Origin of the sequence: Pseudoalteromonas agarivorans (genome assembly GCF_024518735.1) — a bacterium.
GTDB classification, from domain to species: Bacteria; Pseudomonadota; Gammaproteobacteria; order Enterobacterales; family Alteromonadaceae; genus Pseudoalteromonas; species Pseudoalteromonas atlantica.
In genome coordinates, this window is the sequence record NZ_JANIGJ010000005.1 from 173,015 (window position 1) to 230,685 (window position 57,671).

The window sequence follows — 57,671 nt, forward strand, 5'->3', positions numbered from 1 at the left end:
TGCTCACGACTTTAATAAGCAGGCTTTACAAACCGTTGAAAGAGCCTACCAGCAAGGGGCAGCCGACTACCTTAGCGTTTTAACGGCGCAGCGTAATTTATTAGCAAGCCAAACTAAGTTAAATAACAGTGCAACCAATGCCTCGATTGCGGTTGTAAATTTGTATAAATCTCTCGGTGGTGGCTGGAACCCAGACGCGCTACCTGAAAGTGCGCTTGCGCCAATGTCAGCCAAGGCGGAGGGCGAGTAATGAATGCAGTCACGATTAATGTGCCTGTACAAAATGCGGCACCTGTTGCTAAGACCGCAGGGCCATCAAAACAAGCACTGGCTGGGCTATTAGGCATTTTTATTGCCGCTATGATGGCGGGTTTAAATAACCGAGTAGGGGCACTTGGATTAGCAGATGTGAGGGGCGTAATAGGGGCAAGTTTAGATGATGCCTCTTGGCTTTCAAGCGCCTATACCGTTGGCGAGCTAATCGCTATGCCTTTTGCTTCGTGGTTTGCCATTACGTTATCGGTTAGACGCTTTCATATTTCTATGGTGACTATATGTGGCGTTATTGCGGCTATTTTGCCTTTTATTCATGATTTAAACTTATTAATTGCACTGCGTTTTGTGCAAGGGGTAAGTAGTGGCGCGCTCATTCCAATATTAATGATGGCTGCACTTAAATTTTTACCCCCTAACATACGTTTACACGGTTTAGCGCTTTACGCGATGACCGCTACATTCGCCCCAAATTTAGCTATGTGGCTAAGCGGGCAGTGGGCTGATGTGTTATCGGACTGGCGCTGGATTTACTGGCAAGTTATTCCGCTTTGTATTATTGCGGGCTCACTAACTGCGTGGGGGCTCCCAAAAGAGGGCGTTAAATATGCGCGCTTTAAAGAAGGAAATTGGTTAGGCCTAGTGTGCGGCGTATCGTCTTTGACGTTAATTGCCATCGCGCTTGATCAAGGTGTGCGTTTAGATTGGTTTAATTCATCGCTTATTAGTGTGTGTTTTTTTGGTGGGCTAATTTTATTTGGCTGCTACGTATTAACCGAGTGGCATCACAAAGCGCCGTTTATGAGACCGCAATTATTAGGCCGACGCAATTTAGGAATTGGCTCTGTACTACTTACCATGTTGCTAGTGGTGTTGATGTCGGGCTCAATGTTGCCCTCAACCCATTTAGCCAATTTGCATAGCTATAGAGCATTACAGCTAGCGCCAGTAGGGTTATTAATTGCGCTACCACAACTTGTACTTGGCTCGGTAGTGGCACTGCTTTTATACAAAAAATGGGTAGACGCCCGCATTGTGATGTCAATTGGATTATTTTTAATTGCGCTGGCCTGTTTTAGCGGCGCACAAATTACGCCTTTATGGCATCGGGATCAATTTATCACAGCGCAGCTGTTGCAAGCATTTGGCCAGCCCATGGCTGTGGTCTCTATTTTATTTTTAATGACCAGTGTACTAGACCCAAGCGAAGGGCCGTTTTTTTCGGGAACCATAAACACATTACGTGTGTTTGGCTCGCTTATTGGCGGGGCTGTTGTGGGGCAGCTATTAACGGTGCGCAGTCATTTTCATAACGAAATGCTATTAGACCGCGCCTCTATGGTTGGTAACTCATTGGCAAACACCATACCTAATGAGCAATTAGGTGGCGTTATTGCCCAGCAAACGTTAGTGATGTCGGTAGGTGATGCCTACTTGGTGCTTGGTGTGTTAGCACTTGTATTAATTCCGCTGGCGCTATGTATGAACTTTGTACCAGCCCCGAATCTTAGTAAATCTTAAATTTTAATCGTTGAGTAATATATTATGGCCTTACCAAAAGTAGTTAAATTAACCGTTGCAGCAACTATACTTGCCGTTGTTGCAGGCAGTATTATTTATCTTAATAAATCGGAGTCGCAAAGTGCAACTCAAACAACTGACGATGCCTACGTGCAAGCCGACTTTACCTTTGTGGCACCTCAGGTATCTGGCACGGTAGATCAAGTACTCATTAAAGATAACCAGCGAGTACAAAAAGGCGATTTAATTGCCACCATAGATAATCGCGATTTTGTAGTGGCCCTAGATTCCGCTAAAGCCCAAGCTAATAGTGCTAAAGCAAGTGTAGCTAGCTTGCAAGCTAAGTTAACTTATCAAGATTCGCTGGTACAACAAGCGCAAGCTGCGGTAGAGGCCGACATTGCATCACTTAAATTAGCGCAGTTAAATTTAAAGCGTTATACCAACTTAGCAACCGATGGCTCAGGCACTGTGCAAGCACGAGAAGAAGCACAAGCAAAGCTGGCTATTCAAAAAGCAAACTTGCATAAAAACCAAGCAGGCCTTGCAGCAGCAAAGCAGCAGATTGAAATTTTACGTGCCGATATTGAAAAAGCCAAAGCTGTGCTTGTACAAGCTAAAGCACGTGTAGTAGATGCCGAACTTAAGTTATCGTACACCCAAATTGCAGCGCCTATTGATGGCATAGTTGGCCAAAAACCGGTGCGTGTAGGGGCATATGTAAACCCAGGCAGCCCGCTATTGGTTGTTGTACCACTTGATAAAGTGTTTGTTAGTGCGAACTACCGTGAAACTCAGCTAGCTAATGTAAAAGTAGGCCAAGAAGTTGAAATAAAAGTAGATGCACTACCAGGGCAAATTTTACGCGGCCACGTTGATAGCCTAAGCCCTGCCAGTGGCGTGAGCTACTCAGCCATTGGTGCACATAACGCCACGGGAAACTTCACCAAAATTGTGCAGCGCTTACCGGTTAAAATTAGCTTAGATGCAAACCAGCCAGCGCTTAAGCAGTTACGAGTAGGTATGTCGGTGGTGCCAAGTATTTCAATAACGCAGTAGCACATTGCGTTAATTACAGGGCCAGTAACCATGTTGCTGGCCCTTAAAATTAGTTACTCCTTCCTTTTGCATATAAAGCCAAGATATTTTTGAGTTAGATAGCACACTTTTATACCGACTCCTGTTACAATTGCCACTATTAAAAAATTAGCTATATGGCGTTAATTGTTGTCAATTTATTCACACTAAATTGCTCAAAGCCCAGTTAATAACGATCAACTTAACGGGTTGCCTTGCATACACTCAATGTTATGCATGTAACTTGGCATCAAACTAAAAGAACTTATTAATGGCAGACCAGAATATTATCAACGAAATTAGCAAGCGAAGGACTTTTGCAATCATATCGCACCCGGATGCTGGTAAAACCACCATCACCGAGAAAGTACTTTTGTTCGGACAAGCGATTCAAAAAGCCGGTACTGTAAAAGGCCGTGGCTCTAATCAGCATGCAAAGTCTGACTGGATGGAAATGGAAAAAGAGCGTGGTATATCGGTTACTACCTCTGTAATGCAGTTTCCGTATAACAATGCGCTGGTTAATTTACTTGATACCCCTGGACACGAAGACTTCTCAGAAGATACTTACCGTACATTGACCGCGGTAGATTCGTGTTTAATGGTTATTGATGCCGCAAAAGGTGTAGAAGAACGTACCCGTAAGCTAATGGAAGTTACGCGCCTACGTACCACGCCTATTGTTACCTTTATGAATAAGTGTGACCGTGATATTCGTGACCCAATGGAACTACTCGATGAAGTAGAAACAGAGCTAAATATTGCCTGTGCGCCTATTACTTGGCCAATTGGTTGTGGTAAAGAGTTTAAAGGTGTTTATCACATTCATAACGACGAAGCGGTTTTATACAAAACAGGCCAAGGTCATACTATTCAAGAAGTTCGCACTGTAAAAGGCCTAGATAACCCAGAGCTTGATACCGCCATTGGTGAAGAACTCGCTGAGCAATTACGTGAAGAGCTAGAGCTGGTAATTGGTGCCTCAAATGAGTTTGATCTTGAATTGTTTTTAGCAGGTGAGCTTTCTCCGGTGTACTTTGGTACTGCCCTTGGTAACTTTGGTGTAGACCATGTACTTGATGGTTTAACGCAATGGGCACCAACGCCATTACCGCGCGAAACAGATGACCGCCAAGTAATCGCAACAGAAGAAAACTTTACCGGCTTTGTGTTTAAAATTCAGGCCAACATGGACCCTAAACACCGTGACCGCATTGCCTTTATGCGTATTGTGTCGGGCAAATACAGCCAAGGCATGAAAATGAACCACGTACGCCTTGGTAAGCAAATTAGTATTTCTGATGCGGTAACCTTTATGGCGGGCGATCGTGAGCGCGCAGCAGATGCATATGCGGGCGATATTATTGGTTTGCATAACCACGGTACCATTCAAATTGGTGATACCTTTACGCAAGGCGAAAAGCTTAAATTTAGCGGTATTCCTAACTTTGCGCCTGAGCTATTTCGTCGTATTCGTTTGCGCGATCCGCTCAAACAAAAGCAATTATTAAAAGGCTTAGTACAACTTTCTGAAGAAGGTGCTGTACAGGTATTTAGACCGCTTACTAACAACGATTTAATTGTAGGCGCGGTAGGTGTACTACAGTTTGACGTAGTTGTAGCGCGCTTAAAAGCTGAATACAACGTAGATGCAATTTACGAAGGCGTAAATGTAAATACGGCACGTTGGGTAAGCAGCGACGATGTTAAAAAGTTTGAAGAGTTTAAACGTAAGTGCGAAAGCAACTTAGCACTCGATGGTGGCGATAACTTAACTTACATAGCACCGAGCCGTGTAAACCTTAACTTATCGGTAGAGCGTTACCCAGAGGTAACCTTTAACCATACGCGCGAAAACTAGAATCGACTGACTAAAGTTAACTGAAAGCCTGCTATGGCGGGCTTACAAAGGTAAATAATATAATGAACATTCGTACTATTTTAGTAGAAAAAGCCATTGCCGCCATGACCGCAGCAGGCCTACCAGAAGACACAAACCCAGCTGTTACACAAAGCACACGCCCACAGTTTGGTGATTACCAAATTAATGGTGCAATGGGCGCCGCTAAAAAAATGAAAAGCAACCCACGTGAGCTTGCGCAAAAAATTATTGATAACCTAGATGTAACCGACATCGCTGAAAAAACAGAAATTGCCGGCCCTGGTTTTATTAATATTCATTTAAAGCCTGAGTTTTTAGCCAACAGTGTAAAAGCAGCAAACAACGATGCAAAACTGGCTGTAAACGAGCACGCAAATCCGCAAACTGTCGTGGTAGATTACTCATCACCTAACCTTGCAAAAGAAATGCACGTAGGCCATTTGCGTTCAACCATTATTGGTGATGCCATTGTACGTGCGCTTGAATTTAGAGGCGACAAAGTCATTCGTCAAAACCACATGGGCGATTGGGGCACACAGTTTGGTATGCTAATTGCGCATTTAGAAGATCAAATTAGCCAAGGCGTAGACTTAGAGTCGGTAGCGCTTGCTGATTTAGAAACGTTTTACCGCGATGCTAAAAAACGTTTTGACGATGAAGAAGGCTTTGCCGATAAAGCCCGTGACTATGTAGTTAAACTACAAGGCGGCGACGCGCACTGTGAAAAGTTATGGAAGCTATTTATAGCGACCTCTGTTAAGCACTCTGAGGAAGTTTACAAACGTCTAAACGTAACGCTTACCCAAGACGATATTATGGCTGAAAGTGCTTACAACAGTGAGCTTAACGATATTATTAGCCTATTAAAAGATAAAAACATAGCGGTAGAGTCGCAAGGCGCACAAGTAGTGTTTTTAGATGAACTTGCTAATAAAGATGGTGAGCCATCGGCGTTTATCGTGCAAAAATCTGGCGGCGGCTTTTTATATGCAACCACCGATTTAGCCGCGTGTAACTACCGCTCAAATAACTTAGGCGCTGAGCGTATTTTAATATTTGTTGATGCACGCCAAAGCCTTCACTTTAATCAAGTGGAGCTTACCGCACGTAAAGCAGGCCTTTTACGCGATGAAACAAGCTATGAGTTTTGCCCGTTTGGCACCATGATGGGCGCCGATGGTAAACCATTTAAAACCCGTACAGGTGGTACAGTAAAACTTGCTGATTTACTTGAAGAGTCAATTAGCCGTGCAGCAACAAAACTTGCTGAGCGTGAATCTGATTTATCAGATCATGATCGCAGCGAAATTGCGCGTAAAGTAGGTATTGGCGCTGTTAAATACGCTGATCTTTCTAAGCATCGTACCAGCGATTACATATTCAACTGGGACACCATGTTAAGCTTTGAAGGCGCAACAGCACCTTACTTACAATATGCTTATACTCGTGTGCGCAGTATTTTCCGTAAATCAGGTGTCGATGCCGCTACGCTAAATGCAGATGTAGCCATAGCCGAGCCGCAAGAAAAAGCACTCGCGCTTAAACTGCTTCAGCTTGAAGAAGTCCTTGATTTAATGATCTCTGAGGCTACTCCGCACGTACTATGTAGCTACTTATACGAGCTAGCTAGCCTATACATGACATTCTATGAAGCTTGCCCAGTACTAAAAGAAGGCGTAGAGCCAAACGTACGTGACAGCCGTTTAGTGTTATGTAATTTAGTGGCAGATACACTAAAAACAGGATTGGATTTGCTTGGCATTGAAGTCATGGAGCAAATGTAATTACCGTCGTATTTTAACCTAATACTGCGTTATCCACCCCAACTTACCCTAATCACATACAAATCGTATGCTCATAGGGATAAGTAGGGGTGAATGCCTTGTCTTAGGCTAAACTACTTAGGTGAACCTTCTGCCTCGTGTAGTTCGCTTTGACTGCGTTGTCGTGCTTTTTTAGCCTAAGTCACATACTAACTGTATGCTCCTTGGCATAAAAAAGCACTTCGCCTTGTCAGCACTCCTACACTTGCAGATATATAGGTTTGCACCGTAGGTTGGGTTGAGTGAAACGAAACCCAACATTAAACTAACAATAAAAAAAACATTTTTATTTTTGCTCTTATAACGATTAACAGCCTGACCTTAACTTACCCACATACGCTTTAATAAACAGAGAAGGATTTGTTTATGAAACTCGAAGACATCCGCCGTGAATACCTGCAAGACGCGCTAAGCGAAGATAACTTGCAAGATGATCCATTCAAACAATTTGAAACGTGGCTTGAGCATGCTGTGGGCAGTAATATCCCAGACCCAACGGCCATGGTTGTGGCAACGGTTGATGAAACCGGGCAACCTTCACAGCGTATTGTATTGTTAAAACATTTAGATGATAACGGGTTTGTATTTTTTACTAATACCGGCTCACGTAAAGCGCAAGAGCTAAAAGGTAATAACAAAATATCGCTGCACTTTCCGTGGCACCATATGGAGCGCCAAGTGATTGTATACGGCGAGGCAAAACCATTACCGACGGCTGCAGTCGCTAAATATTTTTTATCGCGCCCTAAAGAAAGCCAATTAGCAGCATGGGCCTCAGCGCAAAGCAGGCCGGTCTCATCGCGCAAAGTACTTATGGAAACCTTTGCTAATATGAAGAGTAAATTTGCTAATGGTGAAATTCCATTGCCTGATTTTTGGGGCGGTTACTGCGTAGTCCCTTCTAAAATTGAGTTTTGGCAAGGTGGAGCACATCGTTTACACGACCGCTTTATATATCAGCGCCAAACAGATAATAGCTGGCAAATAACACGTTTAAACCCTTAACCGGTTTACGCTGTGAAGTTTATAGATTCCCACTGCCACCTCGATTTTACTGAGTTTGACGCAAACCGCGGATCACTCATAAAAGAGTGTATGGCTAAAGGTGTTGAGCGCTTTATTGTGCCAGGTATTAGCTTGGCGCAATCTCAGCAGCTAATTGAATTTAAAGCTAAATACCCACAAGTACATATTGCCGCAGGGCTTCACCCTTACTTTTTAGATGAGCATAAAGATGCTCACTTAGCGCAGTTATTCGATTTTGCAAAAGCCAATAAAAAGCAGTTGGTGGCAATAGGGGAGTGCGGGCTTGATAGAAGTATTGATGACCTTGAAAAACAAACCAGCCTATTTGAGCAACACATTACCCTTGCTAATGAGCTCAAGCTGCCGCTTATTGTGCATCACAGACAAAGCCATGATTTAATTGCGCATGCGTTTAAGCGCTGCAAGCCAAAATATGGCGGCGTGATACATGCATACTCAGGCTCCATGCAACAAGCACAGTATTATATTAAACAGGGCTTTAAATTAGGTGTAGGTGGCGTTATTACCTATGAACGAGCAGCAAAAACCCGTGATGTAATTGCTCAAATAGAACCGCAGCATTTAGTGCTTGAGACGGACGCGCCCTCAATGCCATTAAGTGGCCATCAGGGAGAAATTAACACCCCTGCGCATATTCCTGCTGTATTTGAAGTTTTATGTAGCTTAAAGCCAAATAGCAATAAAGCCGGACTTGCTCAGCAGCTTTACGATTCTTGCTCTGAGGTTTTTTGCATATAGCGATTTACCTGCCAACGTTTTAGGCCTCGCCCTAGCTGCCATGTAAAAATACAGGCTATTACTAGCATTAATAAAACTTGCCTGCCTAAATCATGAAAGTGATTATGGCTGTCAGATATTGCCGCGCGGGTTAAATAAGTAATAGATACAAAGCCTAAAGGCTTATCTATGTCGCTTACAACGGGCTCAACAAATGGGGTTTTTAATTTACTAATCCCTGGGGTAGACTCTGGCAATTGGCCAAATATGTGGTGCGATTGCCAGTGATCGCTGCTGGCTATAAGTACGCCTTGCTGATCGTAAATTGTGGCTGAAAGTACAAACTCGTCTTTGCTTATATCATTACACAAAGCTCTAAGCTGTGGCTTATTTTTAGCAAGCAGAGGCTCTTTAGCATTAAGAGCCATAAATGAGGTTAAGCTTTTGGCAGTATTATCGGCACTATTATAAAGTAGTTGGTGGCTTTCAAAGCTACTGTTAACACCTACAAAACTCAGTAATACAAAACAGCCCGCAGCCAATAACAAGCGAACGATTCGCTTTCTTTGTGATGCAGACAAAGGGCTTTTTATATGGTTATTTTTCATAGTCACCGTATATGCTACTGACAGCATTTTGATTTGATGTTACAACTACGCTAACTATAACCTTAAATCTACCCCGATGGCGAATTTAGCGTTATGAATACCCTAATTGATACGCCAAATTAGAAAAATAAATAACAAACACGGAGAACCCATGTCGCAAATGAACATGGCACAGCCAGCTGCTGAGCAAGCATTACATTCTTTAACGCTAAACACATGGTTTGATTACAAAGAAGGGAGTTTTACTCCTGCTCAAACAATACCAGATAAAACCGTTGGGTTATTTAGTATTGCGTTTGCGGGCGATTTTGAACTAAAGCATGTAACGAGTATTATCGACTTTTTAAAAACGCACGCGCTTAAAGTAACCGCTGTATGTCAATATCAGCCCGACTTAGGGTTAGCCCCAGCTCTGTGTTTTTATAGCCCAGAGGCAGAGCAAAAAATTAACCCGCTTGCGCTAAGAGAGTTTGCAAACACGCTTGACTTTCAGCTAGTGCAAGTTACAACGCCACCTAACCTATATGAGCCAGGGCTGCTGGTTATGGATATGGACTCTACCGCCATCACCATAGAGTGCATTGATGAAATTGCACGTTTAGCAGATGTATATGACGATGTGGCTTCTGTAACCGCGCTTGCAATGGCGGGCAAACTAGATTTTAGCGAAAGTTTAAATCAGCGTGTAGCAAAGTTAGCCGGCATAGAGCAAAGTTTAATTGAAGATTTAAAAAACACCTTACCATTAATGCCAGGTATTAAAGCGTTATGCCAAATATTAAAGCAGCATAATTGGTATCTTGCTATAGCATCAGGCGGGTTTGTGCCCTTTGCCGAGCGTGTACAGCAGCTGATTAATTTAGATGAAGTACATGCTAATGTGCTTGAATTTGCAAACGATAAACTCACAGGAAAAGTCTCTGGTGCCATTGTTGATGCGCAGCAAAAAGCGGTTGTTTTAGAAACACTGCAGCAAAAGCTGGGCTTAGCAAATACGCAAACGGTAGCCATTGGCGATGGTGCAAACGATTTGCTAATGATGGAAAAAGCAGGATTAGGCGTTGCCGTACATGGTAAACCAAAAGTGGTGGAGCAAGCTCAAGCGGCTATATGTCAGGGCTCGTTACTGCAATTGCTGTATATGCTGGCTATTCCCTTAAATAAGTAACCTGAGAATAACCACCAAAATAAGTTATACCAATCGGGTTAAGTTATTAGACATTTATAGCGATAGATAAATAGCGTGATAACAAGGCATAAGTTTCGACATGTAGTTGTTCTACATGAGAAATTTATAACGCCGCTAACGTTTTATTTAGCACGCTATAAACTTTTAAGTCGATTGGTATTAAGCCGCTTAGCGCAAGCGGTTTAACCACAGCAGCTTTCTGCGGCCCATTTGAGCGACCTGCTTTTGATCTAACTCTAAATGGCTAAGCGCTTCGTCGGTTATATCTACAATATCACCCACCCCAGATACAGCCCACAGCGCTTCTTCTATGTCTTTTGCTTTGTGCATTGCATATTGGCTTACATATTTAAGTTCGTTTGATAGGTAGTCTGTATCTGGGCGACCCGTTCGCGATAAGTACAAGCGCATAACAAATACCAGCTCAGACTTAACGCCTGCGCTAATTTGCTCACTAAAGCTCGAATAGTTTTCGCCTAGTACGCATTGGCTCGTCACAGCCTTTTCAATGTTATCTTGTTTAGGGTCAAAATTAATTGCGAGTGTAAACGGCAAAGGCGGGTCTTGTCGGCTACGATCTTTAATGCTTGGGGTGATCACATCAATAATTTGTTGCTGCGTTAAAATATGGCTTAGGTCAGTTTTATTATTTAATAAGCCAAAATTTTGTAAAATCACGTGAATTGGGCTGGCATATAAACCAAAACCTATGGCTCCTGGAATAAAGTGGCTTGCTTCTTTATGTAAATAAAGCGGGAATTGGCACACACTTTTGGTCACCATATTTCTCAGTGCGGTAGAAAGGCCTTCTATTTTAGGGGCTTCTTCAGACACTTTTAATTTATCTTTATTACTTTGAATTAATTGGGTAAAAAAGTTAACCCCTGCATGTGGTAAGTCAGCAACTCTGTTGGCTTTTAAATTAATGGTCGTTAACGACTTACTAATTGCCATCACTTCGTATTTAAGCTCACTTAAATTATGCTTTTTAGTTATTTTTTGTAAATCGGGGAAAGACAGTAAAACAATATCGCCTTTTTTAAAGCTAACCGGCGAGGCTGACTCTAATTGCAAGCCCATAACCGAAAAATCCCGAGTATGAGCCTGATACTGCTTATCCTCAAACGTAAGCTCGGCAGGTGTTTTATATAAGTAACGTTTGTGAGAGCGTAAATTTACATACTCTAGTGGCACAATATCTAAATAAGGAGGCTTATTATGCTTAGCGTGGCCAAAATGTTTAAGCTGGTTAACTAACGCCTTATCGTAGGGCTGCTTCTTATAGTGCGCTTGTTCTTCACTGTTACCAATGGCGGTTAAAACCGCAATGTATTTTACATCTTTTATAAGGCCAGCCACTCTTGGAGAAGGTGGCTTATTTAGCTTTTCTATGTTTTTACCCGCCGAATTAGGCAACGATAATGGAATAAACGAATCATCAGGGTGGCTTGGCATAACTTGTAATTTAAAGCATTGCCAGCTGTCTTTTTGGCTACCAAACCCTAAAAATAGGTTTCTTAATTTAGGGTTGTTATTAAGCTCTGTACGCGTGGCTGAGTAGTAATAAATTTTTCCTGCAGAAACATGAGTAAACGTATATAAGTAATCTTCTTTTACAGCGTTTACTTGGGTAAGCATTTGGCTAATACGTTGATTATTTAAAATGCTATATAAGCAGGGCACTTTTCGTTCATCAGTAAAATAGCGCTGAATAAAAATATTGTTTTCAGTGGTTAGGCTTAAACTAGGAACAATTTGTTCGCCTTTTTTACTTAAAAACACGTATAAAGAGGTAACGCGCGGAATATAATATTGCTCATAACCCTTTGAAACCACAGCATCTAGGGTGTTATCTAGGTTCACTTTATAGCGGCGTTTATTACCGTTTATAAAGCTATCTAAAAAATTATCGAATGCTTCATTTTTTTCTATAAAAGTACGCTTTAAACGAATGTGGTTATATTCACGAGATATATTTTCAACTGCAACTACTTCATATTGAATGCCATTTTTAAGGCCTAGCTCAAAATCTTGCTCAAGCCCTACTAGCCGCATGGCAATTAGCTGCCCTTTTTTTATAATTTGGCGGGTAGGAAGCTTAATTTTACAACCACTCAAAGAGATATCTGAGGTACTCGCGGCAATGTTTTTCTTATCGTTGTACTCAATTTTAACTTTAATCGAGTAGTTCATTCGCTCCTCAGAGCGGCTTTCATAAGAGGCAAATTTTATTACGCTGGTAGTCAGAGTGTCGTTTTCAACTTGTGTATCACTTTGCTCTTGTGCTTGTTTTTGTAATACGCGATGGTTGTTTTCGGTATTCATTACCGCTTCGTATACCGCTAAAGTATAGCCGCCGTGTTGTTTTAAGGCTGCCTCAAATACTTCTATGGCGGTGTCATCCATAAAGTGCTGTTTACCATTGTGCTCATACGGGCGAACTTGGCCTGTTACTAAGCCTCGCAGGTCAACAAAACGGGCAACTGGCTGAGATAGGCGCGACATTTCCATTTTCATTAAAAACTGCTCAGGCTTTGTTAAACCTGCCGTTTTAGATTTGAAAATTAGGTCGAACTTTGCGTTACCTAAATAGGTTTTTAGCTCATTTACGAGGTCTTCGTGTTTGAGCAGTATGTCTTCAGCCATTTATAAATCGTCACCGTCTAATTGAAAAGTAGGTATACTGTAAAGTCCATTTATTTGAAAAATTCAATAAACGTAACATCGTGCTATGTTATTAATATAGGTACGATTTTTCGTGTAAGTACAGTTTAACTCTTGTTATTATGTGTTAAATGCCAATTTGTTGGCAAGTTACTTTAAAGTATTTAAAAGCAATAAGTATGCCCTAACTTAAAGTAAAAGAGAAAATTACATGTGTTTGTTTCTAATATAGATCCTTGATTGGCTTTAGCAATGTAGCGCTGCTATGTCGTTCTCCCCATGATAAAATAAACAACTAAATGTATGCATTTTAAATTAAAGAATAGTAGGTAAGGTTATAAATGGCTAAAGCGGCAAAAGTAGAATTTGTTTGTACAGAGTGTGGTATGAACTATCAACGTTGGCAAGGTCAGTGTCGCTGTGGTGCGTGGAACACGTTGGCAGAATTTAAACCCTCTGCAGGGCAAAGTAAAAAAGCCGCTGCGCGAGCAACCGTTGGTGGTTATGCAGGTGGCATTGGTGGCGGCTCTAAAAAAATTGATGATGTAGCCACCACCGAGGCCGAAAAGCAGCTAACAGAAATAGGCGAGCTTGACCGTGTACTAAGCGGCGGCGTGACCACGGGCTCGGTTAATATTATATCGGGCGACCCAGGGGCAGGTAAAACAACGCTGTTATCTGATTTAGTAGCCAGAATGTCGCAGCGTATGCCATCACTTTACTGTACTGCTGAGGAGTCGTTGTCGCAGTTTAAAAACCGTGTAAACCGCTTAAAGCTTAACTATAACGCCGATGAGCTTTATTTACTTTCTGAAACTAGCGTAGAAACCATTATTGAAGAGCTTGATAAAAATAAAATTAAGTTTGCTGTTATCGACTCTATTCAGGCGGTTGTAACCGACACTGCAAATGGCAGCCCTGGTTCGCCTTCGCAAGTAAAAAGTGCCGCACAAGCGCTTACTCAGTATTGTAAGCAAAACGATGTCACTATGTTTATTATTGCCCATGTAAATAAAAACAACGAAATTGCAGGGCCGCAAACATTAGTGCATATAGTGGATGCCTTATTGCACATTGACACGAATGATGGACAGGTACGTACGCTTAGAGCTAACAAAAACCGTTTTGGTGATATTGATACCGTAGGCATTTTTAAAATGTGCGAACGCGGCATGCTAAGTGTTGATAACCCCAGCGAGATTTTTTTATCGGGATCAAGTACTGAATCACCAGGCTCTACTATTACGTGTATCCGAAAAGGTAACCGTAATTTATTGCTCGAAATTCAATGTTTAACCACCGAAACCGAAGCCGAATTTCCGCAGCGTGTGTGCGTGGGTTTAAACATGAACCGAATAAAAATGCTCACTGGTATTTTACGCAAACACACCAAAACTAAAATATTTCACGATACGTTTTTTAATATTGTGGGCGGCTTACGAATCGATGAAACCGAAACCTGTATTGATTTAGCGTTAGTAACCGCGCTTTTAAGCAGCTTAAACGAGTTTGTTGTACCGCGTACAACCTGCATTATGGGTGAGCTTAGTTTAAACGGCGATGTGCGCCCAATCGACAGCGGTGTACCACGGGTTAAAGAAGCGGCTCAGCATGGGTTTACTGAAATATTTATTCCGTTTCGTAATTACCATAAATCGATGGAAGGACTAGGAGCTAAAATTACGCCAGTAAAAACCGTGCACGAGTTACTGAGTTTAATTAATTAACGCTTACAGCGGCTGCTGTGCAATGTTACTCTTGAGCAAACACAATTTATATACAGATCAGAATAAGGAAATAGCATGAAAAAACTCGTAATAGCCATAGCCATTGTTGCAGCTGGCGTAGGCGGTGTTAGCTACGCAAACTATGTAGCAACTCAAGAAGTACGTACCGAAGTAGACAAGCAGCTTGCTTTAGTGAGCGATCAAACCGGTGCAACATTTAAATACGCGGGTTTATCGGCAAGTGTTATTTCTCAAAGTGTTGAAATTACTAACATGGAAGTAATTAGCCCTGAAGGTGATAACGTAGCGCATATTCAAAGTATTGAAGTAACCGGTTATGAAACCGATAAAATATCGCCACATACATCGTTTACAGTAAAAAGCTTTCAGTTTGATAAGGACTTTGTAGCAAAACTACCTGCTGATACAAACGAAATGCTTGCCTCTGCAAGTTACGACTTAAGCTCATCACTCGATTACGATGAACAATCTGGCGACAGTGACGTGGTTTTAAAACTAGATGCAAAAGATATTGCTAGTTTTAATATGGATGTAGGCCTTGCTAACTCTAAAGCATTAATGGATGCATCCCTTGCTATAAGCAAAGCGCAGCAAGAAGCAGGTGACACGCCACTTACGTACGAGCAAGAGTTACAACAGCAAACCTTAGTTATGCAAGCTATGAGTAAGCTTGAGCCACGAAATATTAATTTAGTACTTAATAACCAAGGCAAATTAAAAGAGCTATTTGTGAGCGAGCTTGAAAAACAAGGTATGACGCTTGAGCAAATGCAAATGACGCTACAGCAACAGTTACAGCAAGCTCCCGTAACTGAAGAAATTGCACAGGCGCTAACTGATTTTGCCAAAGGTTTAAACTCATTAAGCATATCGGCAAAATTGCCTGAAGGTAAAACCATGATGGAAGTAAACCAGCAAATAATGATGTTAGCTGGCCAGCCAGAAGAGCTAGTTAAATTTGTTAATTTAGAAGTTAAAGGCGAGTAAAGTCGTTTTAGCTTTGTAGTTGCCTATATGGTTGGCTGCAAACAATGAAGTTGTTAGAGCGTGGGTATATCTCACGCTTTTTTGTGCAATATAATAATCTGTTTTTAAATGCTTTTTCATTGGTTGAACTGCTTGTTTTTTAGTCTCTGTTTGGCTAGTGTATTAATTATACATACGGAAATGGACCTAATTATGCGCTTATTTTTAATTCTTACCCAAGTAATAACCTTATCACTTTCGCCTACCTTATCAGCAAAAACTAATTTTGAGTACAATATCAAGGTGGAGTCATGCTCTTCAGAAAAATGTAAGGAAGAGTTTAAAAAACTAAAGCGATACTCACGTCAACAGATCCCACTTGCTCAAGAGATGTTGGGCACTTTTTATTATAATGGTTATGGTGTAGAGCAAGATTTAAAAAAAGCAAGAAGGTACTTTTATGAAGCCGCTCGTTGGGGGCTGCCTAATAGCCAGTTTAAACTTGGCATAATGATGATTGAAGGCCAAGGTGGTGAAGTTAATAGAAGCCTTGGCTTTACAAACTTACGACACGCCGCTAAAAAGTTACCAAAAGCAAATTATTATATTGCAGCATATATGCTAACTAATAACCCGACAAATGATGATGCTTTAGAAGCAAAAGAAAAGCTAGAACTGGCAGCAAATAAGGGCTATGTGAGGGCAAATTTTTTACTAGCTAAAGTGTATGAATCAGCAATTTTAGGTCAATCCAATAAAGAAAAAGCAATTAAGCATTATAAAAAGGCGGCTATAAAAGACCCAAGGGCAAAACTAAAGCTTGCCTCTTTAGGCATTGATTTACCAAGAGAGCCTGAAAATAAAGATATTGAGCGTATAACCGTTGTCAGAGAAAAGCAAACAATGGGTAATTTTATCACTAATATAAAAAATATGCCTAGTATGCGAACCGCCGTATCGAGTCGTATTAAAGGAGGTAAATGCGAGGATAGCATCAGCTGTGAAAGTATAAGTGGTTATGAAAACTTGAAACTGTTTAAGCAAGGCGCTACTCAAGGTTTATAATGGGCACCTAGCTAAATGCGTTGAAATGAGAGCCTAAAGTTAAGTTAGCTTTAAAATAAAAAAAACACCGTATTTATTTTAAACACGGTGTTTATTTAATTATTTTTTACACTTCATCTTTTAGTGAAGAATACGCGCTCTAATTGTACCTTCTACTGCGCTTAGCTCTTTAAGTGCAACTTCTGACTGATCGGTATCTACGTCAATAACTACATAACCAATTGATTCATCAGTTTGTAAGTACTGAGCGGCAATGTTAATACCGTGCTGGGCAAACGCTTGGTTAATTTGTGTAAGTACGCCAGGGCGGTTGTGGTGTACGTGCAATAAGCGGCTACGGTTAGCAAGCTCTGGTAGCGAAACCTCAGGGAAGTTAACCGCTGTAATAGTTGAACCATTATCTGAGTATTTAGCTAATTTACCGGCTACTTCAATACCAATGTTTTCTTGCGCTTCTTGGGTTGAACCACCAATGTGCGGCGTTAAAATAACGTTGTCGAATTCACGCAGTGGCGATACAAATTCTTCTTCGTTAGATTTTGGCTCAACAGGGAATACATCAATAGCTGCGCCGCTTAGCTTTTTCTCGCTAAGTGCTTCGGCAAGTGCATCAATATCCACTACAGTACCGCGTGAAGCGTTAATTAGTATTGAGCCTTGCTTCATTACGGCAAGTTCTGCTGTGCCAATTAGGTTTTTAGTTTGCGGTGTTTCTGGTACGTGTAAACTAATAATATCAGCGCGCTGTAAAAGCTGTGTTAGGTTATGAATTTGTGTTGCATTACCTAAAGAGAGCTTATCTTCAATGTCGTAATACTCTACGTTCATACCTATGTTTTCAGCCATAATACCAAGCTGTGTACCTATGTGGCCGTAACCAATAATCCCGAGCGTTTTACCACGCGCTTCAAACGAGCCGGTTGCTGTTTTTAACCAGCCGCCACGGTGCGCTGCTGCATTACGCTCTGGAATACCACGTAATAGTAATAGTATTTCGCCAAGTACAAGTTCAGCCACTGAACGAGTGTTTGAAAACGGTGCATTAAATACCGCAATACCGCGCTCGCGAGCTGAGTTTAAGTCAACTTGGTTAGTACCAATACAAAAACAACCAATGGCTACTAGCTTTTCAGCTGAGTCTAAAACTGCTTGGTTAATATGAGTACGAGAACGAAGCCCTACAAAGTGCACATCTTTAATACGCTCTTTAAGTTCGTCCTCAGGTAGCGATGTTTTTACGTAGTCGATGTTGCTGTAACCATTACGTTTAAGCGTTTCTACTGCGCTTTGGTGAACACCTTCAAGCAAGAGAATTTTAATTTTGTCTTTTGCTAACGATACCTTACTCATAACCTCATCCTATTTAATTTGTGGCCCATTTTTAGTGCCGATAATCACTTTATCAGCGCCGCGCATCGCAAATAGGCCGTTGGTAACTACGCCAACAATTGAATTAATTTGTGTTTCAAGTTGTTTGGCATTACTAATACTTAAATTGTGTACATCTAAAATAACGTTACCGTTATCGGTTACTACGCCTTGGCGGTACACAGGGTCGCCACCAAGTTTTAATAATTCACGCGCTACGTAGCTGCGTGCCATGGGTATAACTTCTACCGGAAGCGGGAAGTCACCCAATGTATCTACTAATTTTGTGTCATCAACAATACAAACAAATTGTTTTGCAACGGCTGCAACTATTTTTTCGCGGGTAAGTGCTGCGCCGCCGCCTTTGATCATTTCGTTTTGGGCATTAATTTCATCTGCGCCGTCTACGTATACATCAAGAGCATCTACATCGTTTAGCTCAAACACTTCAATACCTAATGCGTGTAAACGCGCTGTTGAAGCCTCAGAGCTAGATACCGCACCCGTTATGGTGTCTTTTACTGTGCCTAGGGCATCAATAAAATGATTTACGGTAGAGCCTGTCCCCACACCAACAATGGTGTTTTCTTTTACAAACTCGAGTGCAGCCCACGCAGCTGCTTTTTTTAATTCGTCTTGCGTCATTGTTATGCTCATATTTCAAATGTGTAGTGGGTGTTTATTACCAGCGATAAATTTTATCGGGAGTAATAATGGTTTTAAGTGGAACATCCCACGATTCAATTGGCAGTGCATCTACTTTTTGGCAGCTGTGTGCTAAGCCTATAAGTTGCGGTTTTTGCCAATTGTAAGCGTGTAATTGCGCCAGTGTTTTATCGTAAAATCCACCCCCCATTCCTAATCGATTACCTTGATTATCAAATGCTACAAGTGGCATCAGTAAGTAATCTAAATCAGTTAATGGGCATATTTGAGAGCAGTTCAGCTTAGGCTCCAAGATACCATAGCGATTTGCTCTCATGGGTGAGTTTTTTTCATAGCGTTGAAACAGCAAAGTAGCCCCATTAAATGGGTGTATAACGGGTAAGTAAAGGGAGTGGCCTTGTTGCCATAACTCATTAATTAACAATGAGGTATCTAATTCTCCATCGTTACTAAAGTAAATGGCTATATGTTTTTTTGAGGCTGTTTTATCGCTATTTAGCTGTTGAGTAAAATTCAACTTTAGCTGTGCCGCGGCTTTTTCTTGCTGTTTTTTTGATAGATTATTGCGTAATTGGCGAATAGATTGGCGTATGTGTGTACGTTTATTGCTCATTGTAATTACGCACCTTTGATTAATTAGACACTAAATCAGGAAAAGCTAAGTAAACAGCAAGCACAATAAGTAGTAAAACGGCAGTGGCAATCAGTGAATATAACAAAGTATTGCTACGCGTTTTAACGGGTTCATCGAGCTGCTCGTCAAGCATAAGATCATCTTCTTGCCAGTCATCGCTTTCGTCTGTAGGGCTTTTTAGCTCATTGCTTGGAAGCCTTTGTTCTAGCTCTTCTAGTTTTTCTTCTAGGCGGATCAGGCTGCTTGTTATGTAATCAAGGGCATCAAAAATCCGTTCATCGCGCTGACTAGCTGCGCTAGGGCTTTGAGTGGGCAGCTCACCTGTGGCTTGTAACTTACTTTTAATGCCTAGGCTTGCCAGTAATTTGGCCTGCTTTAAGGCTTTGTCTTTATTGCTAGGTGCAAAGAGTGCTTTGCCATTAAAAAACTGAGTTACTTTATCTTCAGACGTTTTTAGTTTACTTGCTAAATTAACGCAGGCCGTTTTAGCCTCAGTGCCCTCGGCGAGCCCTACAAACATAACGCGAAAATTATTGGCCATTTACTTATCCCTTAAGCTTTTATTATGCAAAGAGTATATACCTAAAACCGTACGAAATTCGAGGGCTAGCTAATACCAATTTAATTCAAAACACGATTAGTTTAGCGTATTAAATAGCGCACTGACTGCGTTAAAATTATTTATATAAAATAACTGTACGCCGTAAATTCCTTTGTTATTGCACTCTTTACTGGGTGCTATGATAAATAACTAAATTAATGCAATTGATATAAAGCGCATAATTAGCCTTTGCTTTAGATATAAAAACGGCCCTTAAAAGGGCCGTTTATTATTTAATGCATTTTGGCTTAAAGGCCAGCAGCTGCGCGAAGTGCGTCTGCTTTATCTGTACGTTCCCATGGGAATTCGTCACGACCAAAGTGACCGTATGCCGCTGTTGGTTGGTAGATAGGGCGCTCTAAATCAAGCATTTGAATTAAGCCGTAAGGGCGTAGGTCAAAGTGCTCACGAATAAGCTCAATTAAACGACCTTCTTCAAGCTTGCTCGTACCAAAGGTTTCAACGCTGATAGAGGTAGGCTCTGCCACACCAATTGCGTAAGATACTTGTAGCTCACACTTATCAGCAAGGCCTGCAGCCACTACGTTTTTAGCTACGTAACGTGCAGCGTATGCAGCTGAGCGGTCAACTTTTGATGGATCTTTACCTGAGAAAGCACCACCACCGTGACGTGCCATACCACCGTATGTATCTACGATGATTTTACGACCTGTTAAACCACAGTCGCCCATTGGTCCGCCAATTACAAAACGACCCGTTGGGTTAATGAAAAATTTAGTCGCGCTAGTAATAAGCTCGGCAGGAAGTACTGGCTTAATGATGGTTTCCATCACGGCTTCTACTAAGTCATTTTGCGAAATTTCTTCTGCGTGCTGAGTAGAAAGTACAACTGCATCAATACCTACTGGCTTGCCGTTTTCGTATGCAAAAGTTACTTGAGATTTTGCATCTGGGCGTAACCAGTTAAGCTCGCCGCTTTTACGTACTTGCGCTTGGCGCTCTACTAAACGGTGTGAGTAAGTAATTGGCGCAGGCATTAGTACTTCTGTTTCGTTACATGCATAACCAAACATTAAGCCTTGGTCGCCAGCACCTTGTTCTTCTGGGCTAGTACGGTCAACACCTTGGTTAATATCAGGAGACTGCTTACCAATTGTGTTTAAAATTGCACACGAGTCTGCATCGAAACCCATGTCTGAATGCGTGTAGCCAATTTCACGTACTGTTTTACGTGTAATTTCTTCAATATCAACCCATGCGCTAGTGGTAATTTCACCACCAACCATAACCATACCGGTTTTTACGTAAGTTTCGCACGCAACACGGGCATGAGAGTCTTGCTCTAGGATAGCATCAAGTACCGCATCAGAGATTTGATCGGCGATTTTATCCGGATGACCTTCAGAAACAGATTCAGAAGTAAATAAATGTTTTGCCATTGTATTTCTGCTCACAAATATTGCGCTTCACAAACGTCGGTATTAGCGCTAAAAAATTAAGGGGCGTATTTTATCTAAAACAAAACACCTTGCATAGTGTTTTTACGCCTAGACGTCTAAATAAAATGAGTAATAACTTTTTGGTCTTAAAAAATATTCATAATAGCCCATTTTTATGGGGTTTTTAATTGCACACTGCACCCACATTAAGTAAGAATGGTTGCTATAACAGCTCTTAAGTTACTTAAGGGTATTAACGAACACATAAGTACCCGCGCAAATACACATAAAGGTAGGAGAATTCATGCCATCTCGCAAAGAACTTGCAAATGCTATTCGCGTCTTGTCAATGGACGCAGTACAAAAGGCCAAATCTGGCCACCCTGGAGCCCCAATGGGCATGGCCGATATCGCAGAAGTATTATGGCGCGATTATCTAAAGCATAATCCAACTAATCCAGAGTGGGCTGACCGTGACAGATTTATTCTTTCAAACGGCCACGGTTCAATGCTTATCTATTCTCTATTGCACCTAACTGGTTACGACTTACCACTTGATGAAATTAAAAACTTCCGTCAAATGCATTCTAAAACGCCAGGCCATCCTGAGTACGGTTATGCACCAGGAATTGAAACTACTACGGGCCCACTAGGTCAGGGGATCACAAATGCGGTAGGTATGGCGATTGCTGAAAAAGCGCTTGCTGCACAATTTAACCGTGAAGGTCACGACATTGTTGATCACTACACGTATGCATTTATGGGTGATGGTTGTTTAATGGAAGGTATTTCTCATGAAGCATGTTCACTTGCTGGCACATTAGGCCTTGGCAAGTTAGTAGCTTTTTGGGATGACAACGGTATTTCAATCGATGGTGAAGTAGAAGGTTGGTTTAGCGACGATACACCAGCACGTTTTAAAGCGTACGGCTGGCATGTAATAAGTGACGTTGATGGCCACGACAGCGATGCTGTTAGTGCTGCAATAGCAGAGGCTCAAAGTGTTACCGACAAACCATCACTAATTTGTTGTAAAACAGTGATTGGTTACGGTTCACCTAACAAATCTGGTAGCCACGATTGTCACGGTGCGCCATTAGGTGATGACGAAATTACAGCGTCTCGCGAATTTTTAGGCTGGTCTGGCGGTGCATTTGAAATCCCTGATGATATTTACGCACAGTGGGATAGCAAAGAAAAAGGTCAACAGCTTGAATCTAGCTGGGACGAAAAATTTGCAGCATACGCAAAGGCATTCCCAGAGCTTGCAGCTGAATATAAGCGCCGTATTAATAACGAACTTCCAGGCGATTGGGCTGAAAAATCTCAAGCGTACATAGAGCAACTACAAGCAAACCCTGCAAACCCTGCATCTCGTAAAGCGTCGCAAAATGCATTAAATGCATTTGGCCCGTTATTACCAGAGTTCATGGGGGGCTCAGCCGATTTAGCTGGATCAAACTTAACAATTTGGGATGGCTCTAAAGGGCTAACGGCAGACGATGCAAGCGGTAACTACGTTTACTACGGTGTACGTGAGTTTGGTATGTCGGCAATTATGAATGGTATTGCCCTTCATAAAGGTTTTATTCCTTACGGTGCAACGTTCTTAATGTTTGTTGAATACGCAAAAAATGCGGTACGTATGGCTGCACTAATGAAGCAACCAAGCATTTTTGTATACACGCACGATTCAATCGGCCTAGGTGAAGACGGTCCAACTCACCAACCGGTAGAGCAAATTGCTAGCATGCGTTTAACGCCAAACTTATACAACTGGCGCCCGTGTGACCAAGTTGAGTCGGCAATTGCATGGCAACAAGCTATTGAGCGTAAAGATGGTCCTACATCACTTATCTTTACTCGCCAAGGCCTTGAGCAACAAGCGCGTGACGCTCAGCAATTAGCAGATGTTAAAAAGGGTGGTTACATCCTTAGCTGTGACGGCGAACCGGAGCTAATTATTATTGCAACAGGTTCTGAGGTGCAACTAGCACAAGACTCTGCAACAGAGCTACGCAGCCAAGGTAAAAAGGTACGTGTTGTATCTATGCCATCTACTGATGTATTTGAAGAGCAAAGCGCACAGTACAAAGAAAGCGTACTACCGGCAGCCGTTACACGCCGCGTAGCAGTAGAAGCAGGTATTGCTGATTACTGGTACAAATACGTGGGCCTTAATGGCGCAGTAGTAGGTATGACTACCTTTGGTGAGTCGGCACCTGCTGGTGAGCTATTTGAGTACTTTGGCTTTACAGTAGAGAACATTGTAAATAAAGCAAACGAACTGTTTTAATCGTTAGCTTTAATATTTAAAAGCCCGCCCTGTGTAAAACAGGGCGGGCTTTTTTGTTTGGTTTTTAGATCTAATTAATAAACATTTAAAATACTTGCTAAGATCGAAAAATATGCAAACAAAGAGTAAATACATCATAAAATTATTTTTGCTCTAAAAATTCATTTACGGTATCATTTTGGGCACAGACTCAATTACAAGGAAGCAATATGTCTTGGTCTAAACTCAATAAAACTATCAATGCTCATTCTGTAATCCCTCTCGACGCGCTTAGCTGTCGAGATTTTGGTGTTAAGCTCCCCGTTAACTTCCCATTTAGTAAAGTTAAATTTACTTGCCAAGCTCTCGCTATGCTATCGCAGCTCAATGACTATGATTTAAAAATGGTATGCGCCGATATTATTCAAATATGCGCGAACCCTAATGCTACAAACTCAATTAAGCATAGCCGTAACCCTCTGCGACGTTTATGGCGGACAAAATACCCATTTCGTAATTATCATTTTTTAATTGAATACTCACTTAAAAATAATTTTATAAATTTAGAAGATATACTTTTCGATAAGCAATTGCAGGGAGCAAAAAGTAACTTTGCTGCAGAGCGCACCATGCTTTATGAGGTAAAAAGACGAAGTAACCATACTTATGATAGGGCTATGGGTGAAGAAGAGATAGAACAAGTCAAAGGCGCATGGGGAAATATTCCAACAGCGACTACTCAAGTTAATACGCAGCATGCGGCGGTCAATGGTATGCAAAATGAGCTTACCAAAGCCACATGGCTAATGGGCACCCACCTTGATAGCGCATATGAGGGCGACGGCATAAAAGCTTATACGCTGTTTCATAACCCAACTGATCGACCAAAGCTAGATTTGGTAGAATGTGCGTTTGATAAACGCTTAGGTACTAAATCCCATAACGCTCAACATTTAGCAGCTGTGCTGGCACAAAATAACCAGCAAGGTAAGCAGGTTAAATGGTTAGCACACAGTCAAGGGGCAATCATTTTTTGCGCGGCTCTAGAACACTATCGTATATATTATGGTAAGTCACTTAAAGGCCAACAATTAGCCGTGCATGGCTCAGGCTCAAATATCGAGCGTTTAAAACGTATTGCCCATAGTACCGGATTAAAAGTTGTTGCGGTGCGTAACAATCCTTATGACTTAGTGCCTAACTTAGCCGGCTTTAATGACTTATCGTCAAGCAGTCTTGTTCGATCGATGAAGTTTAAGGGCTTAGTTACAGGAGATGATGCTGCAGCAAGCCCACACACTTTGCCATTTTTAGGTCTAGTCACTTACGCTGACCAACTGCAAATGCTTGGCTATAATGACAAGGCCGATGCAGTAAGAAAGTTTATTAAAACTCTACCGATTACGGATGCACGGTTATGATCAAATTAGCTAAAGCTTTTTATCGTGGCTTTGTCGGTGGGCCCAATTTTGAAAATTGTGTTCACCATCGCCTCATTTTAGAAGATAAGCTACTTACAATTGATGTACCCTACAGTAATGTTGCCGCAGTTCAAAAGCCTATGGATATTTCATTTCCATATAATTCAAAGGTTTGGTTTAACCAGCATAAAAAAAATTATCTATATCATGAATACGTGCATATGCTTACTAAAAATTGGATGTACTTACCGCCAGTAAGCTATTTTCCCAGTAATGAGTATGGCATGCTTAGTTGCCAGCTAAGGATTAAACAAACCCCAAAAATAAATGTACAGGACTTTAAGCAACTCAAGCATTTTGTAATTGATTCATACGATAACTTCCATTGGGGACCTGATGGTGACAATACTAAAATTAAAAATGATACTACGTTAGAATCGAGTAAAAGAGCAAATCCATGGGTAGGTGAAGCTCTGAAAGAAGAAATATCAGGGCGGATTGAGGTTTATGGTCAACCGCCATTACCGGCGGCTAAAGAGATAATTATTAATAATCGCCAGTGGGTGTTTTACCAAGAGTGCAGAGGTAATGTTCTTTCTCGCCACGATTTTTATTGTTTACCATTAAGTGAGCATGCTTTTTTAGAAGTAAAGTTTAACCATCGTGTTGACCGCTCAGATAAACATAAAAAATGGGCTAAGCATGCACTTGAATCACAACAGCGGATTATGGAATCAATAAAGCTCAGTGATTTACCCCCCGAGCACGATAATTTAATTGCTGACAATTCTAAAAGTGTTTAATTTAGCCAAGGCGTTTTATCGTGGTTTTATTGGCGGGCCCAATTTTGAAAATTGCATCTATTATCGCTTTATTTTAGAAGATAAGCTATTAACACTCGATGTACCTGATAGCAATGTCGCAGCTGTACCGTCTACTATTGATATATCGTTCCCTTACAATTCAACAAGCTGGTTTGACCAACACAAAAAAAACTATTTACATCATGAATACGTGCATATGCTCACTGAAAATTGGATGTATTTACCACCAGTTAGTTATTTGCCCAGTAGTGAGTATGGGATGCTTAGTTGCCAACTAAGAATTAAGCAAACCAATAAAATCAATGTTCTTGATACTATGCAATTAAAACGCTTTGTGATTGATGAGTATGATAATTATCATTGGGGGTCAGATGGTTATAACACTAAGCTTCAAAATGATACTAAGCTAGAGTCGAATAAAAGAGCAAACCCATGGCAAGGTGAGGCACTTAAAAAGGAAATTTTAGGGCGCGTTGAATCTTATGGTTATCCGCCACTGCCTGCGGCTAAAGAGGTAATTATTAATGATCGCCAATGGGTATTTTACCAAGTAAAAAAAAGTAATAGGCACTCTCATCACGATTTTTATTGTTTGCCATTAAGTGAGCATGCTTTTTTAGAAGTAAAGTTTAACCATCGTGTTGACCGCTCAGATAAACATAAAAAATGGGCTAAGCATGCACTTGAATCACAACAGCGGATTATGGAATCAATAAAGCTCAGTGATTTACCTCCAGATCACGATAATCTAATTACTGATAATTCTAATAATGCTTAAATTAGCTAAGGCTATTTCTGCCTTTTATGGGTTTTAACACTTTCTCTAAAGCGAAGCTCCTCTTAGTTCTCTTTGTGTATAGATTACTAAAAGCTCTGTTAGAGGTTCATAACCCTTTGCCCAAAGTCTATTTCCGCCATAATATTTTTATTTTAAACTTTTGCTTCTTGATGAGTAATTTTCACAGCGCTTTCCTTGCAAGGCATTTTTCTATCAGGCAAGGTAGTGCGATAAAATTTATAAACAAAAATCTTAAATTAATAGCAGGAGCTAAAATGTCTCAGTTTGAAAATGTAAGCGTAATTAAAAAAGCGAACGTGTATTTTGACGGTAAAGTATCAAGCCGTACCGTGGTATTTAACGATGGCACAACCAAAACGCTAGGTTTTATGCAACCAGGTGAATTTGTATTTGATACCAGTAAAAAAGAACTCATGGAGCTATTAGGCGGCCAGTGGGACATTTTATTACCTGGCGAAACGCAGTGGAAAACATTTATCGCAGGCGAATCATTTAATGTTGATGCCAATGTTAGCTTTAAAGTAAAAGTGAGTGATTTTGCTGACTATTGCTGTTCGTACACAGACTAAACGCTAAAGGCTAGACGTCTGAAAGCCCATAGTTTATGGGCTTTGCATAAACTTTGCACAACTTATAATTTAAATCAGTTTAAGTAACAAATTAATTTCAAAAATCAGTGCTTTTTCCTTGTGTTAATCTAAATAGCCCCCAATACTATTTATGAGGTAACAAATAAAAGGATACCCTATGAAAATTAATCTTTCTGGTCACCATGTAGACGTTACTAACTCTATTAGAGAGCATATCAACGAAAAGTTTTCAAAAATCGAGAGCCACTTTCCATCACTTATCGCACTCGACATTATATTGTCTAAAGAGCATCACAAAATCCAAGCAGAAATTAGCACAAATTACGAAGGTGCGCGTATATCGGTAAAAGGGGAAAACGAAGTTATGTACCCGGCGATTGCAAGCGCAGCTAAAAAACTCGATGCAGCACTAAAACATCGAAAAGGGCAAATAAAAGCAAATTTACACGAAAAGCCTGTAAGCACAACGCCAGAAATAGCGCACGAAATCATCCAAGAGATGGAACTAAAATAAGATTTAGTCCCAAAGTACTATAAAAAAGAGCCTTACGGCTCTTTTTTATTGCCTTTAATTTAGGTAAGTTATGCAGCCTTCGGTGTTATTAATTATGAAAATTAATAACCAGAGCGAATAATACACATAATTTGAGAAATTAATGCAGCAAACACACACCTCTTGGAAATCTCGATTGGGCGCACTAGGCCCTGGTATCTTAATGGCAACCGCAGCAATTGGCGGCTCTCACTTAGTTGCATCTACTCAAGCTGGCGCGCTATTTGGCTGGCAACTGTTTTGGCTAATTCTCGTTGTTAACGTATTAAAGTACCCGTTTTTTCGCTTTGGTATGGAATACACCTTAGCAACCAAAAACAGTTTAGTAGAAGGCTATAAAAATAAAGGCCCTGTCTATTTTTATAGTTTTATTGGCTTAAATATACTGGCCGCCATAGTTAATACCGCAGGGGTGTTATTACTGACTGCAAGCTTGCTTCATTATGCACTGCCAATAGTGATAGAAGTCACGCTACTGTGTTGGATATTGCTCGGTGTGTGTTTAGCTATTTTATTACTTGGGCACTTTAAAGCGCTCGACAGCGTTGCTAAAGGCATTATGGGACTATTAACGCTTGCTACTGTTATTGCACTGGTTATCGCGTTTAGTAACGGCCCAATGGCGCCAGCTGATTATGTTGGCCCGTCTCCGTACGAGCTGGCTATGCTGAGCTTTATGGTCGCGTTAATGGGCTGGATGCCAGCACCCATAGAAATATCAGCCCTTAGTTCGCTTTGGCTTAAAGAAAAACAAACTCAGCAAACGGTTACTAAAAGCCAAGGCTTATTCGATTTTAACGTAGGCTATTGGCTAACAGCCTGTTTAGCATTGGTATTTTTTAGCTTAGGTGTGCTGGTGCAATATGGGCAAAGCAGCAGTATTGAGCTTGGCGGTGTTGCCTTTGCTAAACAGCTTATTGATATGTATGCACTGACTATTGGCGAGTGGGCAAGGCCACTTGTATCAGCCATTGCTTTTTTATGTATGTTTGGTACTACACTCACCGTGCTTGATGGCTACGCCCGTACGCTTAACGAGTCACATAAACTACTTGGCTTTAAGCAATCTAAACACAGTTTAAATATTTGGTTAGTACTGCAGGCCTTTGCCGGTATGGCCGTTATTTTATTTTTTAAATCGGCCCTGGGCCCCATGCTTACCTTTGCCATGACACTTGCTTTTGTCACTACCCCCGTTTTTGCATGGCTTAACTTTAGCCTAGTGCGCTCAGAGCCCGCCATTAAACACAGCGTACTATTGCGCAGCTTAACCTGGTTAGGCTTAGTGTACTTGGTTGGTTTTGCTGTTGCGTTTGTGGTTTGGAAGCTAGCTGCATAAACCAGTTATATAAATATGATATTTTTAAGTTAGTTAAGCATAGGTGTAGGCATTAATTTGTGTTTATGAGGAAAGTGACATGAAATTTGAAATGTCTATTACAGATAATTTTGCATCCTTTTTTGATGAACAAAAAGAAAGATATATTTTTATTGATAGCTTTGATAATAAAACGTTTGAGGTGCAAGTAGGGGATTTAGATAACCCAAAATCAGTAGGTAGCGTTTTAGCTTCTAATAATGATGAATTGAATGTTAAGTTATTAGCGCTTTACAATAAATATTAATACACTAAAAAATGAGCTATAAATGAAAATTAAAACAGGTGAGCTTTCAAACCCTGAGGTTATAAAACTATTACAAGCGCATCATAACGATATGCTAAAACACTCACCTGTTGAGAGCGTACATGCACTGGATGTAACTAAACTCACTTAGCTCAATATAATCTTTTATAGCTTATGGATTGATAATAATTTGGCGGGTGTTGGCGCATTAAAAATGCTTAATACAACGCATGGCGAAATTAAATCAATGCGCACCTCAAGCAGTTATTTACGCCAAGGTATAGCCGCTAAGTTACTCACGCATATTATTGAGCAAGCAACACTGCGAGGGTATAAAAAGTTAAGTCTAGAAACTGGAACAGCAAAAGCATTTTTACCTGCGCAAAAGCTTTACACTCAATTTGGTTTTAAAGAGTGCGAGCCGTTCGGTGATTATCAGCTAGATCCGTATAGCTTGTTTATGAGTAAAGTGCTTTAGCTAAAGCAAAAGATACCAGCTGCCGCCCATTTAAAATCTTTAATTGAATTTGTACGCTATCTGCGTATACTTCTATGTATGAAAAGCCTATTTGTTGAATCAAGCATATTTGAAAAGTACCGAGAGCTGTACTTGAGTGATGACGAATATCGTTTATTTCAAGCAGACCTCATGGTTAACCCAAAACAGGGCGATGTGATTCAAGGAACAGGCGGCTTACGTAAAGTTCGAGTTGCGAGCAAAGGAAAAGGTAAGCGTGGCGGTTCAAGAGTTATATATTATTACTTGGACGACAAAAGACGTTTTTATCTACTCACTATTTACAGTAAAAACGAAGTAACCGATTTAACAGCAGATCAGAAAAAGCAATTAAAAGAATTCTTAGAGGTATGGCGCAATGAGCAAACGTGATTTATTTTCAGAATTAACGACAGCACTTGATGATGCTAAAGCGCATTCACAAGGAAAGCTTACGTTACGTACTCATGCGGTAAATGATATTAACGATCTTGCTATTTCACCCGATGAAATAGTAAATATTCGAGAAACATTTAATATGTCGCGCGGTGTATTTGCAAACATTCTACATACATCAGCAAGAACACTCGAAAACTGGGAGCAAGGGCGAAGTGCACCGAATGGGCAAGCAATTACCTTGTTAAAGCTTGTGCAGCGACATCCTGAAACATTGAATCATATAGCTGAGTTGTAGGCCCCTAGCTGCTCTTTTTCTATCATTCTAAGGGACTAAAATGGATAACACTAACTTTATAATACGTGTGCTAAAGTGGGCAATACTACAAGAAGAGTTTACTTTTCAGCAACTATGTAAAGCTGTCCAGCTAAATGAAAAAGAGCAGGAGCAGTTAAAACGGTTAATTCATGATAAATCACTTTTGTTTCACTCACACTCATCATTCTATAGTTCGGTAGCTAGACCTGGGTCGGATATTAAATTATTTGCAAGCGCAGAAGATCACTTTAGATTTTTAGAGTATGTAGAGCTTAATGAAGCTAGGGAATCAGCAAAAGATGCGAATAGGAAAGCTTTATTTGCGATATGGATAGCTATTTTATCTACGCTCGTATCGATTTTTCTATCTATACTGTCAATCAAATCGGATTTAAATATACCGGATAAGCTATATTCAACCATAAATAAAACAAATAAAAGTGTTTTGGGAGAGCTGACAGAAATTAAGAATGATAATTACGAGCTAAAGGAAAAGTTAATCTCGAATTCTGTTTGTTTAATTAATTCTGACCCTACCTATAAATAACAGGGTAAGTCGGGTTGTTTCTAGTTAATACATCATTTTTGTCGGATGGCGTGGCTTCGCCACTTATCCGACCTACGTCTAAAGGTAGGTTGGTTAAGCCAAAGGCGCCACCCAACAACGTTATAGGTTCACGCCTGAAGCTCCGCTGCTAGTTCTGAGCCTTCGTAAATTAATATCTAACTCAGCTCTTTTATCGCGTTACTTATTCCATCTAAACTCAGCGGGTACATTCTGTTATCCATCAGCTGCTTTATAAAATCAATCGATTGATAGTAAGGCCAGTGTTCAACAGGTTGTGGGTTGAGCCAGGCGACTTTATCGAAGTGATTGGTAATTCGTTGCAGCCATGCACTGCCGGGCTCTTCGTTGTAATGTTCTACCGAGCCGCCAGGGTAGGCTATTTCGTAAGGACCCATAGTGGCATCACCTACAAATATAACTTTGTAGTCGCTGGTAAATTTATTAATCAGCGTCATGGTGTCGATAATGTTTGAATGGCGGCGCGAGTTATCTTGCCACACGTGTTCGTACAAGCAGTTATGAAAGTAGTAAAACTCTAAATGTTTAAACTCGCTGTGGGCTGCGCTAAATAGCTCTTCGCAGGTATGAATGTAGTCATCCATTGAGCCGCCAATATCAAACAGCATTAATACTTTAACGGCATTGTGGCGCTCGGGCGCCATTCTTACATCCAGCATGCCGCCTTGTTTGGCGGTAGCGCGAATGGTCTCGTTTAAATCAAGGGTGTCACTTGCGCCTGTGCGGGCAAATTTACGTAATTTTTTAAGGGCGAGTTTAATAGTACGAGAGCCTATTTCGCGATCAGAGTCTAAATTGCGGTATTCGCGCTTATCCCACACTTTTACCGCTTGGCGATTACGGTTACCCTCTTGCCCTATACGCACGCCTTCTGGGTTATAGCCGTATGCACCAAAAGGTGATGTACCACCAGTGCCCACCCATTTATTGCCGCCTGCGTGGCGTTTTTGTTGCTCTTCTAAACGCTCTTTTAGGGTTTTCATTAGCTCGTCGAGCCCACCCATGGCTTTTAGCTGGGCTTTTTCTTCATCGCTTAGGTGTTTTTCAAACTCTTTGCGCAACCAGTCTTTAGGTAAGCTGTGCTGTTGTTTTAAACTTTCGAGCAAATCAAGGTCGGCAATACCGCTAAAATAATCGCTAAAGGCTTTGTCGAACCGGTCAAAATGGGTTTCGTCTTTTACCATTATGGTGCGCGCTAAATGGTAAAAGCCATCTACATCGGCAAATATAACGCCTTTTTTTAAGGCGTTTATTAAATCGAGTAGCTCGCGCAGGCTTACCGGTAAGCGGTATTTGCGCAGCGTGAAAAAAAACTGTACTAACATGTTAGCGACGGCTCATAAACGCGAGTTTTTCGATGAGGCTTATGTCTTGCTCATTTTTAAGCAGTGCGCCAAACATCGGCATTAAGCCGCCTTTTTGCGCTTTATCGTGCAGTGTTTTAGCGTCTATATCTTCGGCCATTAAAAGCTTTAACCAATCCAGCAATTCGCTGGTGGAAGGTTTCTTTTTAAGACCGTTGGCTTCACGTAAGTTAAAAAATACTTCGAGTGCTTGGCGTACTAAATCTTGTTTAACGTTAGGGTAGTGCACATCAACGATTTGCTGCATTTCTTCGCTGCTTGGAAAATCAATATAGTGAAAAAAGCAGCGGCGTAAAAAGGCATCTGGTAGTTCTTTTTCATTGTTTGATGTGATGATCACAATAGGGCGTTCTTTCGCTACAATGCGCTCGTTAGTTTCGTAAACGTGAAACTCCATTTTATCAAGTTCGAGCAGTAAGTCGTTTGGGAACTCGATGTCGGCTTTGTCTATTTCGTCGATTAAAAGCACTGGGCGTTTGCCGTTAAGTTCAGCGTAGTTAAACGCTTGCCACAGCTTACCTTTAACAATGTAGTTGCCAATGTTATGTACGCGCTCATCACCTAATTGGCTGTCGCGTAGGCGCGATACCGCGTCGTATTCGTACAAGCCCTGTTGTGCTTTGGTGGTTGATTTAATGTGCCACTGAATAAGCTCGGTATCTAAGCTTTTAGCAAGCTCTTCAGCCAGCATGGTTTTACCTGTACCTGGCTCACCTTTAATTAATAAGGGCTTTTCAAGCATAATAGCGGCATTTACAGCCTGTTTAAGCGAGCTGCTAGCGATGTAGTTGTCGGTAGAATTAAATTGCACGGGTTCCCCTTGCCTGGTCTGATCAGTGTTGTATGTGATTATAATGCCATAGTTAATCTGCAGCTCCAAGGTAGGCAAAGCGTGGAATAGTATGTCCATCTTTTTCAACGGTTTCTAAAAACATACTTAGTGGGCGTGCCCACATGCCGTACTCGCCATACAGGGCTTGGTATATAACTAGTTGCTCGTCGGTTTCACTGTGTGTTGCTACGTATAATACTTTGTATTGTGGGCCTTTGTAGTGTTGATATATGCCTGGTTTGAGGGAAAGCGGTTTTATTGCTGTAGTCATGTTTTGATCTCTTGTATAATTGCGTTTGCTTTTTATTATGCCAAAGAATACACCAACATTATGAATTATATTTCGCTCGATGATCACAAAAAAGCCTGGGTTTTTCGTCATAAAGACCTCCCTGTATCTGAAGAAGACGCTGCGCGTATTAAGCCAATGACCAGCGAACGTGCTGCGGTGCTTTGGAGCACTATGGTGAGCCGCGAGTTCGACCACCCCGATTTTTTTGATAAAACTGATTGGTGCGGTAAAGAAGAAAGCTTTAGCGATGAAGTAAATTGGGAAGATGCGTGGGAAAATGGCGACGAAAGCTTACCACAAGCCATTTTGGATCATTTAGATTGGCAGGCTAATACCACTGTTTATTTTTGTATGGCACGCGATAACGTTATAGAAACCACCTTTGATGTATTTAAACGTAATTGGCAAAACTTTATGTTTTTAGCTGATGGCAGTTTATTAATTGGTAAAAAGCGTAATACCGTGGTGCAATTTTTAGAAAGCGGCATTGCTAAATTAGGTGAAAAGCCAAGTGCTTAAATTGCCAAGTGCGCTTAAAAAATAGCCGCTATTGTGCTATAAAACAGCTACCTAATTGTTTTTGAGTATAACTATTGGTAGCGAAGAGTCAGCCACTTGCAGCTCAGCAGCAAGAAATATGGCAAAGTGATGCGCAAAAAGTGCTGTATGCACAATTGTGCAATGCGTTTTATCAGCGAGAGGTACAGCGCTTAGTTGCTGAGCCTAATGCCGATAAACTACGCCGCCAATTAAAAAGCTTACCGTATTATATAGAACGGGCGGCCACTTTGGTTGCCAATGGGAGTTCGCCGTTTACGCTCGACTCACAAAATGGCTCTTGGCTTGAAAAACAAAAGCCAACACCGCCAGAGGTTAACGCTCAGGCAAATGAACTTTTTTATAAAAAATATGCCCAAGTGGGGCTAATAGTGCCGGTGTTAATAAATAGCCATGACCAAGTGAGGCTTAGAATAGACAGCATAGATCAAGTAAGCGACAATAAACTGCACTGTAATGAACTAGGCTGGTTTGATTTTTTTGGCAAGGGCCTAGAGCAAGCAAATGCGCAGTTGGTAAAACCCAGTAAAATGAGTTTAACAGCGGCGTGTTGCGGGCATCAGTGGCAATTTTCAAAACGCTGCGCACCTAGGTTGCTTTCACTTAGAGAAATGCTATTAGCGGGTAATATTAATTGGCGTAATATAAAACGCCCACGAGCCTAATTTTATTTAAAAACGAATAGGGAGTGTTAAATGCGGTTTTTTCAGCTTGGCCTGTTGTGCTTAGCACTGTTTATACAATACCGACTTTGGTTTGGTCATAACGGTGTGCAAGACTATACGCGTTTAAAAGCAGCCGTGGCTTCTCATCAACAAACTAATGAAAAACTAATTAAGCGCAATAAAGTACTTACCGCCGACATAGAAGATTTAAAGCTTGGTCAAGAAGGCATAGAAGAGCGCGCTCGTAACGAATTAGGAATGATTAAACCGGATGAAACATTTATACGTGTTTTACCGGGCAAACAACATGAAAAATAATAATTCAATAGCTGCCATTGTACCCGCTGCCGGCGTAGGCAGCAGAATGCAGCACAGTGCACCTAAGCAGTATATTAAATTGGCAGGAAAAACTATTTTAGAGCATACGCTCTTTAAGCTTTCGCAATTACAAAGCTTAAGCCAAATAGTTGTAGCCGTTAGTCAAACCGACCCTTATTTTGACTCGCTTGCGCACATAGACTCGCGAATTTTACGCGCCAACGGCGGGCAAGAGCGAGCAGACTCAGTGCTTAATAGCTTATTATTTTTAGAAAATAACCCTCCTGAATGGGTGCTGGTGCACGACGCGGCCCGCCCCTTAGTCACTATTAACGATATTGAAACCTTAATAGCGCATTGTATAGCCGCCGACGAAGGCGGTATTTTAGCAAGCAAAGTAAAAGATACCATAAAGCGTGGTAACACGCATAGCGAGCAGACCGTGCCTCGTGATGATTTATGGCAAGCGCTTACGCCGCAGTTTTTTAAATATGACGAGCTTAAAAATGCGTTGCAACGCGCGCTTTGTGAAGGCGTGACTATTACCGATGAAGCCAGTGCCATTGAGTGGGCAAATAAACCCGTTAAGCTAATTGCAGGGCGCAGCGACAATATTAAAATAACCACGCCGGAGGATTTAGACCTAGCGGGGTTTTTATTAAACAAACAACAAAACGAGCAAGCATTATGATTCGAATTGGCCATGGTTTTGACGTACACAAATTTGGTGGCGAAGGCCCAATAACAATTTGCGGCGAAAAAATAGATTACCCGCAGGGCTTTTTAGCACACTCAGATGGCGATGTTGCTATTCATGCATTATGCGATGCTATTTTAGGCGCGTTGGCAATGGGCGATATTGGTAAGCATTTTCCGGACACGGCGAGCGAGTATGAAAATATAGATAGCCGTATTTTACTTCGCCATGTTGTTAGCCTTGCCAAAGAGCAAGGTTATGTACTGGGCAATGGCGATGTCACTATTGTGGCGCAGGCTCCTAAAATGTTGCCACACATCCACGCTATGCGCTCTAATTTAGCCAGCGATTTAAATTGCGAGCTTTCACAAATCAATGTTAAAGCGACCACCACCGAAAAGCTCGGCTTTGAAGGGCGTAAAGAAGGTATTTCTAGCCATGCGGTGGTTATTATGAGCAAAGCGCCTGAGAGTACAGCAAACGCATGAGCGATTTAAATTACCTATACGGTGCACCGCTTTCAAAAGCAGACTTTAAAACCGTTGCTGAAGATTTTATGGTTGATGAAGACCTCGGCATAGAATTTACCGGCAGTGGTGAGCATGTATGCTTACAGGTTGTTAAAAAAGGTGAAAACACGCAATACGTGGCCAAGTTAATTGCACAAAAGGCTGGAGTGTCACCGCGCGAAGTAAGCTATGCTGGCATGAAAGACCGTCACGGCGTGTGTAGCCAATGGTTTAGCGTAAAAGTACCCATTAAAAAGCATATTGATTTTAGTGAACTCAATAGCGACAGCATTTTTGTGGTTTCGCAACAGCGCCACGAACGTAAATTACGCACCGGTTGCCACAAAGGAAACCGATTCACTATTACGCTTCGTAATGTAACCCAGCCGCTTGATATTTTATGCCGCATTAATGCCGTGCGTGCGGGTGTGCCTAACTACTTTGGCGAGCAGCGCTTTGGCCGCGATGGGCATAATTTAGTTATGGCCGAAAAAATGTTTGCCGGCGAGCGCATTCGCGATAAAAAACTGCGCGGTATTATTATCTCCGCTGCCCGTTCACATGTATTTAATCAAATAGTGAGCTTACGTGTTAATGAGCATGGGTTAGCTAAAACCATGCACCGTGAAGTATTTATGCTAAGCGGTAGTAACGCATTTTTTGAAGATGCAATAAGCGATGAAAACATAGCACGTTTAGCCTCTGGCGATATTATGATGTCGGCTCCTATGGTTGGTAAAAGCGAAAAGGGCTTAACTGATCAAGAAAAAATATGGCTAAAACCATACCAAGCATGGTGTGAGGGCTTAGGCGAATTAGGCCTTAAAAATGAGCGCCGTATGCTGCGCCTCATTCCGCAAGATTTAACCATAGAAACACTAGACGAAACGACTTTAAAACTAAGCTTTGGATTGCCTAAAGGGTGTTTTGCTACCGCACTTTTACGTGAGCTGGTGGATTACACCGATGCAAGCCCTAATGAGCGAAAAGAAAAGGATAGTCAAAATGAAGATACTGCTAAGTAACGACGACGGTGTAAACGCTAAAGGGATTGCTGTTTTATACCAGGCTCTTACGCAAATTGCCGATGTAACCCTTGTAGCCCCTGATCGTAACTGTAGTGGTGCCAGTAACTCGTTAACGTTAATAAACCCACTGCGCTCTACCACGCTTGAAAACGGCTTTATATCGGTTAATGGCACGCCTACTGATTGTGTTCATTTAGGGGTTAATCAGTTAGTTGATGAAACGCCTGATTTAGTCGTAGCAGGTATTAACCACGGCGCTAATTTGGGCGATGATACATTGTATTCAGGCACTGTGGCTGCGGCGACCGAAGGGCGCCATTTAGGCTTGCCTGCTATTGCCGTGTCGCTTTGCTCGCACCATGGTGAGCACTTTGAAACCGCAGCAGCTGTGACCGTTAATATAATTAAAGGGCTGGCATCGCACCCCCTGCCTAAAGATCAAATTATCAACGTAAATGTACCCGATATTCCTCTAACTGAGCTAAAAGGGGTGCAAGTTACGCGTTTAGGTGCTCGACATAAAGCCGAAACCATGACCAAACAAACGGACCCATGGGGGCGTGATATTTTTTGGTATGGCTCGCTTGGTATTGAAAGCGATGCCGGTGAGGGCACTGATTTTTACGCTGTTAATAATGGCTATGCTTCAGTTACACCGTTAAGTGTTGATATGACAGCAAAAGAAAGTATTGAAGCGGTTGGGCAGTGGTTAGCTGAAATGGAGATAAACCGTGCTGGCTAATTACTCGCGCAGTGCTATTGCGCTTTCTAAGCTATTAGAGCAAGAAGGGGTAGAAGACAAACAGGTATTAAAAGCCATTGCAGATATACCTCGTCATGCCTTTATTGATGATGTACTAAAACACAAGGCGTACGAAAACACGGCGTTGCCAATAGGGCAAGGGCAAACTATTTCGCAGCCTTATATTGTGGCGCGTATGACCGAGCTGCTTCATTTGGCTGGCGTACGCGACAAAGTGTTAGAAATTGGCACAGGCTCTGGTTATCAAACCGCAGTGTTAGCCAAATGTTTTAATAAGGTGTATTCGGTCGAGCGTATAAAAGCACTGCAATGGCAGGCTAAACGCCGTTTACAGCAACTTGATTTATACAATGTAACCATGAAACACGCAGATGGCTGGCAAGGCTGGCAATCACAGGCCCCGTTTAATGGTATTATAGTTACCGCGGCCGCATCAAAAGTGCCCCAAGACTTACTTGCACAACTAGCTGATGGCGGTGTACTCCTTGCCCCCATTGGAGAGCAAGAACAAAAATTAACCATGATTATTCGCCAAGGCGATAGCTTCACAGAGCATGTTATTGCACCAGTACGGTTTGTCCCTCTCGTCCCTGGTGATATTGAATAGGAATTCACGTTGAAATTGTTTACTAAGTTATACGATATGGCCCTAGTGTGGGCAAAACACCGCTTTGCTGAGCGCTATTTAGCAGCCATGAGCTTTGCTGAGTCCGTTTTTTTTCCGGTACCACCGGATGTAATGCTTGCCCCTATGTCGCTTGCTCAGCCAAGTAAAGCGTGGCGCTTTGCAAGCTTTGCAACAGTTGCTTCAGTACTTGGGGGGATTGTAGGTTACTTTTTAGGTTACTGGTTATTTGAGCCTGTTGTACAGCCCTTTATTGAGCAGATGCACTGGCAAGAAAAGTTTGAAACAGCGCTTACATGGTTTAAAGAGTATGGCGTGTGGGTGGTATTTTTAGCGGGCTTTTCACCTATCCCTTATAAGGTATTTACTATTGGTGCAGGGGTATTACAAATGGCATTTTTACCATTTTTAATAGCGTCTGCCGTTGGCCGTGGTGCGCGTTTCTTTTTAGTTTCTGCTTTAATGAAGTGGGGCGGGGTTAAAATGGAGCAAAAATTACGTCAATATGTTGAAGTACTTGGCTGGGGTTTAGTTATATTAATAGCGGTTACTTACTTTTTATTACGCTAACTAGCAAAAGTAGTACTTTTTAAATTTCGGAGCAAAACACCTTGAAAAGTCAGTACGCATTATATGTAGTTGTATTTATTGCTGTTTTGCTTTCGGGGTGTTCATCTCGCCATATCCCTGCTCCTGTTAGCAGCCTTAATACTAATGTTAATGATTTTCAAAAAGGCATTAACATTAATGGAAATAAATACACAGTACAAAAGGGGGATACTTTATATTCCATTGCCTTTAGTGCAGGGCAAGATTTTAGGTCGCTTGCAAAAAACAATTCAATTCCATCACCTTACGTTATTTATCCTGGGCAAGTTGTTTCGCTTGCAGCCACCACTAGCCATGCGCTTGCTAGCAATTCACCCGTTAAACAAAAAATAACACCCACTAAAATAAAACAAAAAACTAACAAAAAATTAAAGAAAAATCTTGATCAGCCGAAACAACGAGAGTATGTTCGAAAACAAGCCAATGAAATAGTTAGTAATGCTAAACCTTCGTCGAGCAGTAAAGTAAAGTGGTTTTGGCCTGCAAAGGGCAAAGTGACTAAACGCTTTTCTAATAAGGAAAACGGTTACAAGGGTTTACAGATTACTAACCGTACAGGGGCTTCAGTTTTAGCCGCAGCACAAGGAACGGTGGTGTATGCGGGTAATGCGCTTCGAGGGTACGGTAATTTAATCATTTTGAAACATAATGATGATTACCTAAGTGCTTATGCACATAACTCGAAACTACTTGTTAGAGAAAAGCAGAAAGTTAAGGCAGGACAAAAAATAGCAGAAATGGGCAAGTCAGAATCTTCGGTCACTGCGCTTCGTTTTGAAATTCGCTACCGTGGGCAAGCTGTCAATCCTGCTAAATACCTTCCCTAATTTTTAGGTATTGATAATTGCTCGGGAGAAGGCTTATGGCTAACGCAGCAAAACTTGACAAAAACACCACCGACGAAAAATTTGATGACACCGCAGTAGAAGAAACTGCAGCATTACTTGAAGAGGTTGATAACGAAGAAGAGATATTTGCAAAAGAGGAAGTAACTAAAAACCTTGATGCAACCCAACTTTATTTAGGAGAAATTGGTTTTTCTCCCCTACTTAGCGCTGAAGAAGAAGTCTTTTTTGCCCGCAAATCGCTACGTGGATGTGAAGCATCTCGCAAGCGTATGATTGAAAGTAACCTACGTTTAGTTGTAAAAATTGCCCGCCGTTATAACAACCGAGGATTAGCACTTCTAGATTTAATTGAAGAAGGTAACCTAGGTTTAATTCGCGCTGTTGAAAAGTTTGACCCAGAGCGCGGTTTTAGATTTTCGACTTATGCAACGTGGTGGATACGCCAAACAATTGAACGCGCCATTATGAATCAAACGCGCACAATTCGCCTGCCAATACATGTAGTTAAAGAATTAAATGTTTACTTGCGTACAGCACGCGAGCTGACACAAAAGCTAGACCATGAGCCAACTGCTGAAGAAATTGCTGAAAGTTTAGGTAGACCCGTAGAAGACGTAACTAAAATGCTACGCTTAAACGAAAAAATTGCCTCTGTTGATATGCCAATTGGCGGTGAGAACGACAGCGCACTGTTAGACATTATTGCCGATGAAAAAAGCGCAGGCCCTGAGGGCGAAGTTCAAAACAACGATATTAACAAACATATTGTCGATTGGTTAGGTGAGTTAAACCCTAAACAACGTGAAGTATTAGCGCGTCGCTTTGGTTTACTTGGCTATGAGCCATCAACACTTGAAGATGTTGGCCGTGAAATTGGTTTAACGCGAGAGCGCGTAAGACAAATTCAGGTAGAAGCATTACGTCGTTTAAAAGATATTTTACAACAAGAAGGGTTAAGCACAGAAAGTTTGTTTGACCAGTTCTCGTAACTCCCTTTTATACTGTCTATGTGTTTAAAAGCTGAAGGATAAAACCTTCAGCTTTTTTTATGTCTTACGACCCCCAATAAATACTATTCACTGTGTTATCAGCCTCTTAACCACCGCTCAAGTTACCTATATTCAAAGTAGTGCTTTTAATTTATAAAGAAGTTCGTGTGCTTGACGCGGCGATAGATTATCAGGGTCAATGGCACTGAGCTGCTCCTCAACCTCTGAAGGCTCAGGCGCAGGTAACTCATTAGCAAATGAAAACGCCTGCTGCTCAGCATTAGGCGCTGTTACACTCTGGTGGTTTTCGAGCAGTTTAAGCTTTTGCTTTGCTTGGATTATCACGGCTTTAGGCACGCCGGCAAGCGCTGCGACCTGTAAGCCAAAGCTTTTACTTGCTGCACCATCAAGCACAGTATGCATAAATGCAATGGTGTCGTTGTGCTCTATGGCATCTAAGTGCACATTCACCAGCCCAGTTTTTTGCTCGGCAAGTTCCGTTAATTCAAAGTAGTGCGTAGCAAATAATGTTTTAGCAGATATTTTTTGTGCCAGATGATCAGCCGTTGCATAAGCAAGTGATAAGCCATCGTAGGTACTGGTGCCTCTGCCTATTTCATCCATTAATACCAAAGATTGCGCAGTTGCATTATTTAAAATTGTGGCAGTTTCGGTCATTTCTACCATGAAAGTAGAGCGACCAGAGGCTAAATCATCGCTTGCACCAATGCGAGTAAATATACGGTCAATATTACCAATTTTTGCACTATCAGCAGGGACATAACAGCCAATATGCGCCATCAATACGATAAGTGCTGTTTGGCGCATATAGGTTGATTTACCACCCATGTTTGGACCGGTAATAATCAACATTTTACGTTGGCTATTTAGCTCCACAGGGTTGGCAATAAAAGGTTCTTTCATTACTTGCTCTACCACGGGGTGGCGACCTTGTTTAATACTTATATTGTCATCATCGCATAGCTGGGGTTTAGCATAGTTAAGCGTTTGTGCTCGCTCTGCTAAGTTATTCAATACATCTAAATCAGCTAATGCGCCAGCCATCATTTGAAGCTGTTCAATATGCGGGGCTATAAACTCAAATAGCTCTTCATATAATTGTTTTTCAAGCGCAAGAGCTTTTGATTGGCTGCCAAGCACTTTGTCTTCGTGCTCTTTTAGTTCAGGTATTATGTAGCGTTCATTATTTTTAAGCGTTTGGCGGCGAATATAATCAGCAGGTACTAAGTGTGAATTTGCACGACTTACCTCGATAAAAAAGCCATGCACCTTGTTATAGCCAATTTTTAATGTGCTGATCCCGGTGCGCTCTCGCTCTCTAAGTTCTAGTTGCTCAAGTATATCGGTAGCGCCTTTACTCAAGTTTCGCCATTCATCGAGTTCGCTGTTGTAGCCTGGTGCAATAACGCCCCCATCGCGAATTAGTACTGGTGGGTTATCAATAACAGCACGCTCAAGTAAAGCTTGTAGTTCAGGTAGCTCTGGAGAATGGCGAACAATGCTAGCGATACGCTCATCATTAGCATCGTTTAATAAAGCATGCAGTGGTGCGAGTGCTTGTAAGGCACTGCGCAGTCGGGTTAAATCGCGCGGGCGTGCAGTGCATAAAGCAAGTCGTGCTATTACGCGCTCTATATCACCAATTTCTTTTAATGAGTCGTGTAACTCGCCATATAATTGCACATCTAAAATAGCGCTAATGGCATTTAAACGTGAATTAAGCTCATTTTTATTACGCACAGGTGTATGGATGCGACGTTTAAGTAAACGCGACCCCATGGCCGTAGCGGTTTTATCAAGTACCTGCGCTAAGGTGTTTTCAAAGCCGCCCGATAAATTAACGGTTAGTTCTAAATTTTTGCGTGTTGCCGCATCTAATATAACTGCGTGCTCGTTATGCTCAAGCGTAATAGCGCGAATGTGGGGTAGCGCAATACGTTGTGTATCTTTTACGTATTGCATTAAACAACCCGCAGCGACCAAAGCAGCATGCGCTTTATCTACACCAAAACCAACTAAATCTTTGGTGCCAAACTGCTCGCACAGTAAGTGTTGAGCGGTGTCTAGGTCAAACTCCCACTCAGGGCGTCGCCGTGCCCCTTTTATATGCTCAATTAAGTGTGTGTTTTCAAAGCTTTCACAGTATAAAAGCTCAGCGGGTGCTAAGCGCTGTAGGGTTGAAGTAAATGCTTCGTCGGTGTTAACTTCAACTACGTTGAAACGCCCTGAATTTATATCAAGGTAGGCAATACCGTATAGCCCTTTTTTATTTTGCCATACGCTAGTGAGTAAGTTATCTTGGCGTTCTTGCAATAGCGCTTCATCTGAAATAGTACCCGGTGTAACGATACGTACGACTTTGCGCTCTACTGGCCCTTTACTGGTTGCAGGATCGCCAACTTGCTCACATATAGCAACCGATTCGCCCATTTGCACTAAACGAGCTAAATAGTTTTCTACTGCATGATAAGGGACACCCGCCATAGGGATAGGATCGCCGCCGGCTTTACCGCGATGCGTTTGCGAAATATCGAGTAGTTGGGCCGCGCGTTTAGCGTCGTCAAAAAAGAGTTCATAAAAATCCCCCATACGATAAAACAATAAAATATCGCGATGCTCTGATTTTATTTTTAGATACTGCTGCATCATAGGGGTTTGTTGTTTTATAGTGTGCGGTGCATAAAGATCAAACGACATGTATTTACCCAAAGGCTGAATATGGAATTACATCAAGAGATTAAAACACTTGCTGCGCAATTGGGCGTTATTTTAACGGATAAACGCTTATGGATCACTACCGCTGAATCATGTACTGGTGGCGGAGTGAGTTATGCGCTTACAGATACGCCAGGTAGCTCAGGTTATTTGGGCCGCGCATTTGTTACTTATAGTAATGAAGCTAAGCATGAACTGCTTAATGTGGCCAATACTACGCTAGAGCAATTTGGTGCGGTGAGTGAGCAAACAGTAAAAGAGATGGCTTTTGGTGCCGCAAGCGTTGCCAAAGCTGATGTTGCAGTGGCGATTTCGGGCATTGCGGGGCCAGGTGGCGCTACGTCCGATAAACCAGTTGGCTTTGTGTGGTTTTGCATACAAATTGCCAATGAACAATTTACGTTTAAGCAAATATTTAACGGCGATAGAGCGCAAGTTAGAATGCAAGCTATTGAATTTGCATTGAAAAGTACTATCGAGAAGATAAAATTATAAATTTCACTTGATACTGTGATTTCATACAGTATACTTGTTCGCATTAGCCGGATTTGGAGAACAGAATGAACGATAATAAACAAAAAGCGCTGGACGCTGCACTATCACAAATTGAGCGTCAATTTGGTAAAGGATCAATTATGAAACTGGGCGATAACAAAGCCCTAAATATTGATGCTGTATCTACAGGCTCACTTGGGATTGATATTGCTTTAGGCATAGGTGGTTTGCCTATGGGGCGTATTGTTGAAGTGTATGGCCCTGAGTCTTCAGGTAAAACAACGCTTACTTTGCAAGTTATCGCGCAGGCTCAAAAAGAAGGCAAAACATGTGCCTTTGTTGATGCTGAGCATGCTCTTGATCCGGTATACGCACAAAAGTTAGGTGTTAACATTGATGAGCTGTTAGTGTCTCAGCCAGATACCGGTGAGCAAGCATTAGAAATTTGTGACATGTTAGTACGTTCAAGTGCTGTAGATGTTGTTATTGTCGATTCTGTTGCAGCGCTTACACCAAAAGCTGAAATTGAAGGCGACATGGGCGACTCGCACATGGGCTTACAAGCACGTTTAATGTCGCAAGCACTACGTAAGCTTACAGGTAATATTAAACGCTCAAATACGCTATGTATTTTCATTAACCAGATTCGTATGAAAATTGGTGTAATGTTTGGTAACCCTGAAACAACAACCGGTGGTAATGCACTTAAGTTTTATGCATCAGTGCGTATTGATATTCGTCGTATTGGCTCTGTTAAAGAAGGCGATGAGGTAGTCGGTAACGAAACCCGCGTTAAAGTAGTTAAAAACAAAGTTGCACCACCGTTTAAACAAGCTGAGTTCATCATTATGTATGGTGAAGGTATTTCTAAACAAGGTGAGTTAATTGATTTAGGTGTTAAGCACAAAATTGTTGAAAAAGCAGGTGCTTGGTACAGCTACAACGGCAATAAAGTAGGCCAAGGTAAATCAAACTCTATTAAGTTCTTGAAAGAAAACGTAGAAATTGCAGATGAAATTGAAGGTAAGTTACGTGATATGTTGCTATTAAAAGCAACGGTTGAGCCAGAAGATGGCGAAGACGTATTAGGCGCTGAGTCTGACCTTTAAGTGTAAACGTTCTCTAAGCTTGATTTGACCCGAGCTTTAAAAGGCGCTAACCAGCAGTGGTTAGCGCCTTTTTTGTGTTTAAAGCACGCTAAAACTATAACCTACAGGCTTTAATAGATGCAGTTTAAATAGCGCTTAGCCATATTTATAGTGATGCTGGCTAACAAGTTCGCGTTTTAATTGAGGCGCGTAATAAAAGCATGGTATTGCTAGTACTTTGCATAAGGTAGATAGCGCAAGGAGGGGGGATAAGCGCTTTAACTTAAAGGGGCTTAAAACAAAAACGGCACTTAAAAGTGCCGTTTAAATTTAAAAGCCGTACTTTAAAAAAGCGACTTATAGCTGCCAGTTTACAGATAGCGCGTAGTTACGCGGCGCACCGTAATAACCTTGAGCCCAGTATAGGCTGTGTAGGTATTTTTCATCTGTGGTGTTATTAACGTTAAAAGTAACCCCAACGTTTTCTGTAATTTTGTAGTTAGCCATTAAATCAAGAATACCGTAAGCATCTTGGTTCGTGGTTACAAGTGCAGCGCCGGTTGCATCTTCAACTTGTACGCGGCTAACAGAGTCTTGCCAACGATAATTTGCACCAAATGTTAAGCCTTCAACAAATGGTACTTGGTAAGTTGCAGCCAGTTTTAGCTGGTTCTCTGGCGTGTAATCTTCAACTAAATCATCACCATCAATACTTAAATTACTAAAGCTGATACTTGCACTTAAATCCTCGGTTACTTTACCACTTAATTCAATTTCAAAACCGTCACTGGTGATACCATCAGCACCATAATAACGAGTATCGCCTGGTAATGAATCAGGTAATGCAACAGCTAGGTTTTCTTGTTTTGCATCAAAGTAAGCAAAGGTTACAAATACTTGATCGTCTAAAAGCTGTGCTTTTAAACCAATTTCGCTACTTTTACCTGTAATTGGCGCCAATTGCTCAGCATTAATATCAAGCTCTTTTTGTGGCACAAAGGTCTCTGTGTAACTTGCATAGGCTGAAAGTGATTCATTAAAGTCATACACAGCCCCCACATACGGGATAACTTCGCTGTCGTTACGTGTTTGTTCTACACCATAAGCAGTGCCGGATGTTTCCCAATCAGTGTAACGTACACCTGCTAACACGCTTAGCGGAGCGCTTAATTTAATGCGAGTAGACATATAAGCTGATTGCTGTTTGTTTTCTATGTCACTGCCATTTAAGCCATCAGCAAGGGTTGCTTCAGGTACTACGCCATCCCACGTATCAAGCGAAGGCATGGCTGGGAAGCCGTTGCCCGTGGTGTAATCGTAAAGCGACTGCTCGTTGTAATCCATTTTTGCTTGGCTAACACCAAATGACAGGTCGTGTTCTTGGCCAAATAAATCAAATTTACCGCTGGCGTATAAATCAAATAAATCGTGCTTATCTTCGTAGTCGTAACGGCTTGCGTAACCTGTTAAACCAAGGCCAGTTTCGCTATCTGGTGTGCCATATACGTAAAATAGTTCTGAGTCTTGCTCGTTTTCTATGTGTGCGTAACGCGCTGTTGCAACCCACGTAGCCGATAGGTTTTGCTCAAGTGTTACATATACTTGCTCTGCGCTGTTATCCCAGTAAGACCAATCAGATGCCGTACTTGTAGAGGCGTCGTAGTTTGTTGCTGTGCCATCGGTGTAATAAAGAGGGAGTGCGCCCCAAAGTGGGCTATCGGCATCTTTTTGTTGGTTAACATAGTTGATGCTTAATGTCGTGTCATCGGTCAACTTGCCTTCGTAAGCAAGATAAGCAATTGTTTTATCTGTTTCGTAACGATCTAGGTATGACTCCGCTTTTTGCTTGGTAAATACGGCGCGCACAGCGTGGTCGTCGTTAATTGGCGTTGAAACATCTACCTCTAAACGCTTGTTGTTCCATGAACCATACGATGCAGATGCATGCGCTTGAGTTATGTAAGTTGGTTTTTTTAATACCATATTTACGGTTGCAGATGGGTTACCTGCGCCAGTCATAAGGCCGTTTGCACCACGTACAATTTCTACACGGTCGTAAATAGACGTATCTAAAGTGCCCTGAATAGAGCCTGAGCTTTGTGGGATGCCTAAACCATCAACCTGAAAGTTTGTTATTTCAAAGCCACGGGCTTTAAAATAAGTACGGTCAGTTTCTATTTGCTCTACAGTTACACCGGGGGTGCTCTCTAGCACTGAGTTAATATCATCTAGTGAAAAATCATCCATTAAAGCGCGAGAAACAACAGAAATACTTTGTGGGGTTTCTTTGATTGTTAGGCCTAATTTTGTAGCAGATTGCGCATCTTCGGTGATGTAGTTTTTATGATGCTGGCCATATACTGCTATTTTTTCTAATGAGTCATCTGTATTTGTTGTAGTTTCTTGTGCAAATGCATGACCAGATAAAACAAGTGAAGTAATAAGGCTTAGCTTAGATAAACGCAAAATTTGTTGGGACGACATGTGTTTTTCCAATAGGTTCAAAAAAGAAGTGCATAACATAATCTAAATGAGAGTGATTTTCAATAACATGTTTGTTGTTTGTGCAAAATAATTAGTAGTTATCCGAAATTGTGGGGATTTAGTGGATTTTAGCAACTAAATAGCCGCTTAGTTTAGCGCTAAGGTAATATCCCTTAATCGCAAAGAGAGTGTTATTTCTGTGCAAACTTTTATCTGAGCTCTACCAAATGCTGCTATTTAAGCTTATTTAAGCGCTAACCGTGTTTAATTTACTGAAAATCTCAGACAAAAAAGCATTCTTAAATACCATTACTACCACAGTACTATTAAACCTTTTAAGCAGAGTTCAAGTTGTATAGCTAAAAAAAAGCGGCCTAAGCCGCTTTATTGTGATCGCCATGTTTAATTAAAAATTGTATTTTACAGAAAATTGTAAGCGCTCTAAATCGCCGTCAATACCACTTTCTGTTTCGCGCTCGGCATGTTTAAACTCTGCACCAAATGTTAAACGCTTAACCGGTGAGTATAAAATATTTGCACTAAAGCTTTGGCTTGATTCAACAGGGTCACCTGATATTGTTAATAGATCGGTGTTGTTGTCAGCACTAAAGAAAGAATATAAGAAAGTTGAGCGCCACTGGCTTGTCCATTTATGTTGATAAGCAACAAAACCAGATGTTGAGTCTATTGCATCTAGTTCATCGCCATTAAGCACTGCACCATGGGCAACATTTAAGCCCACGTAACGGCCAAGGCCTTTACCTTGAGTAAGCATAAATTTAAGGTAGTCTTCGCCAAAATTTACACGGCCCGAAGCGCTAATACCAAACGAGGTTTCATCAGCGTCAACATCGCCTACTTTATAAGTAAGTTGGCGAGCAAGTGCTGCAACTACAAAGTTACCCCAATCGGCATTGTGTGTGTAGCGCGCAGTAAAATCAGGAAGTGACGCATCATCTGTTTCTACACGTGCGCCACCTTGAGTGGTAATTGTGCTTTCTGGGTTTTCTAGTGAGAACGACCAAGCACCGGTTGTGTACTTAATTTGCGTTTGGCGAACAAAAACAGTGCCTTCAGCAGGGCCTACAAAATCAAGTGTTTCTGCAAGTGCACCCACGTTTTGAAAGTTTGACCATGTTTGACCAAATAACCAGCCATCGTAAGTTACAAATGCATGGCGAATACGTGGCGCATAAGAGTTTGATACGCGCTCGTTACCGCCAGGGGCTGAAGCTAAAAAGTCTAACTCAATTTTAGTTTTAACTGTTTTACCGTTATCCATTAACGTTGACGTACCAAAGTTAAAACGTGACTCACGTGCATGCATATCAAATACGGCATCCGAATCATCGTCATCGCCTACTGGCAGTGTGCTTGGTACGTAAAAATCACGCCCTACATTCGAGCCATCAGGAGCGCCTGCAGAGTAATCACTCCACATTGTATCTAGCTTAATGTATCCGCCGTAAGTAAATTCGGTGTTACCTACTTTAGCTGCAGTTGCCGCATAAGCCGTGCTTGTTAAAGCACATAATACAGCACTCGCTGCAAGAGTTTTTAATGGGGTAAATTTCATTGTGGTGTCCTTTAAAGGCTACTTGTTGTTTGTTGCTTTTTAAACGTTCAAATGTATTACTTGCTACAGGTATTACTTACGAATAAAAATTTATTTATCTTGCATCACGCTACGAGTTCGTTAAATAAGTGTTTAACTTGCATGGCTGCATCATTATTTTAATGTCCGAAAACCACTTTTAAATATGTGCAAAATTTACTCAATTACCTATTGGTCTATAAGACGAAGGTTTAAGAGTAATTCAATGGCCACTTACTTATATTTAACATACTGTATTTCTATGTAAAAAAGTCATGAGCGGCGAGATTATAAACCACAAAATGTTAATTAGAAGGGTTGTACAACTAAGGTCTAATACTCAATAAAGTACTGCTGAGTAATCCTTTAATCATGGCAAGTTATAAAAATGGAGACTGAGATGTCACAAAGTATCTATCCTGTTCCTGCACATATTGAAAAAACGACGTTAGTTGATAACGAAAAATATAATACACTCTACAAACAGTCGATTGATGACCCACAAGGGTTTTGGCGTGAACATGGCCAGCGCTTAGATTGGTTTACTCCGTATACTAAAGTAAAAAACACCTCATTTGATAAAGGCCATATCGATATAAAATGGTACGAAGATGGCGTTTTAAATGCCTCTTATAACTGTATTGACCGCCATTTAAAAACCAAAGCCGATAAAGTTGCGCTTATTTGGGAAGGAGACAACCCAAACCAAAGTGAAAACATTACCTACCAACAATTACATGATGAAGTGGCACGCTTTGCTAATGGTTTAAAAAAACTGGGCGTACAAAAAGGTGACCGAGTTGCTATTTATATGCCGATGACGCCGCAAGCAATTTACGCCATGCAGGCCTGTGCACGTATTGGTGCTATTCACTCGGTTGTATTTGGTGGTTTTTCGCCCTCAGCCATTGCAGATCGAATTAAAGACTCTGGCGCTAAAGTGGTGATCACATCCGATGAAGGCCGCCGAGCTGGTAATTGTGTCCCTTTGAAAGCGAATGTTGATGAAGCCGTAGCACAAGAGTCGGTGACAAGCATTGAACACGTTATTGTACATCAGCTAACCGGCGGCGAAGTTGATTGGAACGAGCACGATATTTGGTGGCATGAGCTTGTTGCCGACCAACCGGCGCAGTGCGAACCGGAGCCAATGAATGCAGAAGATCCACTCTTTATTTTATATACTTCGGGCTCTACCGGCCAACCAAAAGGGGTTGTGCATACTACAGGGGGTTACTTAGTTTACTCATCAATGACCCACGAATATGTATTTGATTTACAAGAGGACGACGTATATTGGTGTAGCGCCGATGTAGGTTGGATCACCGGCCACAGCTATATTGCTTATGGCCCACTGGTTAATGGCTGTACGCAAGTGGTATTTGAAGGCGTGCCTACCTACCCAACCGCAGGGCGTATGGGAGAGGTGATTGATAAGCACGGCGTAACCATTTTATACACTGCACCAACCGCTATTCGAGCGTTAATGGCTAAAGGCGATGAGCCAACCGCGTCATCTAATCGTCAAAGTTTACGCATTTTAGGCTCGGTGGGTGAACCCATCAACCCTGAAGCATGGACGTGGTATTACGAAAATATTGGTAATGCTAATTGCCCAATTGTAGATACGTGGTGGCAAACCGAAACGGGCGGCATTATGATCACCCCGCTGCCTGGTGCCACCCAAACTAAGCCAGGTTCAGCAACGCATCCGTTTTTTGGTATTGCGCCGGCTCTATTTGATGCAGAGGGTAATACACTTGAAGGTGCCGTTGACGGTAATTTAGTGATATTAGATAGCTGGCCTTCACAAGCGCGTACTGTTTATGGCGACCACGAACGTTTTGAACAAACCTATTTTAGTGCTTACCCCGGTGTTTACTTTACAGGTGACGGCTGTCGTCGTGATGAAGATGGCTATTACTGGATCACAGGGCGTGTTGATGACGTGCTTAATGTATCAGGGCATCGCTTAGGCACCGCTGAAATAGAAAGCGCGCTGGTAGCGCATGAAGCTGTAGCAGAGGCCGCCGTAGTCGGTTATCCGCATGATATTAAAGGCCAAGGTATTTATGTTTACATTACGCCAAATGAAGGCGTTACTGTAAGTGATGAGCTGACAACTCAGGTCCGTAATTGGGTACGTAAAGAACTAAGTCCAATAGCTTCCCCTGATATGATTCAATGGTCGCCAGGCCTACCAAAAACGCGTTCAGGTAAGATTATGCGTCGAATTTTACGTAAAATAGCCGCAAATGAACATCAACAGCTAGGGGACACATCAACACTTGCAGACCCAACCGTGGTAGATGAGCTCATAGAAAACCGATTAAATCGTTAAATGCGCGTTAAAAACTTGATTACAAGTTGATTCTAAACGTAGTATATCGGCTGTCAGTAAGTACCTTATACCTTATTGGCGGCCGAATTTATTAGGAGCGAACCATGAGTCAGTTTTTAATAGCGGATGATCATCCGTTATTTCGCGAGGCACTAAAAGGAGCATTAAGTGCTAAGTTTGACGATTTAGAGGTATTTGAATCATCAGATTTTGACAGCACATTGCAAGTACTTAGCGAACAAGAAGATCTTGATATATTACTGCTAGATTTACACATGCCAGGTAATGGCGATTTATATGGCCTGATCCGCATTCGCGAAGACTACCCAAGCTTACCCATAGCGGTTGTCTCAGGAAGTGAAGACATAAACATAGTGTCTAAGGTAATGGGTTATGGCGCAATGGGCTTTATTCCTAAGTCATCATCTTCAGATGATATTGCTAATGCTATAAACCAAATACTAGAAGGCGATACGTGGCTTCCAAAAGAGTTAAAAAATAAAGTAGCCGAAATAGAAGGAGAAGACAGAGAAATTGCCGCGCAGGTTGCATCGTTAACGCCGCAGCAATATCGTGTATTGCAATACCTTCATGAAGGGTTACTAAATAAGCAAATAGCGTACGAACTACATATTTCTGAGGCAACAGTCAAAGCACACATTACCGCAATTTTTAGAAAACTTGGCGTTTATAACCGTACCCAAGCCGTTCTTATTGCAGCTAAATTACAACTAGAACCAATAGAGCAAGCTTAAAATATTAAAAGCGCTAAAATTTGTTTATCGTTTAGGCAAAGCCGTGCCTAGCTAATGTGCTTATTGCCAGTTAATAGGTGATAAGCGCTTAAAAATACCAGATATGCGCTGCTCTGGGTGATATGGCAAGACTGAAAAAACTTCAATCCACAAAAGCCAATACACTCAAGCAGCGCTTTTTAAACTTAAAACCTACACGTCATTTACCTTTTATACATGATCTCTTTTGCAAACAATGCTAGGTTAGCGCAATTTTGTAATTTATAGAGCCAAGTATGACAGACTCCACACACTCACCTAATAATCAACCTAAAGACAATAACGGCTTATTTAATCGCTTTTTGGCAACCGTTGAGTTTTTAGGAAATATGCTTCCTCATCCCATTACTTTATTTGCGATATTTGCGGTTTCAATTGTGCTAATAAGTGGTATTGCCGATTGGTTTGGGCTAAGCGCAATTGACCCACGACCGATTGGGGCAGCAGGGCGTGCGCCTGATGGAGTAATTGAAGTTGTTAGTTTACTCAGTGCTGAGGGGTTACAGCGTATTATGGCTGGCCTGGTTACTAACTTTACCGGTTTTGCGCCTTTAGGCACTGTTTTAGTGGCACTACTTGGGGTAAGTGTTGCAGAGCATTCAGGGCTACTCTCTGCTGCTATGCGAGGCATGGTTATGGGCGCGTCAAAGCGTTTAGTTACCTTTATGGTGGTGTTTGCGGCCATAATGTCTAACACAGCTTCTGAGCTTGGCTATGTGGTGTTAATTCCGCTTGCAGCCATGATATTTCATAGTTTGGGGCGCCACCCTTTAGCTGGCTTAGCGGCTGCATTTGCTGGTGTTTCTGGCGGCTATAGCGCTAACTTACTACTTGGCACAATAGACCCATTATTAGCAGGTATAACTACGCCTGCAGCACAAATGATTGACCCAACGTACGAGGTTGGCGCCGAGGCTAACTGGTATTTCATGATGATATCAGTATTACTTATTGCCGCACTGGGTACACTTGTAACCGAAAAAATAGTAGAGCCGCGTTTAGGTAAATATAACCCCGATGAAGCCAGTATCGACTTGTCACAAAACAATATTGATACACTTACCACGTTAGAAAAAAACGGTCTAAAATGGGCGGGCGTTGCTCTGTTAGTGGTGCTGTCGTTATTTGCTTGGACGATTATTCCTGCCGATGGTATTTTACGCCACCCAGAAACAGGCCAAGTGGCAGGCTCGCCTTTTTTAAAAGGAATAGTCGCAATTATATTTGTAACTTTTAGTGTGCCAGGCTTTGTTTATGGGCGTGTTGTTGGCAGCATGAAAAACGATAAAGACATTATTAACGCAATGAGTAAAAGCATGAGCTCAATGGGTTTATATATAGTATTAGTATTTTTTGCAGCCCAGTTCGTGGCCTTTTTTAAATGGACTAATTTAGGCACTATTTTGGCAATTAATGGTGCAGCACTATTACAAGCGTTAAACCTTACTGGCCCAGAAGTATTTGTATTGTTTATATTAATGTGTGCAATGGTTAACTTGAGTTTAGGATCGTCATCGGCGCAGTGGGCGATTACAGCCCCTATTTTTGTGCCTATGCTTATGCTTATTGGTTACGCGCCAGAAACCATTCAAGCGGCGTATCGTATTGGTGACTCTGTGACTAACTTAATCACCCCAATGATGAGCTATTTTGGCTTAATTTTAGCGGTGGCAGTTAAATATAAAAAAGACATGGGTATAGGAACGTTAGTGGCCACTATGCTGCCATACAGTATTGTGTTTTTTATCGGTTGGGTCATTTTATTTTACGTATGGGTGTTTGCTTTAGGCTTGCCAGTAGGGCCTGAGTCACCTATTTATTACACACCTTAATGGTGGATGCCAATTTACAATTAAATACGGTGTCGGATAAAACACAGCTACAGCTAATATCTGACTCTAATTAAGCTGTTAGGCATAAAAAAGCCAGCAAAAGGGGAGAGCCCTGTTGCTGGCTTTATAGTATGTAAAAAGGTGTCTTATACCAATCCGCAATAATACTTAATCATTTTCAGGGGCTAAACGTGTCGCTATCTGCGTTAAAAAATTCTCATTTAGAGCAACTAAATAGCGAATTTTTTGCCTTGCTATCAACACGTTTATCCATCCTCAAAATAGATCACTTAATTATGCGCAATGGTATTAGCTAAATACCACGGTTTTATTACCGTTAATAAATAGTTTGTGTTCAGAAGCTAGTTGTAAGGCTTTACTAAACACGGTTTTTTCTACGTCTTTACCCATTTTAGCCATCATTTCAGCGGTATTAGCGTGCGTTACGCTGGTAACGTCTTGTAAAATAATAGGGCCTTCATCTAGCTCATTATTTACAAAGTGAGCCGTAGCACCAATAATTTTTACGCCGCGCTCAAATGCTTGATGATACGGTTTAGCGCCAATAAAGGCCGGTAAAAACGAGTGGTGAATATTAATAATTTTGTTCTCAAAGCGACCCACAAACTCAGGACTTAGTATGCGCATGTATTTTGCTAAGCCAATAATGTCAGGGTTATAAGAGGCAATTAAATCACCTACTTTTTCATCATGCTCGGCGCGACTTAGGCCTACGTGCGAAACAACATGAAAAGGCACATCAAAGCCTTTTGCTAATGGCTCTAAATCTGGGTAGTTGGCAATCACAGCTAATACTTCAATATTTAACGCTTGCTCAAACTGTTTAAGCAATACAGACCCTAAGCAATGTGCTTCTTTTGTTGCAAGCAGTACCACTTTAGTTTTTGTATCATCATGTAGAGCAAGTTGTGCACCCTCAGGTAATAAAGCGCGTAATTGCGATAAAAAGTCACTTTGTGGCTCGCCGGTTAGTTCAGTGCGCATAAAAAAGCGCTTGGCGTCTTTATCTACAAATTCGTTATTACGTGTAATATTTAAATTGTGCGCGTGGCAAAGCCCTGTAATTTTGGCAATTAGGCCTACATCGTCGGCACATTGGGTGGTTAGTATATAGCTCATTTTCCTCATTCTTACCCAGTTTATAATTGCTTCATTATTTGGTTTTTAACGCATAAAGCAAGGGGTTTATGCGTAAATTTAGAATTAATCGGTCAAATAGGTATAAATGATTCAATAAAGTGAAGGACAATTAAAAATACGTTAATAATAAGGCAGATAAACACCATAAATTTTAACAAGCGGGTATTTAAAAAAGGTTTAGTGGTAAGTATTTAGTGCGCGCACGGTTTGTAACCTAGTTGCCTAGATTAAAACCGCGGCGCAGTTTAGCTTTTACAAATATAGCAAAGCGATTATTAAGCTTTAGGCTCTGGTGTCAAGTTCTCTTCTTGCCTTAGGTAACCTGCGGCCTCTTCATCCTCTTTTGTTATTGCTTGCTGAGTAGGTATTGCACGGGTTTGTTGGTTTAATTGATGTATTTGCGATGCATTGCCTAAATCGCGCTCACTGGTAATTGAAGCAATCGATTCGCGGTCTTTTAGAAAGGCAATTACATCATTTTTAATGGCTTGTAATTGACCTTCATCTTTGTGCATTTCCATTATATGGCGAGGATGCTCAAGGTTTTTCATACCGGTGGCAGCAAACGTGCTCGTAATAACACGAGAGACAATGACCCATGGCGTGATACTGCTGCGCACTAAGGTGTTTTCTGAGCGGGTGCTGTCGTGAATACCTGTCCCCGTTGAAATTTTAGATTCGGTAAATGTGCCTTCACATTTAAAGTACACAAGTAATGATTCAAACTGCATTTCGGCAAAAAATAAATGAGCACAGTTAGCCAGTAAACGAGCAAAGGCTTTAATAATCACTGCTATTATTAAAATATGAACACTGCTCATTAGTAAGCTACTAAACTGTATAACGTTTTGATTATTAAACGCTTGCTGTAAATTATTAATATTAGCGCTATCTATGTAGTAATAAATATCTATTAATGAATAGGCTAACCACACCGTTAATACTAATGCCACAATATAAAGTAAATTAGCACTTATTAGCGCAACTAATCTGGCTAGGGTAAAGTTTTTACCTAGCTCCATAGCATGTAGTTTAGGCTGAACCTCTTGAATCATTTCGCCTTTAAAACCGCCTTTACCCTCTATTTGCTCTTGCAATTTGGGGTCTAGCTCTCGGTAAACTCTATTAGGCACTTCTTTGTAGCGTCTATTTGCCATGACAAGATTATCAAGGTTTATAAATACTTCATCAGGGTGAACAGACTCTTGCCAGTTTTCACGTAATTCTGACACTTCGGCGGTAGGGGTCACTGCGTTTAAGCGTGCTTTGATCATTGTAAATACTAATGCGCAGCTTAATGTTGCTAATATAATAATGGCAATGAGGTATATGCCAGAATGCAAGTTTGGCAGTTGTGCCAGCCACGCGTCTATTTCTTGTTTGCTGATATGTTGCTCTTGCATTAGCCACGACATAGAAAGGCCAATAACAATAGGCAAAATAAATGACAACGAAATAATTTTAGCTAATGTACCGCCTCCCAGCGCTTCAATGTTTCTTTCAGCATTGCGAGAGATAGGTTTGCTACTTGAGCGCCAAGAAAAAAGCACATAAAACATTAAAATAGCACTGTAAACCGGAAAGGCCAATTCGCCAGCTTCCCCAGTAAAGCCCGACAGCGAAACAAACGCTACAAGCCCATAAGCAACTAAAGCAACAAGCGTGCTCACCCATGAGCCAAATAATCGCTGCGCTACATTTCGAATTGGGTAAGGTAAAAATAACAGTTTGGGAATTAAGCTGTGTAACAAACGAGATAAAAATCCGTTAGGCTCTTTAAAGGTACTGTTTTTACGACCAACCAGCATTTCTTCGAGTGATTGGGCGTTATAGGCTACTTCTTTTTTTTCTTCTTGCGCGGTAGAGCTCTCAGACTTACTAAAATTATACGCAAGCGATGTAGGGTGGTTTCTACC

Annotated in this window: 53 protein-coding genes and 1 pseudogene (2 of these 54 running past the window's edge); 39 read left to right on the forward strand and 15 right to left on the reverse strand. The window is 41.4% G+C overall.

Annotated features, from left to right (window positions below; translation table 11 throughout):
* The 7 genes from NQT65_RS10940 to NQT65_RS10970 all read left to right on the forward strand — a co-directional run.
* A protein-coding gene (locus tag NQT65_RS10940) for an efflux transporter outer membrane subunit (RefSeq protein ID WP_256851185.1) crosses the window boundary here: on the forward strand, positions 1 to 250 show its end. Its footprint begins 1,259 nt before the window's first position; 250 of the gene's 1,509 nt are visible here — the last part of the coding sequence; its start codon lies off the left edge, out of view; its stop codon occupies positions 248 to 250.
* Positions 250 to 1,794: an MFS transporter gene (locus NQT65_RS10945; protein ID WP_256851186.1), complete on the forward strand. Its 1,545-nt coding sequence runs from the start codon at positions 250 to 252 to the stop codon at positions 1,792 to 1,794. Before NQT65_RS10940 ends, NQT65_RS10945 begins: the two co-directional genes overlap by 1 nt.
* A 24-nt stretch (positions 1,795 to 1,818) precedes the next feature.
* Entirely contained in the window at positions 1,819 to 2,853 is a 1,035-nt protein-coding gene (locus NQT65_RS10950; protein ID WP_256851187.1) for an HlyD family secretion protein, read from the forward strand.
* A 289-nt stretch (positions 2,854 to 3,142) separates the two neighbouring features.
* Positions 3,143 to 4,732: a peptide chain release factor 3 gene (gene prfC / locus NQT65_RS10955; protein ID WP_004586154.1), complete on the forward strand. Its 1,590-nt coding sequence runs from the start codon at positions 3,143 to 3,145 to the stop codon at positions 4,730 to 4,732.
* A 62-nt stretch (positions 4,733 to 4,794) separates the two neighbouring features.
* Positions 4,795 to 6,537, forward strand: coding sequence for an arginine--tRNA ligase (gene argS / locus NQT65_RS10960; protein ID WP_256851188.1), 1,743 nt, complete (start codon positions 4,795 to 4,797; stop codon positions 6,535 to 6,537).
* A 405-nt stretch (positions 6,538 to 6,942) separates the two neighbouring features.
* Positions 6,943 to 7,581: a pyridoxamine 5'-phosphate oxidase gene (pdxH, locus tag NQT65_RS10965; protein WP_004586156.1), complete on the forward strand. Its 639-nt coding sequence runs from the start codon at positions 6,943 to 6,945 to the stop codon at positions 7,579 to 7,581.
* A 12-nt stretch (positions 7,582 to 7,593) separates the two neighbouring features.
* A complete protein-coding gene (locus NQT65_RS10970; protein WP_256851189.1) occupies positions 7,594 to 8,361 on the forward strand; it encodes a TatD family hydrolase in 768 nt (255 codons plus the stop codon).
* Here the strand turns inward: NQT65_RS10970 and NQT65_RS10975 are convergent.
* The gene (locus NQT65_RS10975; protein ID WP_004586158.1) at positions 8,328 to 8,948 is read right to left on the reverse strand and encodes an AhpA/YtjB family protein; all 621 of its coding nucleotides are present in this window, start codon (positions 8,946 to 8,948) and stop codon (positions 8,328 to 8,330) included. The genes NQT65_RS10970 and NQT65_RS10975 overlap by 34 nt on opposite strands.
* Before the next feature lie 151 nt (positions 8,949 to 9,099).
* Between NQT65_RS10975 and serB the strand changes: the two genes are divergently transcribed.
* Entirely contained in the window at positions 9,100 to 10,116 is a 1,017-nt protein-coding gene (serB, locus tag NQT65_RS10980) for a phosphoserine phosphatase SerB (RefSeq protein WP_004586159.1), read from the forward strand.
* A 189-nt stretch (positions 10,117 to 10,305) separates the two neighbouring features.
* On the opposite strand, the gene NQT65_RS10985 is transcribed toward serB, so the two are convergent.
* Positions 10,306 to 12,783, reverse strand: a complete 2,478-nt coding sequence (locus NQT65_RS10985; protein ID WP_126007987.1) for a PilZ domain-containing protein — start codon at positions 12,781 to 12,783, stop codon at positions 10,306 to 10,308.
* Positions 12,784 to 13,142: 359 nt separating this feature from the next.
* Between NQT65_RS10985 and radA the strand changes: the two genes are divergently transcribed.
* The 3 genes from radA (at position 13,143) to NQT65_RS11000 (ending at position 16,580) form a co-directional block, all read left to right on the forward strand.
* On the forward strand, positions 13,143 to 14,528 hold the full coding sequence (gene radA / locus NQT65_RS10990; RefSeq protein WP_004586161.1) for a DNA repair protein RadA: 1,386 nt from the start codon (positions 13,143 to 13,145) through the stop codon (positions 14,526 to 14,528).
* A gap of 75 nt (positions 14,529 to 14,603) precedes the next feature.
* Positions 14,604 to 15,536 (forward strand): aq_1923 C-terminal domain, encoded by a 933-nt coding sequence (locus NQT65_RS10995; RefSeq protein ID WP_029774278.1) that lies wholly within the window; start codon positions 14,604 to 14,606, stop codon positions 15,534 to 15,536.
* A gap of 192 nt (positions 15,537 to 15,728) precedes the next feature.
* Complete coding sequence (locus NQT65_RS11000) at positions 15,729 to 16,580, forward strand: tetratricopeptide repeat protein (protein WP_256851190.1); 852 nt, start codon at positions 15,729 to 15,731, stop codon at positions 16,578 to 16,580.
* 120 nt (positions 16,581 to 16,700) lie between these two features.
* On the opposite strand, the gene serA is transcribed toward NQT65_RS11000, so the two are convergent.
* From serA to metK, 5 genes are all read right to left on the reverse strand, one after another.
* Positions 16,701 to 17,930 (reverse strand): phosphoglycerate dehydrogenase, encoded by a 1,230-nt coding sequence (gene serA / locus NQT65_RS11005; protein WP_004586164.1) that lies wholly within the window; start codon positions 17,928 to 17,930, stop codon positions 16,701 to 16,703.
* Positions 17,931 to 17,939: 9 nt separating this feature from the next.
* Entirely contained in the window at positions 17,940 to 18,593 is a 654-nt protein-coding gene (gene rpiA, locus NQT65_RS11010; RefSeq protein ID WP_004586165.1) for a ribose-5-phosphate isomerase RpiA, read from the reverse strand.
* Positions 18,594 to 18,630: 37 nt separating this feature from the next.
* Entirely contained in the window at positions 18,631 to 19,227 is a 597-nt protein-coding gene (locus NQT65_RS11015; RefSeq protein ID WP_256851191.1) for a 5-formyltetrahydrofolate cyclo-ligase, read from the reverse strand.
* Positions 19,228 to 19,246: 19 nt separating this feature from the next.
* Complete coding sequence (locus NQT65_RS11020; protein WP_256851192.1) at positions 19,247 to 19,789, reverse strand: hypothetical protein; 543 nt, start codon at positions 19,787 to 19,789, stop codon at positions 19,247 to 19,249.
* A gap of 308 nt (positions 19,790 to 20,097) precedes the next feature.
* Positions 20,098 to 21,249, reverse strand: coding sequence for a methionine adenosyltransferase (metK, locus tag NQT65_RS11025; protein WP_256851193.1), 1,152 nt, complete (start codon positions 21,247 to 21,249; stop codon positions 20,098 to 20,100).
* A 304-nt stretch (positions 21,250 to 21,553) separates the two neighbouring features.
* On the opposite strand from metK, the gene tkt reads away from it, so the two are divergent.
* The 12 genes and pseudogenes from tkt (at position 21,554) to NQT65_RS11085 (ending at position 31,094) form a co-directional block, all read left to right on the forward strand.
* A complete protein-coding gene (gene tkt, locus NQT65_RS11030) occupies positions 21,554 to 23,545 on the forward strand; it encodes a transketolase (protein WP_256851194.1) in 1,992 nt (663 codons plus the stop codon).
* A 209-nt stretch (positions 23,546 to 23,754) separates the two neighbouring features.
* Positions 23,755 to 24,945, forward strand: coding sequence for a hypothetical protein (locus NQT65_RS11035; protein WP_256851195.1), 1,191 nt, complete (start codon positions 23,755 to 23,757; stop codon positions 24,943 to 24,945).
* The gene (locus NQT65_RS11040) at positions 24,942 to 25,748 is read left to right on the forward strand and encodes a hypothetical protein (RefSeq protein WP_256851196.1); all 807 of its coding nucleotides are present in this window, start codon (positions 24,942 to 24,944) and stop codon (positions 25,746 to 25,748) included. The genes NQT65_RS11035 and NQT65_RS11040 overlap by 4 nt, the downstream gene beginning before the upstream one ends.
* Positions 25,723 to 26,547: a hypothetical protein gene (locus NQT65_RS11045; protein WP_256851197.1), complete on the forward strand. Its 825-nt coding sequence runs from the start codon at positions 25,723 to 25,725 to the stop codon at positions 26,545 to 26,547. The genes NQT65_RS11040 and NQT65_RS11045 overlap by 26 nt, the downstream gene beginning before the upstream one ends.
* 275 nt (positions 26,548 to 26,822) lie before the next feature.
* Positions 26,823 to 27,137 (forward strand): pyrimidine/purine nucleoside phosphorylase, encoded by a 315-nt coding sequence (ppnP, locus tag NQT65_RS11050; protein WP_024033130.1) that lies wholly within the window; start codon positions 26,823 to 26,825, stop codon positions 27,135 to 27,137.
* A 178-nt stretch (positions 27,138 to 27,315) separates the two neighbouring features.
* Positions 27,316 to 27,672, forward strand: a complete 357-nt coding sequence (gene hpf, locus NQT65_RS11055) for a ribosome hibernation-promoting factor, HPF/YfiA family (RefSeq protein WP_024033129.1) — start codon at positions 27,316 to 27,318, stop codon at positions 27,670 to 27,672.
* Between the two features lie 142 nt (positions 27,673 to 27,814).
* On the forward strand, positions 27,815 to 29,050 hold the full coding sequence (locus NQT65_RS11060; protein ID WP_054982730.1) for an NRAMP family divalent metal transporter: 1,236 nt from the start codon (positions 27,815 to 27,817) through the stop codon (positions 29,048 to 29,050).
* Positions 29,051 to 29,129: 79 nt separating this feature from the next.
* A complete protein-coding gene (locus tag NQT65_RS11065; protein ID WP_126007979.1) occupies positions 29,130 to 29,336 on the forward strand; it encodes a hypothetical protein in 207 nt (68 codons plus the stop codon).
* Positions 29,337 to 29,358: 22 nt separating this feature from the next.
* Positions 29,359 to 29,814, forward strand: a pseudogene (locus NQT65_RS11070) (GNAT family N-acetyltransferase).
* 78 nt (positions 29,815 to 29,892) lie between these two features.
* Positions 29,893 to 30,225, forward strand: coding sequence for a type II toxin-antitoxin system RelE/ParE family toxin (locus NQT65_RS11075; protein ID WP_054982728.1), 333 nt, complete (start codon positions 29,893 to 29,895; stop codon positions 30,223 to 30,225).
* Positions 30,212 to 30,526 carry a helix-turn-helix domain-containing protein gene (locus NQT65_RS11080; protein ID WP_004586175.1) on the forward strand — a complete coding sequence of 105 codons (315 nt, stop codon included), beginning with the start codon at positions 30,212 to 30,214 and terminating at the stop codon, positions 30,524 to 30,526. The genes NQT65_RS11075 and NQT65_RS11080 overlap by 14 nt, the downstream gene beginning before the upstream one ends.
* Before the next feature lie 40 nt (positions 30,527 to 30,566).
* Positions 30,567 to 31,094: a hypothetical protein gene (locus tag NQT65_RS11085; protein WP_256851198.1), complete on the forward strand. Its 528-nt coding sequence runs from the start codon at positions 30,567 to 30,569 to the stop codon at positions 31,092 to 31,094.
* A gap of 176 nt (positions 31,095 to 31,270) precedes the next feature.
* On the opposite strand, the gene NQT65_RS11090 is transcribed toward NQT65_RS11085, so the two are convergent.
* From NQT65_RS11090 to NQT65_RS11100, 3 genes are read right to left on the reverse strand one after another with little or no spacing between them, the layout of a single operon-like run.
* Positions 31,271 to 32,458, reverse strand: coding sequence for a vWA domain-containing protein (locus NQT65_RS11090; RefSeq protein WP_256851199.1), 1,188 nt, complete (start codon positions 32,456 to 32,458; stop codon positions 31,271 to 31,273).
* A gap of 1 nt (position 32,459) precedes the next feature.
* Positions 32,460 to 33,308: an AAA family ATPase gene (locus NQT65_RS11095; protein WP_004586178.1), complete on the reverse strand. Its 849-nt coding sequence runs from the start codon at positions 33,306 to 33,308 to the stop codon at positions 32,460 to 32,462.
* A gap of 52 nt (positions 33,309 to 33,360) precedes the next feature.
* The gene (locus tag NQT65_RS11100) at positions 33,361 to 33,600 is read right to left on the reverse strand and encodes a DUF1653 domain-containing protein (protein WP_256851200.1); all 240 of its coding nucleotides are present in this window, start codon (positions 33,598 to 33,600) and stop codon (positions 33,361 to 33,363) included.
* A 60-nt stretch (positions 33,601 to 33,660) separates the two neighbouring features.
* Between NQT65_RS11100 and NQT65_RS11105 the strand changes: the two genes are divergently transcribed.
* From NQT65_RS11105 to rpoS, 11 genes are all read left to right on the forward strand, one after another.
* The gene (locus tag NQT65_RS11105) at positions 33,661 to 34,140 is read left to right on the forward strand and encodes a DUF2947 domain-containing protein (protein ID WP_024033120.1); all 480 of its coding nucleotides are present in this window, start codon (positions 33,661 to 33,663) and stop codon (positions 34,138 to 34,140) included.
* Positions 34,141 to 34,214: 74 nt separating this feature from the next.
* Entirely contained in the window at positions 34,215 to 34,844 is a 630-nt protein-coding gene (locus tag NQT65_RS11110; protein ID WP_024033119.1) for a hypothetical protein, read from the forward strand.
* Positions 34,845 to 34,874: 30 nt separating this feature from the next.
* Positions 34,875 to 35,162: a cell division protein FtsB gene (gene ftsB / locus NQT65_RS11115; protein WP_004586182.1), complete on the forward strand. Its 288-nt coding sequence runs from the start codon at positions 34,875 to 34,877 to the stop codon at positions 35,160 to 35,162.
* Positions 35,152 to 35,853 (forward strand): 2-C-methyl-D-erythritol 4-phosphate cytidylyltransferase, encoded by a 702-nt coding sequence (gene ispD / locus NQT65_RS11120; RefSeq protein WP_256851201.1) that lies wholly within the window; start codon positions 35,152 to 35,154, stop codon positions 35,851 to 35,853. Before ftsB ends, ispD begins: the two co-directional genes overlap by 11 nt.
* Entirely contained in the window at positions 35,850 to 36,347 is a 498-nt protein-coding gene (gene ispF, locus NQT65_RS11125) for a 2-C-methyl-D-erythritol 2,4-cyclodiphosphate synthase (protein WP_256851202.1), read from the forward strand. Before ispD ends, ispF begins: the two co-directional genes overlap by 4 nt.
* Positions 36,344 to 37,393, forward strand: a complete 1,050-nt coding sequence (gene truD, locus NQT65_RS11130) for a tRNA pseudouridine(13) synthase TruD (RefSeq protein WP_256851203.1) — start codon at positions 36,344 to 36,346, stop codon at positions 37,391 to 37,393. The genes ispF and truD overlap by 4 nt, the downstream gene beginning before the upstream one ends.
* Complete coding sequence (gene surE / locus NQT65_RS11135; RefSeq protein ID WP_054982722.1) at positions 37,374 to 38,138, forward strand: 5'/3'-nucleotidase SurE; 765 nt, start codon at positions 37,374 to 37,376, stop codon at positions 38,136 to 38,138. Before truD ends, surE begins: the two co-directional genes overlap by 20 nt.
* Positions 38,128 to 38,766 (forward strand): protein-L-isoaspartate(D-aspartate) O-methyltransferase, encoded by a 639-nt coding sequence (locus tag NQT65_RS11140; protein WP_256851204.1) that lies wholly within the window; start codon positions 38,128 to 38,130, stop codon positions 38,764 to 38,766. The genes surE and NQT65_RS11140 overlap by 11 nt, the downstream gene beginning before the upstream one ends.
* Positions 38,767 to 38,775: 9 nt before the next feature.
* Positions 38,776 to 39,354, forward strand: coding sequence for a YqaA family protein (locus tag NQT65_RS11145; RefSeq protein ID WP_126007964.1), 579 nt, complete (start codon positions 38,776 to 38,778; stop codon positions 39,352 to 39,354).
* A gap of 41 nt (positions 39,355 to 39,395) precedes the next feature.
* On the forward strand, positions 39,396 to 40,220 hold the full coding sequence (locus tag NQT65_RS11150) for a peptidoglycan DD-metalloendopeptidase family protein (protein ID WP_256851205.1): 825 nt from the start codon (positions 39,396 to 39,398) through the stop codon (positions 40,218 to 40,220).
* 35 nt (positions 40,221 to 40,255) lie between these two features.
* Positions 40,256 to 41,230: an RNA polymerase sigma factor RpoS gene (rpoS, locus tag NQT65_RS11155; RefSeq protein ID WP_024033114.1), complete on the forward strand. Its 975-nt coding sequence runs from the start codon at positions 40,256 to 40,258 to the stop codon at positions 41,228 to 41,230.
* A gap of 132 nt (positions 41,231 to 41,362) precedes the next feature.
* On the opposite strand, the gene mutS is transcribed toward rpoS, so the two are convergent.
* Complete coding sequence (gene mutS, locus NQT65_RS11160) at positions 41,363 to 43,948, reverse strand: DNA mismatch repair protein MutS (protein WP_256851206.1); 2,586 nt, start codon at positions 43,946 to 43,948, stop codon at positions 41,363 to 41,365.
* Positions 43,949 to 43,969: 21 nt separating this feature from the next.
* Here mutS and NQT65_RS11165 point away from each other — a divergent pair, with 21 nt between their 5' ends.
* Together NQT65_RS11165 and recA are read left to right on the forward strand one after the other, a co-directional pair.
* Complete coding sequence (locus NQT65_RS11165) at positions 43,970 to 44,461, forward strand: CinA family protein (protein WP_004586192.1); 492 nt, start codon at positions 43,970 to 43,972, stop codon at positions 44,459 to 44,461.
* A 65-nt stretch (positions 44,462 to 44,526) separates the two neighbouring features.
* Complete coding sequence (gene recA / locus NQT65_RS11170; protein ID WP_004586193.1) at positions 44,527 to 45,570, forward strand: recombinase RecA; 1,044 nt, start codon at positions 44,527 to 44,529, stop codon at positions 45,568 to 45,570.
* 336 nt (positions 45,571 to 45,906) lie between these two features.
* On the opposite strand, the gene NQT65_RS11175 is transcribed toward recA, so the two are convergent.
* Together NQT65_RS11175 and NQT65_RS11180 are read right to left on the reverse strand one after the other, a co-directional pair.
* A complete protein-coding gene (locus NQT65_RS11175; RefSeq protein WP_126007957.1) occupies positions 45,907 to 48,033 on the reverse strand; it encodes a TonB-dependent siderophore receptor in 2,127 nt (708 codons plus the stop codon).
* Positions 48,034 to 48,439: 406 nt separating this feature from the next.
* The gene (locus tag NQT65_RS11180; protein WP_004586195.1) at positions 48,440 to 49,609 is read right to left on the reverse strand and encodes a DcaP family trimeric outer membrane transporter; all 1,170 of its coding nucleotides are present in this window, start codon (positions 49,607 to 49,609) and stop codon (positions 48,440 to 48,442) included.
* Positions 49,610 to 50,027: 418 nt separating this feature from the next.
* Between NQT65_RS11180 and acs the strand changes: the two genes are divergently transcribed.
* From acs to NQT65_RS11195, 3 genes are all read left to right on the forward strand, one after another.
* The gene (gene acs, locus NQT65_RS11185) at positions 50,028 to 51,968 is read left to right on the forward strand and encodes an acetate--CoA ligase (RefSeq protein ID WP_024033109.1); all 1,941 of its coding nucleotides are present in this window, start codon (positions 50,028 to 50,030) and stop codon (positions 51,966 to 51,968) included.
* Positions 51,969 to 52,072: 104 nt separating this feature from the next.
* On the forward strand, positions 52,073 to 52,723 hold the full coding sequence (locus NQT65_RS11190) for a response regulator transcription factor (protein WP_004586197.1): 651 nt from the start codon (positions 52,073 to 52,075) through the stop codon (positions 52,721 to 52,723).
* 275 nt (positions 52,724 to 52,998) lie between these two features.
* Complete coding sequence (locus NQT65_RS11195) at positions 52,999 to 54,594, forward strand: AbgT family transporter (RefSeq protein WP_126007954.1); 1,596 nt, start codon at positions 52,999 to 53,001, stop codon at positions 54,592 to 54,594.
* 309 nt (positions 54,595 to 54,903) lie between these two features.
* Here the strand turns inward: NQT65_RS11195 and purU are convergent, their stop codons facing one another.
* Complete coding sequence (purU, locus tag NQT65_RS11200) at positions 54,904 to 55,734, reverse strand: formyltetrahydrofolate deformylase (protein WP_024033106.1); 831 nt, start codon at positions 55,732 to 55,734, stop codon at positions 54,904 to 54,906.
* 296 nt (positions 55,735 to 56,030) lie between these two features.
* A protein-coding gene (locus tag NQT65_RS11205) for a hypothetical protein (RefSeq protein ID WP_256845374.1) crosses the window boundary here: on the reverse strand, positions 56,031 to 57,671 show its 3' portion. It continues 246 nt past the right edge of the window; only the last 1,641 of its 1,887 coding nucleotides appear in the window; the start codon falls outside the window, past its right edge; the stop codon is at positions 56,031 to 56,033.

Bases quoted from the DNA above. Each gene is read 5' to 3' on its own strand.
- prfC (WP_004586154.1), top strand. From the start codon at position 3,143: ATGGCAGACCAGAATATTATCAACGAAATTAGCAAGCGAAGGACTTTT.
- NQT65_RS11175 (WP_126007957.1), bottom strand. From the start codon at position 48,033: ATGTCGTCCCAACAAATTTTGCGTTTATCTAAGCTAAGCCTTATTACT.
- NQT65_RS11060 (WP_054982730.1), top strand. From the start codon at position 27,815: ATGCAGCAAACACACACCTCTTGGAAATCTCGATTGGGCGCACTAGGC.
- NQT65_RS11080 (WP_004586175.1), top strand. From the start codon at position 30,212: ATGAGCAAACGTGATTTATTTTCAGAATTAACGACAGCACTTGATGAT.
- serB (WP_004586159.1), top strand. From the start codon at position 9,100: ATGTCGCAAATGAACATGGCACAGCCAGCTGCTGAGCAAGCATTACAT.
- serA (WP_004586164.1), bottom strand. From the start codon at position 17,930: ATGAGTAAGGTATCGTTAGCAAAAGACAAAATTAAAATTCTCTTGCTT.
- NQT65_RS10975 (WP_004586158.1), bottom strand. From the start codon at position 8,948: ATGAAAAATAACCATATAAAAAGCCCTTTGTCTGCATCACAAAGAAAG.
- NQT65_RS11065 (WP_126007979.1), top strand. From the start codon at position 29,130: ATGAAATTTGAAATGTCTATTACAGATAATTTTGCATCCTTTTTTGAT.
- argS (WP_256851188.1), top strand. From the start codon at position 4,795: ATGAACATTCGTACTATTTTAGTAGAAAAAGCCATTGCCGCCATGACC.
- NQT65_RS11015 (WP_256851191.1), bottom strand. From the start codon at position 19,227: ATGAGCAATAAACGTACACACATACGCCAATCTATTCGCCAATTACGC.
- pdxH (WP_004586156.1), top strand. From the start codon at position 6,943: ATGAAACTCGAAGACATCCGCCGTGAATACCTGCAAGACGCGCTAAGC.
- NQT65_RS11075 (WP_054982728.1), top strand. From the start codon at position 29,893: ATGAAAAGCCTATTTGTTGAATCAAGCATATTTGAAAAGTACCGAGAG.
- tkt (WP_256851194.1), top strand. From the start codon at position 21,554: ATGCCATCTCGCAAAGAACTTGCAAATGCTATTCGCGTCTTGTCAATG.
- recA (WP_004586193.1), top strand. From the start codon at position 44,527: ATGAACGATAATAAACAAAAAGCGCTGGACGCTGCACTATCACAAATT.
- NQT65_RS11100 (WP_256851200.1), bottom strand. From the start codon at position 33,600: ATGACTACAGCAATAAAACCGCTTTCCCTCAAACCAGGCATATATCAA.
- NQT65_RS10995 (WP_029774278.1), top strand. From the start codon at position 14,604: ATGAAAAAACTCGTAATAGCCATAGCCATTGTTGCAGCTGGCGTAGGC.
- NQT65_RS11195 (WP_126007954.1), top strand. From the start codon at position 52,999: ATGACAGACTCCACACACTCACCTAATAATCAACCTAAAGACAATAAC.
- NQT65_RS11190 (WP_004586197.1), top strand. From the start codon at position 52,073: ATGAGTCAGTTTTTAATAGCGGATGATCATCCGTTATTTCGCGAGGCA.
- surE (WP_054982722.1), top strand. From the start codon at position 37,374: ATGAAGATACTGCTAAGTAACGACGACGGTGTAAACGCTAAAGGGATT.
- NQT65_RS11020 (WP_256851192.1), bottom strand. From the start codon at position 19,789: ATGGCCAATAATTTTCGCGTTATGTTTGTAGGGCTCGCCGAGGGCACT.
- NQT65_RS11180 (WP_004586195.1), bottom strand. From the start codon at position 49,609: ATGAAATTTACCCCATTAAAAACTCTTGCAGCGAGTGCTGTATTATGT.
- NQT65_RS11040 (WP_256851196.1), top strand. From the start codon at position 24,942: ATGATCAAATTAGCTAAAGCTTTTTATCGTGGCTTTGTCGGTGGGCCC.
- NQT65_RS10985 (WP_126007987.1), bottom strand. From the start codon at position 12,783: ATGGCTGAAGACATACTGCTCAAACACGAAGACCTCGTAAATGAGCTA.
- NQT65_RS11035 (WP_256851195.1), top strand. From the start codon at position 23,755: ATGTCTTGGTCTAAACTCAATAAAACTATCAATGCTCATTCTGTAATC.
- acs (WP_024033109.1), top strand. From the start codon at position 50,028: ATGTCACAAAGTATCTATCCTGTTCCTGCACATATTGAAAAAACGACG.
- ispF (WP_256851202.1), top strand. From the start codon at position 35,850: ATGATTCGAATTGGCCATGGTTTTGACGTACACAAATTTGGTGGCGAA.
- NQT65_RS11165 (WP_004586192.1), top strand. From the start codon at position 43,970: ATGGAATTACATCAAGAGATTAAAACACTTGCTGCGCAATTGGGCGTT.
- ftsB (WP_004586182.1), top strand. From the start codon at position 34,875: ATGCGGTTTTTTCAGCTTGGCCTGTTGTGCTTAGCACTGTTTATACAA.
- hpf (WP_024033129.1), top strand. From the start codon at position 27,316: ATGAAAATTAATCTTTCTGGTCACCATGTAGACGTTACTAACTCTATT.
- rpoS (WP_024033114.1), top strand. From the start codon at position 40,256: ATGGCTAACGCAGCAAAACTTGACAAAAACACCACCGACGAAAAATTT.
- NQT65_RS11085 (WP_256851198.1), top strand. From the start codon at position 30,567: ATGGATAACACTAACTTTATAATACGTGTGCTAAAGTGGGCAATACTA.
- NQT65_RS11105 (WP_024033120.1), top strand. From the start codon at position 33,661: ATGAATTATATTTCGCTCGATGATCACAAAAAAGCCTGGGTTTTTCGT.
- metK (WP_256851193.1), bottom strand. From the start codon at position 21,249: ATGGCAAAACATTTATTTACTTCTGAATCTGTTTCTGAAGGTCATCCG.
- rpiA (WP_004586165.1), bottom strand. From the start codon at position 18,593: ATGACGCAAGACGAATTAAAAAAAGCAGCTGCGTGGGCTGCACTCGAG.
- purU (WP_024033106.1), bottom strand. From the start codon at position 55,734: ATGAGCTATATACTAACCACCCAATGTGCCGACGATGTAGGCCTAATT.
- NQT65_RS11090 (WP_256851199.1), bottom strand. From the start codon at position 32,458: ATGTTAGTACAGTTTTTTTTCACGCTGCGCAAATACCGCTTACCGGTA.
- radA (WP_004586161.1), top strand. From the start codon at position 13,143: ATGGCTAAAGCGGCAAAAGTAGAATTTGTTTGTACAGAGTGTGGTATG.
- mutS (WP_256851206.1), bottom strand. From the start codon at position 43,948: ATGTCGTTTGATCTTTATGCACCGCACACTATAAAACAACAAACCCCT.
- truD (WP_256851203.1), top strand. From the start codon at position 36,344: ATGAGCGATTTAAATTACCTATACGGTGCACCGCTTTCAAAAGCAGAC.
- NQT65_RS10945 (WP_256851186.1), top strand. From the start codon at position 250: ATGAATGCAGTCACGATTAATGTGCCTGTACAAAATGCGGCACCTGTT.
- ppnP (WP_024033130.1), top strand. From the start codon at position 26,823: ATGTCTCAGTTTGAAAATGTAAGCGTAATTAAAAAAGCGAACGTGTAT.
- ispD (WP_256851201.1), top strand. From the start codon at position 35,152: ATGAAAAATAATAATTCAATAGCTGCCATTGTACCCGCTGCCGGCGTA.
- NQT65_RS10950 (WP_256851187.1), top strand. From the start codon at position 1,819: ATGGCCTTACCAAAAGTAGTTAAATTAACCGTTGCAGCAACTATACTT.
- NQT65_RS11000 (WP_256851190.1), top strand. From the start codon at position 15,729: ATGCGCTTATTTTTAATTCTTACCCAAGTAATAACCTTATCACTTTCG.